The organism is Amycolatopsis sp. NPDC114503, assembly GCF_055633655.1.
Genome location: NZ_JBVKDT010000001.1, coordinates 1,599,864 through 1,656,453 on the forward strand (window position 1 = coordinate 1,599,864; position 56,590 = coordinate 1,656,453).

At 69.4% G+C, this 56,590-nt stretch carries 54 protein-coding genes and 1 tRNA gene (2 of these 55 only partly in view); 23 read left to right on the forward strand and 32 right to left on the reverse strand.

Annotated features, from left to right (window positions below; translation table 11 throughout):
• The 4 genes in view from ACZ7OI_RS07890 to ACZ7OI_RS07905 are tightly spaced (at most 17 nt apart) and all read right to left on the reverse strand, a layout consistent with a single transcriptional unit that may run on beyond the window.
• Positions 1-1,158: the 5' portion of an MFS transporter gene (locus ACZ7OI_RS07890; RefSeq protein WP_470263466.1), read on the reverse strand. The gene continues 48 nt to the left of window position 1, outside the view; the window shows 1,158 of its 1,206 coding nt (coding positions 1-1,158); its start codon is at positions 1,156-1,158; its stop codon lies beyond the left edge, outside the window.
• A gap of 5 nt (positions 1,159-1,163) precedes the next feature.
• A complete protein-coding gene (locus ACZ7OI_RS07895) occupies positions 1,164-2,138 on the reverse strand; it encodes an amidohydrolase family protein (RefSeq protein WP_470263352.1) in 975 nt (324 codons plus the stop codon).
• Between the two features lie 17 nt (positions 2,139-2,155).
• Positions 2,156-3,082, reverse strand: a complete 927-nt coding sequence (locus ACZ7OI_RS07900) for a VOC family protein (RefSeq protein WP_470263353.1) — start codon at positions 3,080-3,082, stop codon at positions 2,156-2,158.
• Between the two features lie 4 nt (positions 3,083-3,086).
• On the reverse strand, positions 3,087-3,929 hold the full coding sequence (locus tag ACZ7OI_RS07905; protein ID WP_470263354.1) for a fumarylacetoacetate hydrolase family protein: 843 nt from the start codon (positions 3,927-3,929) through the stop codon (positions 3,087-3,089).
• Between the two features lie 109 nt (positions 3,930-4,038).
• On the opposite strand from ACZ7OI_RS07905, the gene ACZ7OI_RS07910 reads away from it, so the two are divergent.
• Positions 4,039-4,716: a GntR family transcriptional regulator gene (locus tag ACZ7OI_RS07910; protein ID WP_470263355.1), complete on the forward strand. Its 678-nt coding sequence runs from the start codon at positions 4,039-4,041 to the stop codon at positions 4,714-4,716.
• Between the two features lie 300 nt (positions 4,717-5,016).
• Here the strand turns inward: ACZ7OI_RS07910 and ACZ7OI_RS07915 are convergent, their stop codons facing one another.
• A complete protein-coding gene (locus ACZ7OI_RS07915; RefSeq protein ID WP_470263356.1) occupies positions 5,017-5,193 on the reverse strand; it encodes a hypothetical protein in 177 nt (58 codons plus the stop codon).
• 240 nt (positions 5,194-5,433) lie between these two features.
• A complete protein-coding gene (locus tag ACZ7OI_RS07920) occupies positions 5,434-6,429 on the reverse strand; it encodes a trypsin-like serine peptidase (protein ID WP_470263357.1) in 996 nt (331 codons plus the stop codon).
• A 952-nt stretch (positions 6,430-7,381) separates the two neighbouring features.
• Between ACZ7OI_RS07920 and ACZ7OI_RS07925 the strand changes: the two genes are divergently transcribed.
• Both ACZ7OI_RS07925 and ACZ7OI_RS07930 read left to right on the forward strand, forming a co-directional pair.
• Positions 7,382-8,035, forward strand: coding sequence for a response regulator (locus ACZ7OI_RS07925; RefSeq protein ID WP_009083595.1), 654 nt, complete (start codon positions 7,382-7,384; stop codon positions 8,033-8,035).
• A 9-nt stretch (positions 8,036-8,044) separates the two neighbouring features.
• A complete protein-coding gene (locus ACZ7OI_RS07930; protein WP_470263358.1) occupies positions 8,045-8,665 on the forward strand; it encodes a trimeric intracellular cation channel family protein in 621 nt (206 codons plus the stop codon).
• Positions 8,666-8,667: 2 nt separating this feature from the next.
• Here the strand turns inward: ACZ7OI_RS07930 and ACZ7OI_RS07935 are convergent, their stop codons facing one another.
• Positions 8,668-9,048 carry a hypothetical protein gene (locus tag ACZ7OI_RS07935; protein WP_470263359.1) on the reverse strand — a complete coding sequence of 127 codons (381 nt, stop codon included), beginning with the start codon at positions 9,046-9,048 and terminating at the stop codon, positions 8,668-8,670.
• Positions 9,049-9,188: 140 nt separating this feature from the next.
• Between ACZ7OI_RS07935 and ACZ7OI_RS07940 the strand changes: the two genes are divergently transcribed.
• The 5 genes from ACZ7OI_RS07940 to ACZ7OI_RS07960 all read left to right on the forward strand — a co-directional run bounded on the left by ACZ7OI_RS07940 (position 9,189) and on the right by ACZ7OI_RS07960 (position 15,020).
• Positions 9,189-9,881 carry a response regulator transcription factor gene (locus ACZ7OI_RS07940; RefSeq protein WP_470263360.1) on the forward strand — a complete coding sequence of 231 codons (693 nt, stop codon included), beginning with the start codon at positions 9,189-9,191 and terminating at the stop codon, positions 9,879-9,881.
• On the forward strand, positions 9,878-11,320 hold the full coding sequence (locus ACZ7OI_RS07945; RefSeq protein ID WP_470263361.1) for a sensor histidine kinase: 1,443 nt from the start codon (positions 9,878-9,880) through the stop codon (positions 11,318-11,320). Before ACZ7OI_RS07940 ends, ACZ7OI_RS07945 begins: the two co-directional genes overlap by 4 nt.
• 118 nt (positions 11,321-11,438) lie before the next feature.
• On the forward strand, positions 11,439-12,239 hold the full coding sequence (locus ACZ7OI_RS07950; protein ID WP_344281251.1) for a DeoR/GlpR family DNA-binding transcription regulator: 801 nt from the start codon (positions 11,439-11,441) through the stop codon (positions 12,237-12,239).
• Positions 12,236-13,306, forward strand: coding sequence for a galactose-1-phosphate uridylyltransferase (galT, locus tag ACZ7OI_RS07955; RefSeq protein ID WP_470263362.1), 1,071 nt, complete (start codon positions 12,236-12,238; stop codon positions 13,304-13,306). The genes ACZ7OI_RS07950 and galT overlap by 4 nt, the downstream gene beginning before the upstream one ends.
• Before the next feature lie 79 nt (positions 13,307-13,385).
• Positions 13,386-15,020, forward strand: a complete 1,635-nt coding sequence (locus ACZ7OI_RS07960) for a S1C family serine protease (protein WP_470263363.1) — start codon at positions 13,386-13,388, stop codon at positions 15,018-15,020.
• Between the two features lie 293 nt (positions 15,021-15,313).
• On the opposite strand, the gene ACZ7OI_RS07965 is transcribed toward ACZ7OI_RS07960, so the two are convergent.
• From ACZ7OI_RS07965 to ACZ7OI_RS07985, 5 genes are all read right to left on the reverse strand, one after another.
• Complete coding sequence (locus ACZ7OI_RS07965; protein ID WP_470263364.1) at positions 15,314-15,766, reverse strand: hypothetical protein; 453 nt, start codon at positions 15,764-15,766, stop codon at positions 15,314-15,316.
• Positions 15,763-16,833, reverse strand: a complete 1,071-nt coding sequence (locus tag ACZ7OI_RS07970) for a molybdopterin-dependent oxidoreductase (protein ID WP_470263467.1) — start codon at positions 16,831-16,833, stop codon at positions 15,763-15,765. Before ACZ7OI_RS07970 ends, ACZ7OI_RS07965 begins: the two co-directional genes overlap by 4 nt.
• Before the next feature lie 143 nt (positions 16,834-16,976).
• Positions 16,977-17,606 carry a methyltransferase domain-containing protein gene (locus ACZ7OI_RS07975; RefSeq protein ID WP_470263365.1) on the reverse strand — a complete coding sequence of 210 codons (630 nt, stop codon included), beginning with the start codon at positions 17,604-17,606 and terminating at the stop codon, positions 16,977-16,979.
• Positions 17,603-18,274, reverse strand: coding sequence for a TIGR04282 family arsenosugar biosynthesis glycosyltransferase (locus ACZ7OI_RS07980; protein WP_470263366.1), 672 nt, complete (start codon positions 18,272-18,274; stop codon positions 17,603-17,605). Before ACZ7OI_RS07980 ends, ACZ7OI_RS07975 begins: the two co-directional genes overlap by 4 nt.
• Entirely contained in the window at positions 18,271-18,915 is a 645-nt protein-coding gene (locus ACZ7OI_RS07985; RefSeq protein ID WP_470263468.1) for a glycosyltransferase family 2 protein, read from the reverse strand. Before ACZ7OI_RS07985 ends, ACZ7OI_RS07980 begins: the two co-directional genes overlap by 4 nt.
• A 159-nt stretch (positions 18,916-19,074) precedes the next feature.
• Here ACZ7OI_RS07985 and ACZ7OI_RS07990 point away from each other — a divergent pair, with 159 nt between their 5' ends.
• The 3 genes from ACZ7OI_RS07990 to ACZ7OI_RS08000 are packed head-to-tail and all read left to right on the forward strand — an operon-like array spanning position 19,075 to position 22,234.
• The gene (locus tag ACZ7OI_RS07990; RefSeq protein WP_470263367.1) at positions 19,075-20,478 is read left to right on the forward strand and encodes a hypothetical protein; all 1,404 of its coding nucleotides are present in this window, start codon (positions 19,075-19,077) and stop codon (positions 20,476-20,478) included.
• 8 nt (positions 20,479-20,486) lie between these two features.
• A complete protein-coding gene (locus tag ACZ7OI_RS07995) occupies positions 20,487-21,188 on the forward strand; it encodes a response regulator transcription factor (RefSeq protein ID WP_470263368.1) in 702 nt (233 codons plus the stop codon).
• Entirely contained in the window at positions 21,185-22,234 is a 1,050-nt protein-coding gene (locus tag ACZ7OI_RS08000; protein ID WP_470263369.1) for a sensor histidine kinase, read from the forward strand. Before ACZ7OI_RS07995 ends, ACZ7OI_RS08000 begins: the two co-directional genes overlap by 4 nt.
• A gap of 18 nt (positions 22,235-22,252) precedes the next feature.
• On the opposite strand, the gene ACZ7OI_RS08005 is transcribed toward ACZ7OI_RS08000, so the two are convergent.
• Positions 22,253-23,101, reverse strand: coding sequence for an MBL fold metallo-hydrolase (locus tag ACZ7OI_RS08005; RefSeq protein ID WP_470263370.1), 849 nt, complete (start codon positions 23,099-23,101; stop codon positions 22,253-22,255).
• Between the two features lie 53 nt (positions 23,102-23,154).
• Positions 23,155-24,216 (reverse strand): NAD-dependent epimerase/dehydratase family protein, encoded by a 1,062-nt coding sequence (locus tag ACZ7OI_RS08010; protein WP_470263371.1) that lies wholly within the window; start codon positions 24,214-24,216, stop codon positions 23,155-23,157.
• 123 nt (positions 24,217-24,339) lie between these two features.
• On the opposite strand from ACZ7OI_RS08010, the gene ACZ7OI_RS08015 reads away from it, so the two are divergent.
• Together ACZ7OI_RS08015 and ACZ7OI_RS08020 are read left to right on the forward strand one after the other, a co-directional pair.
• Positions 24,340-24,840 (forward strand): MogA/MoaB family molybdenum cofactor biosynthesis protein, encoded by a 501-nt coding sequence (locus ACZ7OI_RS08015; protein ID WP_354742888.1) that lies wholly within the window; start codon positions 24,340-24,342, stop codon positions 24,838-24,840.
• 64 nt (positions 24,841-24,904) lie between these two features.
• Positions 24,905-25,078 carry a hypothetical protein gene (locus tag ACZ7OI_RS08020; RefSeq protein ID WP_167493483.1) on the forward strand — a complete coding sequence of 58 codons (174 nt, stop codon included), beginning with the start codon at positions 24,905-24,907 and terminating at the stop codon, positions 25,076-25,078.
• Between the two features lie 4 nt (positions 25,079-25,082).
• On the opposite strand, the gene mscL is transcribed toward ACZ7OI_RS08020, so the two are convergent.
• From mscL to ACZ7OI_RS08040, 4 genes are all read right to left on the reverse strand, one after another.
• Complete coding sequence (gene mscL, locus ACZ7OI_RS08025; protein ID WP_470263372.1) at positions 25,083-25,502, reverse strand: large-conductance mechanosensitive channel protein MscL; 420 nt, start codon at positions 25,500-25,502, stop codon at positions 25,083-25,085.
• 75 nt (positions 25,503-25,577) lie between these two features.
• A complete protein-coding gene (locus ACZ7OI_RS08030) occupies positions 25,578-26,237 on the reverse strand; it encodes an SAF domain-containing protein (RefSeq protein WP_470263373.1) in 660 nt (219 codons plus the stop codon).
• A 129-nt stretch (positions 26,238-26,366) separates the two neighbouring features.
• Positions 26,367-26,696, reverse strand: coding sequence for an FmdB family zinc ribbon protein (locus ACZ7OI_RS08035; protein ID WP_470236190.1), 330 nt, complete (start codon positions 26,694-26,696; stop codon positions 26,367-26,369).
• Between the two features lie 704 nt (positions 26,697-27,400).
• A complete protein-coding gene (locus ACZ7OI_RS08040; protein ID WP_470263374.1) occupies positions 27,401-28,000 on the reverse strand; it encodes a 5-formyltetrahydrofolate cyclo-ligase in 600 nt (199 codons plus the stop codon).
• A gap of 24 nt (positions 28,001-28,024) precedes the next feature.
• On the opposite strand from ACZ7OI_RS08040, the gene ACZ7OI_RS08045 reads away from it, so the two are divergent.
• The 5 genes from ACZ7OI_RS08045 to ACZ7OI_RS08065 all read left to right on the forward strand — a co-directional run bounded on the left by ACZ7OI_RS08045 (position 28,025) and on the right by ACZ7OI_RS08065 (position 32,073).
• Positions 28,025-28,930 (forward strand): UTP--glucose-1-phosphate uridylyltransferase, encoded by a 906-nt coding sequence (locus ACZ7OI_RS08045; RefSeq protein WP_406638728.1) that lies wholly within the window; start codon positions 28,025-28,027, stop codon positions 28,928-28,930.
• A complete protein-coding gene (glp, locus tag ACZ7OI_RS08050) occupies positions 28,927-30,288 on the forward strand; it encodes a molybdotransferase-like divisome protein Glp (protein WP_470263375.1) in 1,362 nt (453 codons plus the stop codon). Before ACZ7OI_RS08045 ends, glp begins: the two co-directional genes overlap by 4 nt.
• 3 nt (positions 30,289-30,291) lie before the next feature.
• A complete protein-coding gene (locus ACZ7OI_RS08055; protein ID WP_470263376.1) occupies positions 30,292-30,951 on the forward strand; it encodes a GNAT family N-acetyltransferase in 660 nt (219 codons plus the stop codon).
• A gap of 161 nt (positions 30,952-31,112) precedes the next feature.
• Positions 31,113-31,928, forward strand: coding sequence for a divisome protein SepX/GlpR (gene sepX / locus ACZ7OI_RS08060; RefSeq protein ID WP_470263377.1), 816 nt, complete (start codon positions 31,113-31,115; stop codon positions 31,926-31,928).
• 72 nt (positions 31,929-32,000) lie between these two features.
• Positions 32,001-32,073, forward strand: a tRNA-Ala gene (locus ACZ7OI_RS08065).
• A gap of 213 nt (positions 32,074-32,286) precedes the next feature.
• Here the strand turns inward: ACZ7OI_RS08065 and ACZ7OI_RS08070 are convergent.
• Positions 32,287-32,412, reverse strand: a complete 126-nt coding sequence (locus ACZ7OI_RS08070) for a hypothetical protein (protein WP_470263378.1) — start codon at positions 32,410-32,412, stop codon at positions 32,287-32,289.
• Positions 32,413-32,745, reverse strand: a complete 333-nt coding sequence (locus ACZ7OI_RS08075) for a hypothetical protein (protein ID WP_470263379.1) — start codon at positions 32,743-32,745, stop codon at positions 32,413-32,415.
• A gap of 321 nt (positions 32,746-33,066) precedes the next feature.
• Between ACZ7OI_RS08075 and ACZ7OI_RS08080 the strand changes: the two genes are divergently transcribed.
• The 3 genes from ACZ7OI_RS08080 (at position 33,067) to ACZ7OI_RS08090 (ending at position 35,207) form a co-directional block, all read left to right on the forward strand.
• Entirely contained in the window at positions 33,067-33,225 is a 159-nt protein-coding gene (locus tag ACZ7OI_RS08080; RefSeq protein ID WP_470263380.1) for a hypothetical protein, read from the forward strand.
• Between the two features lie 64 nt (positions 33,226-33,289).
• A complete protein-coding gene (locus ACZ7OI_RS08085; RefSeq protein WP_470263381.1) occupies positions 33,290-33,688 on the forward strand; it encodes a hypothetical protein in 399 nt (132 codons plus the stop codon).
• 670 nt (positions 33,689-34,358) lie between these two features.
• Positions 34,359-35,207, forward strand: coding sequence for a phytanoyl-CoA dioxygenase family protein (locus ACZ7OI_RS08090; protein ID WP_470263382.1), 849 nt, complete (start codon positions 34,359-34,361; stop codon positions 35,205-35,207).
• Between the two features lie 41 nt (positions 35,208-35,248).
• Here ACZ7OI_RS08090 and ACZ7OI_RS08095 read toward each other — a convergent pair whose 3' ends face one another.
• From ACZ7OI_RS08095 to ACZ7OI_RS08135, 9 genes are all read right to left on the reverse strand, one after another.
• Entirely contained in the window at positions 35,249-36,799 is a 1,551-nt protein-coding gene (locus tag ACZ7OI_RS08095; protein ID WP_470263383.1) for an amino acid adenylation domain-containing protein, read from the reverse strand.
• Positions 36,796-36,999: an MbtH family protein gene (locus ACZ7OI_RS08100; protein WP_470263384.1), complete on the reverse strand. Its 204-nt coding sequence runs from the start codon at positions 36,997-36,999 to the stop codon at positions 36,796-36,798. The genes ACZ7OI_RS08095 and ACZ7OI_RS08100 overlap by 4 nt, the downstream gene beginning before the upstream one ends.
• A complete protein-coding gene (locus tag ACZ7OI_RS08105) occupies positions 36,992-37,921 on the reverse strand; it encodes an ornithine carbamoyltransferase (protein WP_470263385.1) in 930 nt (309 codons plus the stop codon). Before ACZ7OI_RS08105 ends, ACZ7OI_RS08100 begins: the two co-directional genes overlap by 8 nt.
• Positions 37,909-38,994, reverse strand: coding sequence for a GntG family PLP-dependent aldolase (locus ACZ7OI_RS08110; RefSeq protein ID WP_470263386.1), 1,086 nt, complete (start codon positions 38,992-38,994; stop codon positions 37,909-37,911). Before ACZ7OI_RS08110 ends, ACZ7OI_RS08105 begins: the two co-directional genes overlap by 13 nt.
• Positions 38,991-41,255: a pyridoxal-phosphate dependent enzyme gene (locus ACZ7OI_RS08115; protein ID WP_470263387.1), complete on the reverse strand. Its 2,265-nt coding sequence runs from the start codon at positions 41,253-41,255 to the stop codon at positions 38,991-38,993. The genes ACZ7OI_RS08110 and ACZ7OI_RS08115 overlap by 4 nt, the downstream gene beginning before the upstream one ends.
• Entirely contained in the window at positions 41,245-42,762 is a 1,518-nt protein-coding gene (locus ACZ7OI_RS08120; protein WP_470263388.1) for a lyase family protein, read from the reverse strand. Before ACZ7OI_RS08120 ends, ACZ7OI_RS08115 begins: the two co-directional genes overlap by 11 nt.
• A complete protein-coding gene (locus ACZ7OI_RS08125; protein WP_470263389.1) occupies positions 42,759-44,009 on the reverse strand; it encodes a cytochrome P450 in 1,251 nt (416 codons plus the stop codon). Before ACZ7OI_RS08125 ends, ACZ7OI_RS08120 begins: the two co-directional genes overlap by 4 nt.
• Positions 44,006-45,793: a non-ribosomal peptide synthetase gene (locus ACZ7OI_RS08130; RefSeq protein WP_470263390.1), complete on the reverse strand. Its 1,788-nt coding sequence runs from the start codon at positions 45,791-45,793 to the stop codon at positions 44,006-44,008. The genes ACZ7OI_RS08125 and ACZ7OI_RS08130 overlap by 4 nt, the downstream gene beginning before the upstream one ends.
• Positions 45,794-46,006: 213 nt before the next feature.
• Positions 46,007-48,253 carry an amino acid adenylation domain-containing protein gene (locus tag ACZ7OI_RS08135; protein ID WP_470263391.1) on the reverse strand — a complete coding sequence of 749 codons (2,247 nt, stop codon included), beginning with the start codon at positions 48,251-48,253 and terminating at the stop codon, positions 46,007-46,009.
• A 70-nt stretch (positions 48,254-48,323) separates the two neighbouring features.
• On the opposite strand from ACZ7OI_RS08135, the gene ACZ7OI_RS08140 reads away from it, so the two are divergent.
• Both ACZ7OI_RS08140 and ACZ7OI_RS08145 read left to right on the forward strand, forming a co-directional pair.
• A complete protein-coding gene (locus ACZ7OI_RS08140) occupies positions 48,324-49,649 on the forward strand; it encodes a condensation domain-containing protein (protein WP_470263392.1) in 1,326 nt (441 codons plus the stop codon).
• Complete coding sequence (locus ACZ7OI_RS08145; RefSeq protein WP_470263393.1) at positions 49,642-51,939, forward strand: non-ribosomal peptide synthetase; 2,298 nt, start codon at positions 49,642-49,644, stop codon at positions 51,937-51,939. The genes ACZ7OI_RS08140 and ACZ7OI_RS08145 overlap by 8 nt, the downstream gene beginning before the upstream one ends.
• Before the next feature lie 5 nt (positions 51,940-51,944).
• Here the strand turns inward: ACZ7OI_RS08145 and ACZ7OI_RS08150 are convergent, their stop codons facing one another.
• The 3 genes in view from ACZ7OI_RS08150 to ACZ7OI_RS08160 are tightly spaced (at most 14 nt apart) and all read right to left on the reverse strand, a layout consistent with a single transcriptional unit that may run on beyond the window.
• Entirely contained in the window at positions 51,945-53,459 is a 1,515-nt protein-coding gene (locus ACZ7OI_RS08150) for an AMP-binding protein (protein ID WP_470263394.1), read from the reverse strand.
• 14 nt (positions 53,460-53,473) lie between these two features.
• A complete protein-coding gene (locus ACZ7OI_RS08155) occupies positions 53,474-54,667 on the reverse strand; it encodes an FAD-dependent oxidoreductase (protein WP_470263395.1) in 1,194 nt (397 codons plus the stop codon).
• On the reverse strand, positions 54,664-56,590 hold the 3' portion of the coding sequence (locus tag ACZ7OI_RS08160; RefSeq protein WP_470263396.1) for a non-ribosomal peptide synthetase. 1,211 nt of this gene lie beyond the right edge of the window; only the last 1,927 of its 3,138 coding nucleotides appear in the window; its start codon lies off the right edge, out of view — the gene reads right to left on this strand; it ends in the stop codon at positions 54,664-54,666. The genes ACZ7OI_RS08155 and ACZ7OI_RS08160 overlap by 4 nt, the downstream gene beginning before the upstream one ends.

The following is a 56,590-nucleotide window of genomic DNA, read 5'->3' on the forward strand; positions in this document are numbered from 1 at the left end:
GCGGAAACTTCCGAGGACAACGGTGAGGAGAGCCCCGAAGATCGCCGGCACCGCGAAAAGAAGGAAATTCCACTGTGGAGCGAAACCGGCGGCAAGAACCCAGCCGCCGAGCACCGGACCGGCGATCGCGCCGATCCGGCCGATTCCCAGCGCGACGCCGATCGCGCTGGCCCTGGCGTGCGCCGGATAAGTGCGGGCGATGTACACGTTGATCAATCCCTGTACGCCGAACGCGCCCGCGCCGCCGATCAGCACGATTACGGAGAGCACGACCAACGGCGACCGGATGCTCAAGGCGGCCATGGCGCCTGCGGCGACGACGAAACAAGCGATAATGGGAATTCTCGACCCAGCCCGGTCGGCGAGCACCGCGATCGCGAGGCCGCCGACGGTCGCGCCGACGTTGAGCAGGGTAAGGAACATCAGCGAGGAATTCAGCGGATACTGTGCGGCTTGCATCAATTGCGGCAGCCAGGTGTTGATCCCGAAGATGAGCAAGAACGAACAGATCACCATGACGCAGAACAGGGTGGTCGTTCCCGTGTACGGCTTCCGCAGCACAACACGCAAGCCCCGTGCCCCCGTCGGCTCTCGCCGATATACCGGTGATTCGGGCAGCCAGCGGTAAGTCATCGGCAGCAACAGCAGCCCGACCACGCCGCCGACCACGTACTCCGGCCGGAAGTTGTCTCCCTGCAGGAAAGACGCGGCCACGACGGCCGCCAGCGATCCGCCCACCGTTACTCCGCATTGGACGATCGCCGAGCTGATGTTCTTCCGTTTCGGGGGAGCCAGTTCGAAGATCAGCGGCCCCATCGCGGGGTACACCGCGCCGACGCCGAGCCCGACGACGAGCCTGCTGGCGCCGAACAGTTCCGGATTGGGCGCGAAGGCGCAGGCGAACATGCCCAGCGAGACAAGCGCGATGCTGAGCAAGGTCGTCCGGCGGCGACCGTATCGGTCGGTGAGCGGACCGACCAGCAGGGCCCCGAAGAGCATGCCCACCGGGGTGAGACTGCCCAACGTGCCCAATTCGGGAAGGGAAAGATGCCACGGCTGGTGCCGGAGCAGCAGCGGCGTCGTCGCGCCGAAAGCGACGAGGTCGTACCCTTCCAGCGTCATGACGGCGAGCCCGATCGCGATGGCTCGCCACGGCATAGTCCTCACGTGATTGCCTTCGCGGTCGGCAGGCGCAGCACTCGTTCGGCATTGCCGTGGCTGATTTTGTCGCGATCGCGGTTGCTGATCGGCGCCTGTTCGAGGAACTGGACGGCCTCGGCAGTGTCCTCGAAGGGATAGTCGACGGCGAACAGGATCGCGTCCGCGCCGACGGCCAGGATCGCGCCGGCGAGCGCGGCCGGGGAACACGCCCCGCTGGTGGTGATCAGGATGTTGTCGCCGAAGTATTCCGACGGTTTCCGGGCGAGCGTCCGGTGTTCCTGCCGGTCGTAGCGCGAATCAAGCCGCGCGAGCTGAAACGGCAGGAACTCGCCGAGGTGGCCGAGAATGAGCGTGGCCCCCGGATGCCGGTCGAAGACACCGCCGAAAATCAGCCGGAGCGCGTGCCCGCTGGTCTCCGCCGCCCAGCTCCACAATGGACCCCGCAGTTCCGGCCGTCCCTCGAGCACCTGCCACGGCTCGGCCGGGGGAGCGCCTGGGTGGAGGTAGAGCGGCACGTTTAGTTCCTCGAGTGCGGCCCACACCGGTTCGTAGCGCGGGTCGTCGAGGTAAATGCCGTTGGTGTGGTCGTTGACGAGCGCACCGCTGAGCCCGAGCGTGCCGACGGCTCGGCGGAGTTCTGCCACTGCTGCCTCGGGATCCTGGAGCGGCAACGCGGCCAGGCCGCGGAACCGATCCGGATGATCGGCGATGACCTCGGCTAGATGGTCATTGGCGATCCGGGCGTCTTTGACTGCCTGCCCGGCGTCGGTGAGGCCCTGGATTCCGGGTGCGGTCAGGGAAAGCACCTGGATTTCGATGCCGTGCTCATCCATTTCCGGCAGCCGGTAATTCGTGTAGTCGCACAACCGTTTTCCCCAGTCCTCGACCCACCGCGCGGCGGTTTCCGTTTTGGGCACTGGGTAACCGGCCTGTAGTTCGGGGAGCGCGAACGCTTCCTCCATAGCGATGAAACGCAAGATGATGGCCTTTCGGTTCAGCTGCCTGCCGCGTGCGCGCCGGTCATGTGCGCCGCGAGGTCTTCCGGATTGATGAACGACGGCGGAGGCGGCGGGCCCCATTCGTAGAGCGACCGCATGCCCTCGAACGATCGCGGCGTCCAGAGCTGGTCGTCGACGATGGCGTCCATGTCGGAGTAGTACTCGGCGAAGTTTCCGGCGGGATCCTTGAGGTACCAGAAGAAGTTTGACCCGATGTGGTGCCGCCCCAGTCCCCAGACGTGCCGTTCGGGATGTTCGGCGAGCATGCTCATCGCTCCCCGCCCGACATCGTCCACATCGGACACCTGCCAGGAGGTGTGGTGCAGGAAATTGAGCGGAGCCTGTTGTACCAGCAGGTTGTGGTGATCGGTGGAACACCGCAGGAACGCCGCCCGGCCCGGGACCACGTCGCTGACCTTGAACCCGATGCCGTCGGTGAAGAACCGCTGGGTCGATTCCTGTTCGACTGTCCCGATCACGACGTGCCCCAGCGCGAGCGGCCGCACCGGCTCGGTCCGGGACAGCACGGGTGCCCGGGTGCCAGCGCGGTCGAGCCGACCAGGCCCGTTGTAGAGGGTCGCCGGTACGACTGCGCGCACCAGCCGCGGCGCGACGACCGCTTCGACGGCGATGTCCGCGATCGGTTCCCGCGCGCGCAGGGTTTCCGCGTCGCGCTGTGCCGGAATGCCCAGCCGGTCGAGGTTCGCCGCGATCCGGCCGAGGTCGTCAGCGTCGTCGACCGCGACGGTCATCTCCAGCAAACGGCGGACTCGCGAGTGCTTGAGGACGAACTGCTCCCCGCCCTCGACCGTGGCGAACCGGCCCGGCGCGAGCTGCGTAAGCCCGAAGTCGTCGTAGTAACCGGCGGTGCCCGCGACGTCAGGAACACCGATGGTCAGCGACTTCAATCTGTGCAGTGCCATGGAATTACCCCTTTCCCCCGGCGACGCAGATCTGCCGGAGCTGTCCGATGCCCTCGATCCGAGTGATCACTTCGTCGTCGGGCCGCAGGTAGCGCTGCGGGGACCGCGAATGCCCGACGCCCGAAGGCGTGCCGGTGAAGATGAGGTCGCCGGGCAGCAGGGGGCACACCGCCGACAGCCGGGCGATCAGCTCGGCGACCGAGAAGACCATCGACGAGGTGCGCGCCTTCTGGACGCTCTCGCCGTTGACGAGGCATTCGATCGCGAGGTCGTCGGGGTCGGCGAACTCGTCCGCGGTCACCAGCACCGGCCCCGTCGGGGCGAACCCCGGGAACGACTTGCCGAGCGAAAACTGCGGGACCGGCCCCGCGGCCTGCACGACCCGTTCGGAAAAGTCCTGCCCCACAGTCAATCCCGCCACATGCAGCCAGGCGTCCTCAGCCGCGGTTTTCTCGGCCCGGCGGCCGATCACGACCACGAGCTCCGCTTCCCAGTCGACGAACTCGCTGGGCAGCCGCAGCCGGGTGTCCGGCCCGGTGAGGGAGGTGGCGAACTTCGTGAAGGTCGCGGGCGACTCCGGCAGTGCGAGCCCCGCTTCCTGCGCGTGCTCGCGGTAGTTCAACCCGATCGCGAAGATCTGCCGCGGCTTCGGCGAGGGGCTCCCCGCCTGGCCCTCGGGCGCGACCGGCCCGTCGGCCGTCGCCCGCCCCCACTCCGCGAACTCGGTCCAGCGCTCGAAAACCGCGAGCGGATCGGCCGGAAACCGCCCGCCGCTCGCGCCCTCGACGTCGATCACCTTGTCGTCGAGCACCAGGCACATCCGGCCCGCCCGTGTCGTCGTTTTCATGCTCCGCGTCCTTCCGCTCCGTCCCGGCCAGTGAACACCCAGTAATCTCGATAAGTCAACTAAATCTCGAGATTATGGTGTGTATGCGGAACCGAGTACGATCTTCGACATGACTGGCGCTCGCAGCACGACCCGCGTCGAGGACGTCTACCTGCGTCTTCGCGCCGACATCCTCAACGGCCGGCACGAGCCCGGATCGCGGCTGCGCGTGGAAGCGCTCAAGGGCGACTACGACGCCAGCAGCGGCGTCCTGCGTGAAGCGCTTCCCCGTCTCGTGGGCCAGGGGCTCGCGACTTTCGCGCCGCAGCAAGGATTCCGGGTCATCGATGTCTCCCCGGACACCCTGCAAGACCTCACCGAGGCACGCGTGGTCGTCGAGACGCACGTGGTCCGCGAATCCCTCGCGCACGGCAGCATCGAATGGGAGTCCGATCTGCTCGCGGCGCACCACAATCTCGCCCGCACCACGTTCGCCGACGAGTCAGACGCGATCAACGAGCGGTGGCTGGCCGCGCACGCCCGGTTTCACCAGGTCCTGCTGGAGGGCTGCCCCAACCAGCACTTGCGCGCGGTGGCGACGCAGCTGCGCGAATCCGCCGAGGTCTACCGATGCTGGGCTCGCACCTCGAGCGAGGGCAGCCACCGGGATGTCGCCGCGGAACACCGGCTGATCTGCGATCGAGCGATCGAGCGAGACGTCGCGGGCACGGTCGAGGCGCTGCGGGACCACATCGAGCTGACTACGAAGCTGCTGCTCGACGACTATCGGAACCGGGGAGGCGAATAGGCGGGGTGACCATGCTTCAAGTGTTGCCACGTTGCGTAACCGGCGTCCAAGACTGGTTCGCTATCCGGCGATAACCTGACGGCATGGTTGAGGCCTACTGTTCGCCGCGTTCGATCCGGTACTGCTGCTTGAGTTCCGGATAACTGTGCTCGGGTCATCGCTGGCTACAGCACGGTGCTGGTGGAAACCGTCCGCCGCCGCATCGATGGCGAGCCGGAGCAGGCAGTGGAGTAGGACCATCGCACCCGTCTCGAACGACTGTTCACGGCACTGCGCGACGGCGTCGTGGCGCACTGATGATCAGTTCGGGACGATCAGTGCGACGGCCGTAGCGAGAATGATTCCGCCGCAGCCGCCGAGCAGTACGGCGCCGACCAATCGAGGGCTCCCATTTCTGGTGAGCACAAGGAAAAGTCCGATTGCGCCCAGCGCGAGGGCAATCGCGCCAAGAATGAGCAGCGCGGGCGGAAACGCCATCGTCGGTCCTGCGGGCTGCGGGTCGGTGAATGACGGGCTTGGGGGAAGCGTGTCAGTCGCTGAGGCAGGTTGAGCCACCGTTTTGCTGGGTTGCGGCTGCGTGCCGGAACAGCCTGCCAGCAGCGCCAAAACCGTCGAACACGCGAGAATCTGGCGTGCACAGTGCATGCAAGCTCCCTCTGGCCGGGCAACTGCGGAGGCGGGCAGCGGTGAGAAGCGGTCCGCCTCCGCATCCGGACGCTACCCGTTGGCCAACTTTCGGTAAAGGTTTCCTTGGCCGGCGTCGGTGAAATAGGGCGAACGAAGGTTATTGAAAATATCTCCGTTGCTGGTGTCGCCGTGCACCAGGCCGACGCCGGTGCCGTTCGGTTTGTCCTGGTAGTCGACGAGCCAAGGACCGCCGGACGAGCCTCCGCCGAGGGCGCAGCCGATCGTCACTTGATTAGGAAAGAAAACACTTGCTTTGGCAGTTTTTCCTTGGCAGTTGTACTGCTCTCGCCCGCCGTCTTTGTCGGCTGGGTAGCCGATGATGGTCACATCGCGTTCGTAGGGGCCGCCGACCTGCAGGCCGTTCGCGAAATTTCCGACCGCGTCGACCAGGTTTTGCCCTTGGAAATTCTTACCTACAACAGCGATAGCGGTATCGTAGCCCCAGGAATTTCGATCGGACCATCCTTTGAGGGTGCCGAGGTTGTAGGAGACGAACCTGCCGAATGGGCTGTCCCCGTTGTGGTATCCCGGCACGAAAGTGAACTTTTCCATCCACTTCTTGTCTTCGTAGGCGCAGTGTCCAGCAGTGACAACCATGTTCTTGGCCGGGCTGTTGACGACGCTGCCGGAGCAGACATAGTCCTTTCCGTCTCCGGGATTGTGGAAGAAAACTTTGCCTGTGGTGCGCGTGATGTAGATGTTCCGGATTCCGGAATCGTGTTCGGTGTGCAGCAGGGGCGCTGCGATGTCGACCGTCGGCTCAATTGCCGGATCCGGATCGCTGGGTGCCTGCTGGCGTGCATTGTGACCAGCCGGAACGGCGAGTCTCATTCTTTCAGCGGTCCAGTAGGATCTGGTCTCTCGTTCGTACTCCGCTAACGGCCCTCTGGTTGGATTTGAGGTGACTGCCTGATTGTCTTCACTCGATTTTTCTCGAGTGCCAGCTTGCGCCGGTGCTGAGACAATCCCCAGCAGTAATAAGAATAGTCCGAGCATGATTGCTGGTTGCAAGATTTTTTGCATCATTCCTCCCCGAATGAAGACACTTGCGCGATTTCACACTAGCACTCAAGGTTGAGTCCTGGTGTAATCCATCGGGGTGACACTGCGTCGCCAAGGATTTCGGCGGAAAAGACTAAACCGCGGCAGAACCCTCGGCCTGATCGACTTTGCATCGAGCGCAGGTGTGGAAAAATACGCTCGACAAGGTTGCCGCGCGTCTTTTCGTCGGCATCGGGCAACGAGGTTTCGTATTCTTCGCTGGCTGGGTCCTCGGACGGTTTCGCGCGAAGTCGGCGGAGGCGGTCATGGAGCTGGACCGGCCGCGCGGCTCATGGCGATGGTGAATAGATGGCGGCCCTCAGGTGTCTCGATGTGCACCGCCCGCCCGCAAGCGCACCGACGACAGAAGTCACGCTGGGTGCAACTTTCTCTGTCTGGTGACACTCTCCGCAGCGGCCCCGGCGTCGGAGCCAACGCAACACCGCAATCCTCGGATTCGGAAGCAGTAGCAGAGGATGCGCTGGTCGGACCTCAGATGCGCTGGGCCCAGTGGCTCGTAAAACCGATCGGGTCGCCAGAGCCGGACAAATCGGCACGATCGTCGGCGGCCTTGGCGAGGGGTCCCCGACGACCAGGCACCCCGGCGGCGAAGCCCGTCCAGCAGCGCGGCCCGCGTCCCCGCCTCGCTCGCCGCGCACTCGGCAACCGATATCCCGACCGCGATGGACCGGCCACCGGTGTGCGCTCGATGAACATTCGCTTCTTCTGGATCGGTTACGCAACTCGGTGGTGCCCACCCGAAGAACTCACTCAAGTGGGTGACCTGCAACAGGGTTGACTGCTGTTCCCGGCCGCTCCGGTGGACCAGTCGCGTCACCTGGTCGTGTCTGGTTTCGAAACCGTGAACAACAGTAGGTAATCTTCCGTAACGGGTGCGGGGAGCCGCCTCCAACCCACGGTTTGCCGGAGGGCTTCGTTGATCAAGCTCATGTTCGCCGACGACGAGGAACTAGTTCGGTCGGGGCTGCGCGCCATGATGTCCGGGGCTTCGGACATCGAGATCGTGGGCGAGGCAAGCGACGGCAGATCGGCGGTCGAGGTCGCCCGTCGCTATCACCCCGACGTCGCGCTGCTCGACATCAAGATGCGCGCCCCTGACGACGGCATTCGCGCGCTTCGGGCCATTCTCGCGCTGCCCGATCCGCCTACCGTCGCCATGCTCACCACCTTCGACATCGACGAGTACGTCAGCCTCGCGCTGCGGCTCGGCGCCAATGGTTTCCTGCTGAAGGACATCGACCCGGCGGCGCTGCTGCGCGCCGTGCGCGACCTGGCCAAGGGCGGGGCTGTCCTCGACCCGGGCGTGGCCGTGCGCATGGTGCAGAGCCACCGCGACGAGCAGCGGGCCGCGCAGCCGGCGCGCAAGCTTCTGGCCTCGCTGTCCGAACGCGAACGCGAGGTCGTCGCGCTGATCGGGCAGGGGCTGTCGAACGCCGAAATCGGCGGGCGGCTGCATCTGTCCGAGGCGACGGTGAAGGGATACGTGTCGGCCGTTCTGTCGAAGATCGGCGCGGCCAACCGGGTGCAGGCCGCGCTCCTGGCCTACCGCGGCGGGCTCCTCGACCAGTAGAACCAGCACATGCTGCTGACCGCGCTCGAGTTCCTCGGGCTGGTGGCGTTCGCGGCGTCCGGGGCGCTGGCCGCGGTCCGGGCGCGGCTGGACGTGTTCGGGGTCGTCGTGGTCGGACTGACCACGGCGCTCGGCGGCGGCATCATCCGCGACGTGCTCCTCGGCATCCATCCGCCGACGTCTCTGCGCAACTGGCCGTACCTGGCTGTCTGCGCGGCGACGGCCCTGATCGTGTTCGCTTTCCATCCGCAGGTCGCCCGGCTGCGGCACGCGGTGCTGCTCGCGGACGCGGTCGGGCTCGGCGTGTTCGCCACGGCCGGGACGACGCTGGCGCTCAACGCGGGTGCGACCGGGTACGCCGCGTGCCTGATCGGCATGACCAGCGCCATCGGCGGCGGGGCGCTCCGCGACCTGCTGCTGCGGGAGATTCCCCTCGTGCTGCGCAAGGAGATCTACGCGATGGCCGCGCTCACCGGCGCGGTGTGCGTCTGGGCGGGGCACTCGCTCGACCTCCCGGCCGGTGCGGTCACGACCTTCTCCGCGGTGGTCGTGGTCGCGATCCGAGTGCTCACGCTCTGGCGACACTGGAACGCTCCGGTCGCGCGGCCGCCGGAGGAGCGGTCGTTGTGAGGTCAGCTGCAGATGTGGATGTGCTTCCCTCCGACGCAGGTGCGCACGTGCGGGTGCGGAATGTGCGGTACGTGCACGCTGCCGCCCGAGCCCTCTGGCAGGGGTGAACCGGTGGCGCCGGACCCGGTTCCGGTGTCCCCGGGATCGGCAGAGGGGAGCGAGTACGTCGGCGTCGAGGTGGGTGTGTCCGAGGTCTTGGGCGGTTCGGACGAAGGGGGCGGACTGTAAGCAGGCATCGAAGGCGTCGTGATCGGGACCGTGACGGAGGCGGGCGCGGAAGGTCCGCTGTCCTCGCTGCTGCACGCGTTGCCGATCATCCCGATGACGGCGAGTACACAGATCCCGGCCAGCCAGCCGGGCCCGGACCGTTTCCGGTTGGCCATCAGCGCTCCTCGTTCTCAAGTCCAGCCGAAGGTCGCAACCGGTGCCGCACCTGTTACACGCCGCACTCCGCGGAAATGCTCTTTGTGTGTTCTGCGTGTGTTCTTAGGCGGGTCTCAGCACTCTGCGTAAGACTGGCGACATGCGCATCCTCGTAGTGGACGACGACCGTGCCGTCCGTGAATCGCTCAGGCGGTCTTTGGAGTTCAACGGCTACACCGTGGAGCTCGCGAGCGATGGTGCGCAGGCCTTGGAGACGATCCTCGCCAACCGTCCGGACGCGATGGTTCTCGACGTCATGATGCCGCGCCTCGACGGGCTCGAAGTGGCCCGCCGGCTCCGCAGCACCGGCGATGACCTGCCGATTCTCGTCCTGACCGCGCGCGACACCGTCTCCGACCGGGTCTCCGGCCTCGACGCCGGCGCCGACGACTACCTGCCCAAGCCGTTCGCCCTGGAGGAACTGCTCGCCCGGTTGCGCGCCCTGCTGCGCCGCGCCGCGCCGGAGGGGCAGCAGGGCGAGACGTCGGAGGTGCTGTCGTTCGCCGACCTCACGCTGGACCCGGGCACTCGCGAGGTCCGCCGCGGCGGGCGCGAGATCAGTCTCACCCGCACCGAGTTCGCGCTGCTCGAGCTGTTCCTCTCGTACCCCAAGCACGTGCTGACCCGCGGAAGGATCCTGGAGGAAGTATGGGGTTACGACTTCCCGACGTCGGGCAACGCGCTGGAGGTCTACGTCGGCTATTTGCGCCGCAAGACGGAGGCGGACAGCGAACCGAGGCTGATCCACACGGTCCGTGGGGTGGGGTACGTCCTGCGCGAGACCCCGCCGTGACCGAGCACCCGGCGGGCGAGCAGGCCGCGCCGGCGGGGGAAGAGGTCCCGGACCCGCGGGGCACCCGGTGGAGCACCCGCCGGTTCTCGCTGCGCGGTCGCGTCACGCTGCTGGCCGCCGCGTGCGTGGCGGGTGCGGTGGCGCTCGTTTCCCTGTGCGCGTACCTGGTGGTGCGCAGCAACCTCCTGAGCCAGCTCGACGACAACCTGCTCGCTCGCGCGCAAGCCGCGGCGAACTCGCCGCAGGTGCCGACCGACCAGCTGCGCGAGGTGCCGGGTGCGCTGCTGGCGAGCGCGGACCTGCAGATCGGCCAGCTCAACGGCGTCACCGGCGACCTGATCTATCCGCAGCCGGGCACCCGGCCGCCGGTGGGTCCGGCCGAGATGCGCGTCGCGACCGGCGTGCTGTCCCAGTCGCTGCGCACCGACGCGACCACCGGCATGCGGGTGGTCGCGGTGCCGCTCGGGCACGGGCAGGCGATCGTGCTGGCGCAGTCGATGGCTCCGACGATGCGCGCGCTGAACCAGCTGTCCGTGGTGCTGTTCCTGGTCGGCGGCGCCGGGATCGTGGTCGCGGCGGGCGCGGGCACGGCGGTCGCGCGCGCTGGCTTGCGTCCGGTCGACCGGCTGACCTCGGCCGCGGAACGGGTGGCCGCGACCGGCGACCTGCGTCCGATCCCGGTGAGCGGCGACGACGAACTCGCCCGGCTCACGCACAGTTTCAACATCATGCTCGGCACGGTCGCGGACTCGCAGGGACGGCAACGGCAACTCGTCGCCGACGCCGGGCACGAGCTGCGCACCCCGCTCACTTCCATGCGCACCAACCTGGAACTGCTGCTGTCGGCGAGCCGTCCGGGCGCGCCGTCGCTGCCGGTCGAGGACCGTGCCGACATCGAGGCCGACATCCGCGGCCAGCTTGACGAGCTCACCCAGCTCATCGGCGACCTCGTGGAGTTGGCGCGCCAGGACGAACCTCGCGAGCAGGCCGAACGCGTCGACCTGATGGACGTGGTCGAGCGCGCTCTCGACCGGGCCCGCCGGCGGGCGGGCGAGATCGAGTTCGAGGTCTCGCTGCAGCCGTGGGTGCTCACCGGCGACAACAGCTCGCTCGAACGGGCGGTGCTGAACCTGCTGGACAATGCGGTGAAATTCTCGCCGCAGGGTTCGCGGGTGCGGGTCACGCTGCGTCCGCTCGGCGACGGCACCGCGGTGGTCGAGGTCGCGGACTCCGGTCCCGGCATCGCCGAGGAGGACTTGCCCAAGGTGTTCGACCGTTTTTACCGCTCGTCGGAGGCTCGCACCCTGCCCGGATCCGGCCTCGGGCTGGCGATCGTGCAGCACGCGGCCGAACGCCACGGCGGCACGGTTTACGCCAACCGGGCACCGGAAGGCGGGGCTCTGCTCACGATCCGGCTACCAGGGGCGCCGGTCGCCTGAAATCACTGCCACGCTTGGCGGTCGCCCGGCAGGGGGACGCTCGATCTGCACGTCGCGCACACTCGATGTTGAATCGTGTAGGATTTTGTGCAGTTGATGGTGTGCTTGGGGAGTGGCGGTGCTCGCGCGGCAGCGACAGGCGGTGATCCTCGAGGAGGCACGCCGGACCGGTGCGGTCCGGGTCAGTGACCTCGTCGCGAGGCTCGGCGTTTCCGATATGACGGTCCGCCGCGACCTCGACGTGCTCGCGGGCCGCGGCCTGGTCGAGAAGGTCTACGGCGGCGCGACGTCACTGGTCGGCAAGAGCACCGACGAGCCCGGGTTCGAGGCGAAGTCGGTGCGCCAGCGCGCGCAAAAGGAAGCGATCGCCGAACTGGCCGCCACCCTCGTCAAACCGGGCACCGCGATCGGCCTGTCCGCGGGCACCACCACCTGGACGCTCGCGCACGCGCTCGACGGCATCGAGGGCCTCACCATCGTCACGAACTCGATCCAGGTCGCCGACGTTCTCCGCAGCGCCGCTCAGCCGGACCGCACGGTGGTCCTCACCGGCGGCGTGCGCACTCCGTCGGACGCGCTGGTCGGCCCGGTCGCCGTGCAGAGCCTGCGGACGCTGCACCTCGACCTGGTGTTCCTCGGCGTGCACGGGATGGCGGTGGGGCCCGGGTTCACCACCCCGAACCTCACCGAAAGCGAGACCGACCGCGCGCTGGTGGAAGCCGGACGGCGGCTGGTGGTGCTCGCCGACCACACGAAGTGGGGCACGGTCGGCATTTCCACGATCGCGGACCTGGAAGAAGCGCAGGTCGTGGTGACCGACGACGGATTGGACGACCGCGCGCGGGAAGACCTCGCGGAGCGGGTCGGAGAACTCATGATCGCCGAAACGGCGGAGAACCTCGAGGCAGAAGAAGCGTGAAACGCACTGTGCGGCACCTGGCCGACGGCCGGGAGATCATCTATTTCGACCACACCGACGCCCACGAGCGGCTCGCCGCCGACACCCGGGACCTGCCGCCCGTCGCGGCGGCCTCGGAGATCCGCCGCGACCCGCTGACCGGCGAGTGGGTCGCGATGGCGGCGCACCGGCAGACGCGCACGTACAAGCCGCCCGCCGATCTCTGCCCGCTCTGCCCGACCCGGCCGGGCAAGCCGAGCGAGATCCCCGAAGCCGACTACGACGTGGTCGTGTTCGAGAACCGCTTCCCGTCGTTCTCGCAACAGGCGACCGGCGATCCGTCCACTGTGGACGGCCTGGGTCTGGTGCCGACCGCGCCGGGCCTCGGCCGCTGCGAGGTCGTGTGCTTCACCAGCGACCACGACGGCGCGTTCTCCCGGCTGACTCCGGAACAGGTGCGCCTCGTGGTGGACGCCTGGGCCGACCGCACCGCCGCGCTCGCGCAGACGCCTGGCGTGGAACAGGTCTTCCCGTTCGAGAACCGCGGCGAGGAAATCGGCGTCACGCTCTCGCATCCGCACGGCCAGATCTACGGCTATCCGTTCGTCACGCCGAAGACCGAGCGAATGCTGGCGGTCGCGCGGGAACACGGCGGGTCGGTGCTCGGCGACGTGCTGGCCGCGGAACAGAAATCCGGCGAGCGCGTGATCGCCTCGGGCGAGCACTGGACGGCTTTCGTGCCGCCGGCCGCGCGGTGGCCGGTGCACATCCAGATCGTGCCGCACCGGCAGGCGCCGGACCTCCCGTCGCTCACCGACGCCGAGCGCGACGACTTTTCCCGCGTGTACCTGGACGTGCTGCGCCGGTGCGACGCGCTGTACGACCGGCCGCTGCCCTACATCGCGGGCTGGCACCAGGCACCGGTGCGGCGGGACCGGGAACTGTCGTGGCTCCATTTGGAGCTGTTCTCCGTGCTGCGGGCCAAGGACAAGCTGAAGTACCTGGCCGGATCCGAGTCGGGCATGGCGGTCTGGATCAACGACGCCACGCCGGAACAGATCGCGGAACGGCTTCGCTCGGCGGGCTGACCGGAACTCGCGGCATACTCATCTACGAAACACAGGTTCGACTCAGGAACCTCTCAGGCCCAGCCGCTTAGGTGAGGACATGACCGAGAACGACCCCCACGCGCCCGACTCCGCGGCGGGTCGCCAGGACCCGGGCGCCCAGCCGGGCGCCGAAGGCCAGGCGACTTGGCAGCAGCCCCCGGCTCAGCCGGCGAGCCAACCCCCGTCAGCCGATCCGGCGGGCGGCGCCGCGGGCCAGCCAGCTCCGGGAGCGACCGGCACGCCTGGCACGAGTGCCGCGTACGGTTCGGCCGCTGAGGGCTCGGCGGGGACGTCCGGCTCCGGCACGGCGAGCGGCGACGCTTCCGGAGCGTACGGAGCGCCTGCGGGTCAGTACGGCGGCACAGCGTACGGAGCCGGTGCTGCTCCGACCGGAGGCACGCCGAACCCGTGGTCGGCCCAAGGCGCGGCGTCGCCGGTCGGCGCGCCCCAGGGCGGGCAGTTCCCCGGCGCTCAGCAGCAGCCCGCGGCGGGTCAGCCGTACGGCAGCCAGTACCCCGGCGGGACGTCCACTCCGCCCGCCGGATCCCCGGCTAACCCTTACGGCGCACCGGGAACCGCGGTGTACGGCGTCCCCGCGCAGCGCGAGAAGAAGAGTTCGGCGGGCAAGCTCCTCGCGAGCGTCGCCGCCATCTCGCTCGTGATCGGCGGCGTGGCAGGCGGGACCGTCGGGTACCTCACCGGCGGATCCGGTTCGTCGGTGAGCGCGCTCGACGCGCCGAAACCCGCGCAGCAGACCGGCAACGTGCCCGTCGGCTCGGTCGAATCGGTGGCGCAGAAGCTGTCGCCGAGCGTGGTCGAGCTGCAGGTGTCCGGCCGGACCGCGGCGGGCGAGGGCTCCGGCTTCGTGCTCAGCAGCGACGGCTACATCCTCACCAACAACCACGTCGTCCAGGTCGCCGCGAACGGCGGCCAGATCCAGGCCGTGTTCCAGGACGGCAAGAAGGCCGCGGCGAAGGTCGTCGGCCGGGACCCGACCACGGACATCGCCGTGGTCAAGGTGTCCGGCGTCGGCAACCTCACGCCGGTCGAACTCGGCCGGTCCGACGACCTGCGGGTCGGGCAGCAGGTGGTGGCCATCGGCTCGCCGTACGAGCTGACCGGCACGGTCACCTCGGGCATCGTCAGCTCGCTGCACCGCCCCGTGCAGGCGGGCGGCGACGAGACCGACCAGACCACGGTGATGGACGCGATCCAGACCGACGCGGCGATCAACCCCGGCAACTCGGGCGGTCCGCTGTCGAACATGAGCGGCCAGGTCATCGGCATCAACTCGGCCATCTACAGCCCGAACTCGGGCCGCGGCCAGGGCAGCGGCGGCGAGGGCGGCAACGTCGGCATCGGCTTCGCCATCCCGATCGACCAGGCGCGCCGCACCGCGCAGGACATCATCAAGACCGGGCACGCGACCCAGACGTTCATCGGCGCGAAGGTGACCGACGCGCCCCAGGGCGGCGCCCAGCTCGGCGACATCACGCCGGGCAGCCCGGCGGAGAAGGCGGGCCTGAAGTCCGGCGACGTGGTGACCAAGATCGACGACCGCGTCATCGACAGCGCCAACACCCTCGTCGCCGCGATCCGCACGCGCGCCCCGAACGACCAGACGACCTTCACCCTCGCCGGCGGACGCACGGTGCAGGTCACCCTCGGCGGGCAGGCGGTACCGGCCAACTAGATCGCTCGGCCGCCGTGGCGCGGCCGAGACCAGCCACGGCTCGACCCCCGATCCGCGCTTGGGGCCGAACCTTTGCAGGCCACGCGCGACCGGAGTATCCGTGCCGGTCGCGCGTGGCCGTTTTTAGCGACCAGCGCCCGAAAACCGGCTCGCGCACGAAAACACGAAGAGGCTCTCCGTGCCGCCTCCGACTCGGCACGGAGAGCCTCTCCGCGTGCGGTGAGGTGCCCACGCGCCCGACGTCCCAAACGCCGAATCTGCGGGAAAATTCCGGTACCTGAAGAAAACCCAGGTCAACTACGTGCCCGCGCCCGGATTTTTCGTGCCGTCACATACCGGACCCGGACAATCCGGACGATCGCCGCCACCAGGACCGCGCTCCACACCATCGCGAGCGTCGCCACCAGCCCCAGCCACGCGTTGCCGTCGTGCAGCCCAGGTTTCGGCGGCACGCCATAAGCGCGCCACAGCAGCGGAAACGCCACGAAACCCAGTACCGCGGTCAGCGCCGCGCCGACCTGCACCGGCCCTCGCCACGGCTTCGGCAGGATTCGCGCCAGCAGCAGGCCAACCAGGCCCGCGATCGGGGCGAACACCGCGTCGTTGACGATCGGACCACCGCCGATCCACAGCAACGTCGTGAAGCTGTCCGGCCACGCCGGTGCCGCGTAGTCGAGGAACAGCACGATCCCGTACGCCAGCGCCGCTAATCCGGGCAGCGCCAGCACAATCCGCGCGGTCTTCACTGCACCTCCAGCTTCGTGACCCACTTCGTCTGCAGCACGCCCGGCCGGCTGGGCGCGATCACACGGCACGGATAGCCGTGGTCGAGGTTCAGCACCTCGCCGTTGAGTTCCAGCGCCAGCAAGGTGAGCGGGTCGGCCGTGTGCTCGCCAGGCAGCACGCTGACGCCGTACAGCCCGGTCTTCTCCAGCGACGACACCCGCACGTCGACCCCCGGCGTACTGCCGCGCGCGCGCAGCAGATCCGGGAACGAGATGCCGCGCCACGTCGCCATCTGGCTCCATCCCTCGACGCACGCGATCGGCAAGTCCACAGTGGTCTGCGGCAACGCCCGCAACTCGGCCAGCGTGAACTGCCGCGTCCCCGCTGGCGTCACCACGGACAACCGCCACCCGGGATCCTGCGCGGTCCGTGTCACCTGCGCGGCCACGGCCGTACGGTTGACTGGCAACTTCTGCGAGCCCTTGTCCGATCGCCACGACAACCCGGAGACGTTCCGCAGCGCGGGAACCGTCGCTCCCGCGGTGGCCAGCACGGCGACTCCAGTCGCGATCCCCGTGGTGGTCAGGAATCCTCGCCGCGACAACCCCGGGCCAGGCGGCTCGACCGGCGCACGCTCCCGCGTCAGCGCCCGCCGGATTACCGGGAGCTTCACCGCGACGTGCACGAGGATCGACCCGATCGCCACCCATGCCACCGCGTAGTGCACCTGCGGAAAGTAGAAGTTCCACGGGTAGTTTTGCGCGACGTTCAGCAATCCCGAACTCAGTTCGAAGAACGCCGCCCCGGAGAGGACAAGGATCGACAACCGCTCCACCGCGTGCGGCACCGAACGCACCAGCGGCCGTTCGAAGAGCTTCGGGTAGACGCTCCACAGTTTGGCCAGCAGCAACGGAATCGCCGCGATCCCGGACAGCACGTGTGCGCCCTGCGTCACCCGGTACAGCCAAACCGGCCTGCTGGGCCAGAAGAACCACTCCGGCGGATGCTGGATCAAATGGCTCAACAGTCCGGTCACGAAGCAGATCAGGAACGCGATCCCGAGCAGGCTGCCGACCCGGGCCGTCACGCGCTCGCCGTGCGCGCCGCCCTTGAACTGCTCCGCCTTCGGGACCCGGCGATCGACAGCGCGGGCTCGTTCGCCGATCTTGGCTTGTGCCGCGGTGACTCGAGTGTCGAGCCCGCGCCACGCGGCCGCCAGCCGTCCGCGTTTCACGCGCGTGCCAGCTTCGCGAACCAGCGGTGCCCGCGACTGGTCGTCCACTCGACCCGGAACCCAGTCCGCAGCGCGATTTCCGCGATGGCGTCGACGCCGACCCACGCCCACGTGAACCACCGGCCGTCAGCGGGATCCGGCCGCAGCCGGACGTGATCCCGGCGTACGCCATGGCCGGGTTCCTCCAGCTCGACGAGCACGTCACCGTCGGGCGTGAGCAACTCGCGCACTCGCCGCAGCAGCGCATCGGGATCACCGCCGATCCCGATGTTGCCGTCGGCCAGCAACACGTGGTTCCACCGCCCTTCGCCGGGTAAGCGGGCGAAAACGTTGCGCTGCAACGCAGTTGCCCCACGCCGCCGCGTCAGCCGCACGGCGATCGGCGAACTGTCCACGCCAAGGGTCACCACGCCTCGGCGCGTCAGCGCGGCAGTGAGGCGGCCAGGCCCGCAACCGACGTCGAGCGTCGGCCCCTCGCACGCGTCGAGCAAGACGGCGTCGCCCGCGCCGCAACCGTCCGCCCAACGACCGACCGGAAGCTCGATGCGGCCACCGTTCGCCAGCTCCAGCCAGCAGTGGTGGCCAAGAAGCCCGCGGTCGAATTCCCGGCCAGTCGCGAGTTTCATGCCAAAGCTCCCACCGCGTCGACCGCAGCCGCGAACCTGCTGTCGGGCCGGATCGAGGCCACTTGCACCGCGTCCTCCATAGTGTCCACATCGGACAACGTCGGCAGCTCGCCTACGCTGAGCCCTGCACTCGCCAACGCCGCGCGGGTGCGAAACCCGGTGTCCGGACGTGACATTGGAACTCCGGCGAGCACTTGAGCCTGCCGTGGGTCAGCAAGCCCAAGCCCCCACCAACCGCCGTCTTCAGCGTCGCCCAGCACCGCGCGGCTGGCTCCGGCGACGACCGGTTCGATCGCCGCTGCGAACAACGCTGGCGAGACCTGCGGCGTGTCCATGCCGATCTGCAGCACGGGCAAACCAGCATGCACCGCAGCGGTGTCGGAGTGGGCGTTGGCCAGCCGGGTGCCGAAATCCCAGCCCCGCTGCGCGATCACAGTCGCCTTCCGCAACGCGCGACCGATCTCGGTGCCCCGCGCTGCCGCGGCGAGGTCGCCCGTCATCGCCACCACGGTGATCGCACCGTCAGTGGCGAACGCGGCGTCCAACGTGTCCAGCAGCGCGGACGCGGCGATCTCCGCGGCCTGTTCTGCCGTCGCGGGCGGACACAACCGAGTCTTCGCGAACCCTGGCACCGGGGCTTTCGCGACCACAAGCAGGCAGAACGTCATCGGACCAACACCCGCCCGAAGTCCCGCACGGCCCGCAGCGTGCCGCGCACCGAACCGGACACCTTCGATTTCGTGCCCCGCGCCCGTTCCCGGTAAGTGACGTCGAACTCCTGGACCACCCAGCCCGCTCGCTGAGCCTTCACCAGCAGCTCAAGCGGATAGCCGAACGCCCGATCGGCCACGCCGAGGGCCAGCAGCTCCCGGCGGCGCACCGCCCGCAGCGGCGCGATGTCCCGCACTGGCAGCCCATGCGACCGCAAAAGCAGGGAGAGGACGGTATTCCCTGCTCTGGCATGCCAAGGCCAAGCCGCCCGGGATACCGGCACCCGCCGTCCGACCGCGAGATCAGCGCCCTCCGCGACCGCGGCGACGAGCTGCGGCAGCTCGGCCAGATCGAGCGACCCGTCGGCATCCGCGAAACAGACGATGTCAGCGGTCGAGTTCTCCAGCCCGGTATGGACGGCGGCGCCGTAACCGCGTCGCGGCTCGTCGACGACTTTCGCACCGTGCGCGGCCGCGATGCCGGGAGAACCGTCACGCGATCCGTTGTCCACGACAATCGCGCGATACCCCGGCGGCAGGTCGGCGAGCACGCCGGGCAGCGCGGCCGCCTCGTCGAGGCAGGGGAGGACGACGTCCACTCCGAATTCGTTCACGAGGCGTACGGTAGGTCTGGAAAGGACAGTGCAGAACCCTTGCTGTGCTTACCAAATACTGACGTTCGGCAAGATCTTACCGAGTTCTCACGGATCCGCGGGAAACCTGCCGGACGGCCGCCGACGGGGTTATCGTGACCGGCGATGAGCGAGTCGACGAAGGCTGCCCGGCTCGCCGAGCCGCCGCCCCCGGTTCCCGTCCGTCCCCGGTTCCGCGCTGATCTCGTGACGGTCGGCGTCACCCTCGTGGTGATCGCCGCCGCGACCGCCGTCGGCGTGTACTACAACCGGCCAGGCTCGGGCGTGGTGATCTACGCGTTCGCGCCGCCGCTGTTCGCGCATTGGCTGCCGCACGTCGGCCCCGGCTCGGTCTTCGCCGTCCTGATCGCCGCCGGTGTCGTCCTGTACGGCCCGGCCCTGGCCGCCCGGCTGCGATGGCGACGCGCTCTGGCCGCCGGCTACCTGGCGTCCCTCGCCTGGATCTTCTCGCTCGCCATGGTGGACGGCTGGACCCGCGGCTTCACCGGCCGGCTCACCACTCCGCAGGAGTACCTGCACGAGGTCCCGGGCATCGCGGACATTCCGCGATTCCTCCGCGAATTCTCCTCGCGCATCCTCGATTTCCAGCCGAACTCGTGGACCACCCACGTGTCCGGCCACCCGCCAGGCGCCACGCTCGTCTTCGTCTGGCTCGACCGGCTCGGCCTCCGCGGCGGTGCCTGGGCGTCGACCGCTGTGGTGCTGGTGGCGGCACTGATCGCGGTCGCGGTACCAGCGACGATCGCCCTGCTAGGCCGTCCCGACGCAGCCCGCGCGGCGTTGCCGTTCGCCGTGCTCAGCCCAGGCGCGGTCTGGCTGGGCGTGTCCGCGGACGGTCTCTTCGCCGGCGTGACCGCCACCGGCATCGCACTGCTCGCCCTCGCATCGGTGGGCTTCCGAGAGCACCGTGGTTATGCCTGGCCCACCGCGTTGGCCGCCGGGATTCTCATCGGATTCGGCATCTTCCTCTCCTACGGCCTGGTCCTGCTCGGCTTGGTCGCGCTGGCCGTCGCCGTGCTCGGCCGACAATGGCGGGCCGCGGCAGCCGCTGTCCTCGGCGCGCTGGCCGTGGTCGCTGTGTTCGCGCTCGCCGGTTTCTGGTGGTTCGACGGCTACCACCTCGTCGTCGAGCGCTACTACCAGGGCGTTGCGGTGGTGCGCCCGTATTCCTACTGGGTGTGGGCCGACCTGGCCGCGGTCGCGGTCGCGAGCGGGCCCGCTGTGGTCGCGGCCGCCCGCCGCGGGGTGGCTTCGGCGGTCTTCTTGCCGTCTCGCAAGACGGTCCTGCGCGATCCGATTCTGCTGATCGTGCTCGCGGCCGTGCTCACGATCGTGTTCGCCGATTCGTCCGGCCTGTCGAAGGCTGAGGTAGAACGGATCTGGCTACCGTTCGGCGCGTGGCTGATCCCGGCCACGGCGCTGCTTCCGGCGGGCCACCGCCGCTGGTGGCTGGCCGGACAGGCGGTGGTCGCGCTCGCGGTCAACCACCTGCTGCTGACGAACTGGTGAGGTGAGGCATGGAAGACCAAGCGGGTCGCGTGCTCGTGGTCGACGACGACGAGACCGTGCGCGACGTCGTCCGCCGCTACCTCGAAACCGCCGGCTTCACCGTCGACCTGGCAGGCGACGGCACGGCGGCGCTCGCCCGGTTCGCCGAGCGCGTGCCGGACCTAGTGGTGCTCGACGTGATGATGCCCGGCCTCAACGGCCTGGAGGTGTGCCGGCGGCTGCGACAGACGAGCCAGGTGCCGATCGTCATGCTCACCGCTCTCGGCGAGGAGGAAAACCGCATCGCCGGGCTGCAGCTGGGGGCCGACGATTACGTCACCAAACCGTTCAGCCCCAAGGAACTCACGCTGCGCGTGGCGTCCGTGCTGCGACGGGCTCGGATGCCACGGCCCGAGCCGCCGACGGCGGAGCTGGCAGACGGCAACCTCCGGCTCCAGATGACCGCCCGCCAGGCGACGCTCGACGGCGCGGTGCTGCCGCTGACCACGCGCGAGTTCGATCTCCTCGCGTTCTTCCTCTCCCACCCCGGCGTCGCGTTCAGCCGGGCTGACCTGCTGGAGAAGGTGTGGGGCTGGGACTTCGGCGACCAGTCCACGGTGACCGTCCACGTGCGACGGCTGCGCGAGAAAATCGAACGTGACCCGGCCAAGCCGATCCGCGTCGCGACGGTGTGGGGCGTCGGCTACCGCTACGACCGGACACAGCCATGATCGGCTCGGGCGAGTCGGCGTGGGACATGTTCGTCCACGTCCTGCACATTCTTCCGCTCGCCTTGCTGTTCGCCTTGCCCGTGGCGGCGCTGGGCGGGCTAGCGCTTTACCTTGTGCGGCACCGATCTCTGGCCACCACGATGACCACCCTCGTGCTGACTCCGATCGCCGCGATGCTGGTCGGAATCCTCGGCGTGAGCGGCTTCATGTTCACCGAGGCGCTGACCACCGAACTGCTCGTATGCCTGCTCGTGGCACTGGTGGCGGTGCCCGCGGCAATGGTGCTGGGCCGGGTCATCGCGCGGCGCAGTGTGTGGGAACGCGAGGCGCGAGAACGCGAACGCGCGGCAGAGAAGTCGCGTCGCGAACTGGTCGCGTGGATCAGCCACGACCTTCGCAGTCCGCTGGCCGGGATCCAGGCGATGGCGGAGGCGCTGGCCGACGGCGTGGTTTCGGAACGCGCCGAGGTGGCCGATTACGCCCAGCGCATCAGCGGCGAGACCACCCGCCTGTCCGGCATGGTCGGTGACTTGTTCGAGCTGTCCCGGATCACTGCGGGAGCGCTCGAACTGAGCATGTCGGCGGTCCCGCTGCGCGACGTGGTGAGCGACGCGGTCGCCGCGCAAGCACCGGTGGCTGACCGAAAACGCGTGCGGGTGCTGGAAAACGCGTCGGCGTGGCCGGTGGTGTCCGGCAGCGATCCGGAGCTGGCGCGGATCGTGCGGAACCTCGTGTCCAACGCCATCCGACACACTCCGCCGGACGGCACGGTCGCCGTGCAGATCGGCATCGACGGCGACCAGGCGCTGCTGGCCGTGGACGACGGCTGCGGCGGAATTCCGGACGACGAGATCAGCCGGGTCTTCGACGTCGCCTTCCGCGGCACACAAGCCCGTACCCCCGACCGCAGCGGCACCACCAGCGGCGGCGGGCTGGGCCTGGCGATCGCGAAGGGCCTGGTAGAGGCACACCGAGGACGGATCGGCGTGCAGAACCACGGCCCAGGATGCCGCTTCGAGGTGCGGTTGCCGCTGGCGGCGTCCTGAACTGTCTGTTTTGGACAGTCAGGACGCGGCGACGGCCGTGACCGGTTCCACGGCGAGATCGGCGGCGATCCGGAAGAACGGCTCGTCCGGGAAATGCGCTGCCGCGACGATCGTGCCAGTGCCGACCATCTCGCCCAGCCAGCGACGGCGGGTCAGCTCCGCCTGCCGCGGATCGGCATCGGACGCGGCGCCGATCGTCGGATCGGCCATCTGCTCCGGAATCTGGAAGACGTCGCCGACCAGGACGGCGCGACGGTCCTGATCCGCGACCTCCAGCACGTAATGCCCCGGCGTGTGCCCGGGCGCATGCCGAACGGTGACGCCGGGAGCGACCGTTTCGCCGTCCAGCAGCGGACGCAGTTTGCCCTGAGCGCGAAGGGCTTCCAGCGCTACTCGGCCGCGGTCGTGCCGCCCCGCCGGTTCGACGAACGCCGCCCAGTCGGGCGCGCCGTACCGCACTTCGGCATTCGGGAAGTACGGCTCGCCGTTCGGCGCGACCCAGCCGATGTGGTCGGCGTGCAGATGAGTCAGCACCACGGTGTCGATGTCTTCGCGGGCGATCCCGGCTTCGGCGAGTGCTGCGGGCAAGCCGCCGGTGTGCTCAGCTTCGACGGCGCTGACCACCGGGTGCAGTTGCTCTTTGGAGTGCTGCGGCAGATGCGGCTCGCCGGTCGGACGCGGACCGAAACCGGCGTCGACCAGCACCGTGCGGCTGCCCGTCCGAATCAGGAAGGCACCGATGACCACGGGAACAGTGCTCGGCGCCGAGCGCTTGCCCTGGAGTCCCGGGAAGAACGACGACGGCAGTTGCAGCCGTCCGTCGGTCAGTGCGTGGATTTCGATGTCCCCCACCACGATGGAACGCATGCCCAGCATCAAGATCCGGTGCGGCCGATTCATTCCGGAAAGTGATCTTCACCTCATCGGGTGACGGGGGTGCGCAGCTCCGCAGTGGCGAACGTGGCGACGCCGTCCGCGAAGGGCGTTTCCGCCCGGAATCCGAGCAGCTCCCGTGCTCGGGCCGGGTCGGCGACCACGTGCCGGACATCAGCCGGCCGCGCACCGCCGACGATCCGCGGCTCCGGTCCGCCGCAGGCTCGGGCCAGCTCCCGGGCCAGGTCGCCGACGCTGTGCGGCTGTCCAGAACAGATGTTCAGCGGCGTGAGGTCGGCCTCCGGACCATCACTCCGGAGCGCGAGGACGTTCGCGCGGGCTACGTCGTCCACGTGCACGAAATCCCTCTGCTGCCGCCCGTCCTCCAGCACGGTCGGCGCCTCGCCGCGTTCCAGTGCCGAACGGAAGAGCGACGCCACCCCGGCGTACGGCGTGTTTTGCGGCATCCGCGGGCCGTAGACGTTGTGGTAGCGCAACGCCCAGACCGTGCCGCCGGTCTGCCGCGCCCAGGCACCCGCGAGATGTTCTTGCGCCAGTTTCGTTGCCGCGTAGGTGCTTCGCGGCAGCAGCGGCGCGTTTTCGGGCACGAGTTGCCAGCCCAACTCGGCACCGCAGTGCGGGCAGGTGGGTTCGAATCGTCCGGCGTCCACATCGGACTGCCGACGAGGTGACGGCGGAACGACACCGTGTTCCGCACACGCGTAACGACCCTCGCCGTAGACCACCATCGACGAGGCGAGCACGAGCTTGCGCACCTTCGCCGCGTGCATCGCGGCCAGCAGCACGGCGGTGCCGTAGTCGTTGTTCAGCGCGTACGAGGGCGCGTCGGAGGGATCCACTCCGTGGCCGACCACCGCGGCCTGGTGGCAGACCGCGTCGACGCCGTCGAGCAGCTCGGCGACGATCTCGGTGTCGGTGACGTCACCCCGCAGGAAGCGGTGCCGCCGGGTGTATTCGGGTGGTGTGGTGGAGCCGTGCGCGGTGGACAGCAGGTTGTCCAGCACGACGACCTCGTCGCCGTCGTCGGCCAGCTGGTCGGCGATCCGGGACCCGATGAACCCGGCACCGCCGGTGAGGAGCACTCGCACCTCGCCGACGTTAGGCCGCCCGCCCTGGGGCGCGCGCGGCCTGCGCGGACCACGTCACCGAATCGTCAGAAATCACCGGGCCCGCGGCGGCGAAGCGGGCCCGGAACCGGATACGGTGTCGGCATGGAACGGAGCGCACAGCGGCTGGGCCGGGCACTCGTGGTGATTGTGGACGACCGGGTCGCGCACGGGGAGCACGAGGACACCTCCGGGCCGCTCGTCACCGAGCTGCTCGAGGAGGCCGGGTTCATCGTCGACGGCGTCGTCGTCGTCGAGGCCGAGACCGCGGGCATCCGAAACGCGCTCAACACGGCGGTGATCGGCGGTGCGGACCTGGTGATCACGGTCGGCGGCACCGGAGTGTCGCCGCGCGACCGCACGCCGGACGCCACTTCGGGCGTTCTCGACCGCCCGATCCCGGGCATCGGCGAAGCCCTGCGCGCCTCAGGGCTGGCCGCGGGCGCGGTCGACGCCGGGATCTCCCGCGGCCTGGCCGGCGTCTCGGGTAGCACGCTGGTGGTCAACCTGGCCGGTTCGCGAGCGGCTGTGCGCGACGGCATGGCGACCCTTTCGTCGCTGGTCCCGCACGTGATCGACGAGCTCTCCGGCCTCGAAGAGGTCTGAGGCCGGCCGTTTCGCGGCGGATGTCTCTCTGCACTTGTCAAACAACAGGTGGGACGATGGACCCATGCCGCACGAAGAACGACGTCCCCGCGTGACCGAGGCCCAGCGCCGCCGCCGGGTCGACGAGATCTTCGGCGACGTGCTGCCGGAGACCACGTCCGATGAGCGGGGCCGGGGCCCGGAGACCACTCCGGATTCGTGGTACCTCGAGAACCGGCCCCCGCATCACGATCGGTGACCCCTCAGTTGTCGCGGCTGGAGGGGCCGTGGCCCTGCTGCGCGCGCAGCAGGTCGCGGATTTCGGTGAGCAGTTCGACGTCCGTCGGCTCGGCCGGGCCCTTCTCCTCGCCGCGCTTGCGCCGCTCCTGGATGTGCTTCATCGGCAGCACGATCAGGAAGTAGACGATCGCGGCGACGATCACGAAGTTGATCGCCGCGTTGATCACGCCGCCGAAGTCCATGAACGTCGAGTCGTTGCCGTTCAGGACGTTGAAGCCGAGGCCTTTCGCCGCGTCCGAGCCGCCGAGCGCGTTGATCAACGGCTTGATCAGGCCGTTGGTGAACGCCGTGACGATCGCGGTGAACGCGGCGCCGATCACGACGGCGACCGCGAGGTCGACGACGTTGCCGCGCATCAGAAAGTCCTTGAAACCTTTCAGCACTGCTGCTCCCAGGGGATTCGGGACGAGGCGTCTGGCCGTCGTGAGACAGCCGTCGCCCGTCGGAACAGGGTCGGGTTAGCGGAGAGTAACCGTTACCGGTCGTTCGAGCGAGGAAGCAGCGACCTGCGTGGCAACCTGCGCCGGCAGCGCGAGCAGTACTAGCGGACCCTTCTGCGGCGGACCCAGCGTGCGGTTCCCGGCGTCGTCGGAACGCCGGACAGTGACCACCGTGGCCCCTCTGGCCAGCACAGACGCGGAATTTGTGGTATCCGCGCCCGCGACGATGTCGACGCGCTGACCCGGCTGAAGCAGTTCGGCGACGGCCGCGTCCGCGAGCCGGACTGCGACCGTGACCGCGCCGGGTTCACCCGTTACGGGGAGGTTGTTGCCAAGGAGCCGGACGTCGGTGATGGGCTCGCCGGCCCGGGCCGCGCCGGACAGAAGCCGGCCCACCGCCCCTTCGGAAGCCGAGAGCGCGCCGGACGGGCGGAGGTCGTCGGGCAGCGCGACGGTCCGCACGTCGGCAGCGCGCAGGACAGAGCCCCCGGGCAGGTCGCGTGCGGAGACCACCGTCGAGGTGGCGGGTGCGCCCCGCGCGGAAGGCGGGAGAAACAGGACGAGCAGGCCGGCCAAGAGCAAGGCCGCCGCGAGACACCGGCGGAGCATCCGGGCTCGCCGACCGCGCGGCAGACGGACGTCAGGCAGCGCGGGAAGGTGGCTGAGCAAGGTGTTCACGGTTGTCCCCTCGTCGGTTCCGATGCGACGGGATGCCGCACGAATCCGACGTTAAGGACATCGCGAACCGGCCGAAAGGGCCGATTCGCGAACCTGTGGACAACTGGGCCCTTGTGGATAACTCGGGGGTCAGGAGGGCGTGGAGGCCGTTTTCGTCGTACCCGAGGTGGAGGATGTGTTCGAGGACGAAGAAGACGTCGACGAAGAGGAGGTGGTGGACGACGAGTCGGACTTGGCGCTCTCGGTCTTGGCCGGAGTCGCGGAAGTGCTCGACTTGCTCGAATCGCGCGAATCCGTGCGGTAGAACCCGCTGCCCTTGAAGACCACGCCGACCGAGCTGAAGACCTTGCGCAGTGGACCGGAGCACTGCGGGCAGACGGTCAGGCTGGGGTCGGAGAAGGACTGCACCGCCTCGAAGCGGTGGTCGCATTCTTTGCAGGCGTACTGGTACGTGGGCACTGAAGCTCCTTCATGCACTGGCACTCGACCTACAAGAGTGCTAACCCAATTGTGCTGGACGGCATTCCCTCAGCGCAATTACCCCTTGCTCACAGTGCTGCGGCGGAAGGGGCGGCGAAGGGTTGGCGCTGGTCAGGACGTCCTGGGCGGGTGCGGCTCGGTGGCTGGACCGCGGCTGGTCCGGTCGGTTGGGCCGTCGTTGGGCCGGTTGGCGGGGTCTGGCGGCGCCTGTGGGCGGCTCGTGTGCGCCGGTTTTGGGCTGCTGCCGGGTGTGGTTGCTGGTGCGGGTTGTGAGCGGGCGCGTGGTTTGGGTGGTTCGTGTGATTCGCGGCTGAATGCTAGGGCGGGTGAGCTGGGCGGAGTTGGCGACGTGTCCGGCTGGCCGTGTGCGGCGGGTCGCGAGTGACCTTGTCGGCATTGGCGGCTGGGGTGCCGGGCGGTTGTGGACGCCGGGTGTCGGTCGAGGCTGGCGGTGTGACCCTTGCTGGGCGTCCGGGCTGGAGGTTCGGATGCTGGTCGTCGGCCTGAGCCGTCGGTTCGGGCAGCGGTCTTCGGCTAGGGCCTGCGACAGGACGGCAGTTGTCGGCTGGGCCTTTGGCCGGGCAGCTGGGCCTTTGGCCGGGCAGCGGGCCGTGGTGGCGGTCAAACGGTCCGAGCGGCGGCGTCCAACCCGGCTGCCGGTCGAGTGGTCTTGACCACTCGCCTCACCGAGCGGAAGCGGCGGTCGGCAGCTGAATGAGGCCCGACGGCGTCAGGGCGGCGGTCATGGGCACGTCGTGGGGTTCGGCCGGGAGGCGGTCGACGACCTCCTCTGCGCGCACCACAGCCACGCGGGCGGTGTCAGCCGCGGCGGTCAGGGTGCGGTCGTAGTAGCCGGCTCCGCGGCCGAGGCGGGTGCCGAGGCGGTCGACGGCCAGGGCTGGGATCAGCAGCACCTGAGCCGAGGCCGCCGCGCTGGTGCCCAGGCGTGGGCCCGACGGTTCCAGTACTCCGCGAAAGCGTCCGGGGATCAGAGCGTCCGGGCCGGTGTACTCGGCCCAGTCGAGCGGGCCGGGAGTGTCCGGGATGACTGGCAGCAGGACGCGCGCGCCGGTCGCGGCCAGGGCGTTCACCAGGGAGATCTGGCCGGGCTCGGTGCCGAAAGGGAGGTACGCGCAGACCGTTTCCGCGTGGATTGACGATGCCGCGGTCGCCAGGGCGGCTGCCTCGAGAGCGTGCGCTTCGGGGGGCAGTTCGGCGCGGGCTCGAAGGATTCGTGTCCGCCACTCCGCCTTGCTCGGGGTCTCATTGCCCGGCTCGTGCATGAGACCAGGTTAGGCTTTGCGCCCATGACGGGCGCCTCAACCACCCAGACCTTCAGAACCGCCATCGTGCCTGCCGCAGGCCTCGGCACGCGATTCCTGCCGACCACGAAAGCGGTGCCCAAAGAGCTGCTGCCGGTGGTCGACACGCCGGGGATCGAGATCGTCGCGGCCGAGGCGGCGAGTGCGGGCGCGAAGCGGCTGGTGATCGTCACCTCGCCGGGCAAGGAAGCCGTCGTCCGGTACTTCGAGGCGAAACCGGACCTGGAGAAGACGCTCGAGGACAAGGGCAAGACCGAGCTGCTGGCGAAGGTTCGCCGCGGGCCGGAACTGCTGGACGTCGAGGTCGCGATCCAGGAACAGGCACTCGGGCTCGGGCACGCGGTCGCGCAGGCCGAGCCGAACCTGACCGACGAGGACACCGCCGTCGCCGTGCTCCTGCCCGACGACCTCGTGTTGCCCGCCGGGGTCCTCGACCGGATGTCGGCCGTCCGCGCCCAGTACGGCGGGAGCGTGCTGTGCGCCTTCGACATCCCGAAGGAGCAGATCTCCCCGTACGGCGTCTTCGATGTCACCGACACCGGCGACCCGGACGTCAAGCAGGTCCACGGCATGGTCGAGAAGCCCAAGCCGGAGGATGCGCCGTCGACCTACGCCGCGGCCGGGCGGTACCTGCTCGACCGGGCGATTTTCGACGCGCTGCGCCGGATCGAGCCCGGCGCGGGCGGCGAGCTGCAGCTCACCGACGCCGTCGCGCTCCTGATCCAGGAGGGACACCCGGTGCACATCGTCGTCCACCGCGGCGGGCGGCACGACCTGGGCAACCCGGGCGGATTCCTGCGCGCCGCTGTCGATTTCGCGCTCGAGGACCCGGATTACGGGCCGTCGCTGCGCACCTGGCTGACCGAACGGATCGGAAACGATCGCCCATGACGGACTCCCTCGATTCCACCCCAGCCACCCCGGCCGAAGAAGTCGCGGCGACTGAACCGGCGGTTCAGGCCGTCGCCGCGGCGGAAACGGCAGAAATCATTGCCCCGGCGGAAGAATCCGTTGAATCCGGAGACTTCCGCTCGGTCGACGAGCAGATCGCGCTGACTCTCGACGCCGCCGTGCGCCCGCGGCCGGTTCGCGTCGCGATCTCCGAGGCTCAGGGCTTGCTCTGCGCGGAGGAAGTGGTCGCCGAGCACGCGCTGCCCGGGTTCGACCAGGCCGCGGTGGACGGATACGCGGTCCGGAGCGTCGACGTGCGCATGGCCGGGCAGGAACCGGTCCAGTTGCCGGTCGTCGGCGAAATCCCGGCTGGCTCCCGTCAGCCGCGCCGGTTGCAGCCGGGCCAGGCGGTGCGGGTCGACACCGGCGCTCCGCTGCCCACGCTCGCGGACGCCGTGGTCCCGACCGCTTACACCGACGGCCACCAGGCCAAGGTCACCGTCAACAGGTCCGTGCCGTCGGCCGGCTACGTGCGCCGGGCCGGCGAGGACGTGCAGATCGGCGACGTCGCGGTGCGCAAGGGCGACACCATCGGCTCCGCGCAGGTCGGGCTGCTGGCCGCGGTCGGCCGCGCGAAGGTGCTGGTCTACCCGCGGCCGCGAGTGTCGATCGTGTCGGTCGGCGACGAGCTGGTGGACATCGACCGCACGCCGTCGGTCGGCCAGGTCTACGACGTCAACTCGTACGCGCTGGCCGCGGCCGCGCGCGACGCCGGCGCCGAGGTGAGCCGGGTCGGCATCGTGCCGGGCGACCCGAAGCGGCTGCGCGAGGTCGTCGAAGGACGGCTGCTGATGTCCGAGATCGTGGTCGTCGCGGGCGGAGCGGGCGGGTCTTCCGGGGATGAGGTGCACGCCGCGCTGTCCGACCTCGGGCACATCGACCTGACGAGGGTCGCGATGCACCCAGGTTCGGTGCAGGGCTTCGGCAGGCTCGGCCCGGACTCGGTGCCGACGTTCCTCATTCCGGGCAACCCGATGAGCGCGCTCGTGGTGTTCGAGGTGCTGGTGCGGCCGCTGATCCGCACCGCGCGCGGCACCCGAAACCCGCACCGCCGGGTGGTCGGGGCGCGGCTGCTGTCGTCGATCACCTCGACGAAGGGCCGTCGCGGCTACCTGCGTGGCCAGCTGCTGCGCGACGAAGCGAACGGCGAGTACCTGGTGCAGCCGCTCGGCACGTCGGGCGCGCATCTGCTCGCGTCGTTGGCCGAGGCCAACTGCCTCATCACCGTCGAGGAGGATCTCACCGAGGTGGCCGCGGGCGACCAGGTCAAGGTCACCTTCCTGGCCCAGCGCGCCTGATCCGTGGCCGCACTCGCCGATTCGGTCGAAAACCGGCACCCCGGCTGGCCCGCCACGCTCGGCCCTCTGCGGATCCCGGCAGGCGTGGTCGCCGTGCGCCCGGTGCGGCTGCGCGACGCCGGCGAGTGGAGCCGCGTCCGGCTGCGCGACCGCGAGCACCTCGAGGAGTGGGAGCCGACCGGGATCGGGCCGTGGGCCGACCGCAACGCGTTCTGGTCGTGGCCGTCGCAGTGGGCCGCGCTGCGCGGGCTGGCGCGGCGGGGCCAGTGCCTGCCGTTCACGATCACGGTGGACGGAAAGTTCGCGGGCCAGATCACTGTCGGTAATGTGATCCGCGCCGCACTCCGGTCGGCCTGGATCGGGTACTGGGTGTCGTCCGAGATCGTCCGGGGAGGCGTGGCCACCGCTGCCGTCGCGCTCGTGACAGATCACGCTTTCGATGTCGCCGGCCTGCACCGGCTGGAAGCGACCGTGCGGCCGGAGAACAACGCCAGCATCCGCGTGCTGACCAAAGCGGGATATCGGCAGGAAGGGCTCTTCGAGCGGTACCTCGACGTGGCTGGCGCCTGGCGTGACCACCTGTGTTTCGCCGTGACGAAAGAGGAGACCGGTGACGGCCTGGTGTCCCGTCTGGTGGCCTCCGGACGCGCCGACCTGGCCTGACGGTGACTACGCGTTCTAAACCGATCACGCGTTACCACATCCTGTGAGATTCACCTAATGCGGTGATGCATTTTCGTGATCGAACCCGGCGAGTCTGCGCCTCCTGTGTGACTGTTGTGGCTAGCGTGACTACAGCAGAGGATCGGGGGAGGTGACGGGAGATGCCCAGTTCGGTGATCATCGTCGCGCTCGCCGCGGCATGGCTCGTCGTTCTCGTGCCCATGGTGGCTCGCAAACGCCAGCAAGTCGCGCGGACGCCAACCTCCGCGCTGGCCGCCCGGGTAGTGCGAAGGGGCAGTGCTCGCAACGAGGGACAGGAGGACGACGCCGTGTCCGACAATGCGAATCCTTCGGTGGAGGATGACCTCGCCGAACTCGAGGCGGAACTCGACGCTGACCTGGACGAGGAGCCCGAACCCGAGCCGGAACCGCTCCCGCAGCCCGCGCGCGCGGAACGTGCCGCCGAGCCGCGCCGCGAACGCCGCAGCTACCGGCCCGGCCGAGGCGGCTTCGACCCGGAAGCCGCGGAGATCGCGGCCAAGGCCAAGTACGCATTCCGCCAGCGAGTGGTCGTAATCCTGCTGATCGCCGCCGTCGTCACGGCCGCGATCGCCGGATTCGCGCTGTCGCTCGCCTGGTGGGCTCACGCAGCGGTGGACATCGCCCTCGTCGGCTACCTCGTGTACCTCCGCCGTCAGGTCCGCATCGAGAACGAAATCCGGCAGCGCCGGATGGCCCGCTACTCGACGACGGCACCTGCTCCTTCTCGCGAGGCGTACGACTCTTTCGAGGAGGAAGAGGAGGACGTCGAGGTCGTCGCACCCGAGGTGCCGCGTGACATCGTGGAGCGCAAGCCGTCGCCGATGTCCCGCATCCGCCGTCAGGCAGTCGTGGTCGACCTGGACGACGAGGACCCCGCATTCGAGGAACTCGCCGAGCCGACCGCAGGCCCGTACCGCCGGGCAGTCGGAGAGTGACCCCCGCTGTTCGGTGCCTGGAGGGCGCTGCTAAGCTTTCCAAGCACTGAACAACAGGGGCTCACGCTCCTAGGGGCTGTAGCGCAGTTGGTAGCGCGTCTCGTTCGCATCGAGAAGGTCAGGGGTTCGATTCCCCTCAGCTCCACTCTAGAAGGCTTATCAGAATGAAGGCCGCGAAGTAGGCTCGTGACGCCTCAAGGTCAGCAAGGGCCATCCGCATTGCGGGTGGCTTTTTTGTTTGTGTGCAGTGGGCGGGTTGCGATAGCCCGGTCGCGCTGGATGGTGCGGAGGAGTCCGAAAGATTTCTGGAGTTCACCGTCTGTGATCTCCTCGTCCTCGATGCAGAGGGCTTGGAAGATCACTTGGTTGAGCAGACGCCGTTGCAGCGTCGGTACCGCTTGTCGGGCTGTTCGAGCAGCGCGAGTCTGGCGTTGACGAGCTGGGCGCTGTCGGTGAGGTCGACGGTTTCGAGGCACCCCTCCATTCAGTGGCGCTCTATCGCGATGTCGCGGAGCCTCTCCTTGACCTTCGCCCGCGGGCGGGTGCTGTCTGCTGTGAGGTCGATCAAGTTCTCCTCCTTGGTGTCGAGTTCTTTGAGCTGCGTGGTGATCTGATTGTGCAATAGCCGTGCGGACTTTTCTTGGTTGCCGATCATGGTGTCGGCTTGGTCGCGCATTTCAGCAATTGAACGGCTACCTGGGCGAACGACCGCGTAATGCCGCCCTGCGGTGTCCTCGAGTCGCACGCCTTGGCACGCGCCCTCGGCAGAAGGGCGCGTGCTCGGTGCCTTCCAGTTGGTGGTCTGCTGGATGATCATTCGCCGCTTGATGCCCTGGCGTCGGAGGCTCGTGCGGAAGCTCGGCCTTTTGAGGTAGTGGTGGCGCACGCGGCGGCGTTCTTTTGCGGGACTGGCCGTGCCCAGCGCGACGGCAGGCCCGGACAACCTGCTCTGCGTTCTGCTGCCTCCGGCTCCACCGGGGTGCCCAAGGCATGGCAATGGCGCACCGGTTACAACCGGACTGCTGGACTGGTACCGGGACCGGTACGCCAAGCGGGTCACCGCGCTCCAGTACTTCCCGATCACGGGGACGTCACCGCGCTGGAGCTGTTCATTACCTGATGGTCGGGTGGCTGCTCGGTGATCGCGCCCGAGCACGAGTGGTTCGACATCGGTGCGCTGGCGGCGCTGATCGACCGGCACTGCGTGCACCGGGTGATGGTGCCGGTCGCCGCGCTCGACGAACTCGCCGGCACATCGCAAATGCCCCGGCGCTGGTGCGGACGCTTCGCGAACTGATCACCACTGGCGACAAGCTGGTAATCACCGAACCCATCCGCTCGATGTGCGCCGGGCTGCCCGGGTGACGCTCAACGACCACTACAGGTCCACCGAGGCCAACGTGGTCACGTCGCCGCGGCTTACGATGCCACCGGTCGGCTGGCCGGAGCGTCCAGACCTCAGCATGGTGGTGTCCGGCGCGCGTCTGCGTACTCGACGGCACCTGAACCCGTTGCCCGCCAACGTGATCGGTGGGATCTGCATCGGCGGTGGCGCGCCCGCCCGCGGCTATCTCGGTCGGGCCGCGCTGACCGTGACAGCCTTCGTGCTGGCCCGTTCTCCGCGAGCCCGGATGTACCGGACGGCGACCTGGGCAGACGGGGCTCTGGAGTTTCGCGGGCGTGCTGACTTTCCAGATCCGGCTGCGCGGCTGCCGGATCGAACCGCGCGAGATCGATTCCCTGTTGCGGCGACGGCCTGACGTCCACACTGCCGTGGTGGCGCGCGGTGCCGGCAGTGAGGCGTTTCTCGCCGCTTGAGTCGTTCCCGACGGAACCGCGTCGTCGCCGGCGAACTGCGCGACCACCTGACGCGGGAGCTGCCTTCGCATGCGATGCCGGGCAAGTTGCCCTGTGGTGCTCGAGTTGCCGCTCACCCCGACCGGCAAGGTCGACCAGAACGGGTTGCCCGGGGCCGAACCGGATGAGGGCCGGCCGCGCCCGTCGACGAAGTGGAGACGACCCTCGCGGCGGTGTGGCGCGACATGCTACGTCGGCATGGACGACAACTTCTTCCGGCTCGGCGGGTTCTAGATGCTGGTGGCCAGGGTGGTGCACGAGGTGCGGGCGGCGCTGGGCGCGAAATACCGCAGCGCTGGGTGTTCGGCTTTCCGACCGCGCGGCGGCTCGCCGAGCGGGCGCGGGCGGGGCGAGTGGGCTGACGTCCGCTTCGAGGCATTGGGCCGATACTGCTCTTATTCGCTCAATAGCTTCCGCGGCTTCCGGCGGGCATCCTGGAATGGTTCTCGGGGTTGCGGTAAATAACGCGTTCGAGCAAACTTGGGTTGCACTGGACAATCCGCTGTGCGGACCGCTCGGGGTGGGGGATTGATAAGTGACGATATCCGGCACCCCTTGATACCGAGGAATTCCATGACTGTACGTGATGTCAACGAGGCCGACGCGGGGTCGCTCGACCCGGCGTCGGTCGAAGCCTACCGGCGAGACGGCTACCTGCTTCTGGGGCCCGATTTCCTTCCTGGAAAGCTATTTTCAGACGTTTGTGCTGCGGCCACCCGGCTGCTCGGACAGGACGGTCCCCGGCGGGTGCTCGAACGGGACGGGGTGACCGTCCGTTCCGTATACGGGCCGCACCAGACGGACGCCGCGGTCCGCGGGCTGGTCAGGTTGCCGCAGGTAGTCGGAGCGGCCAAACAGTTGATCGCGGACGAGGTCTACGTTCACCAATCCAAGATAAACCTCAAAGCGGCCTTTTCCGGAGATCAGTGGGAGTGGCACCAGGATTACATTTACTGGCTCCAATCGGACGGTATCCGAAAGCCGGATCTGGTCAATTTCGCGGTGTTCCTCGACGAGGTGACCGAATTCAACGGCCCGCTGACATTCGTGCCGGGCTCGCACAACGAGGGCCTGCTCGCCGGCCGCACCGCCGACGAGATGCCGATCGGTTATGAAGAGGCACCTTCCTGGATGTCGACCCTGACCTCCAGCGAGCAGTTCCAGATCGAGCACGACGTCATCCGGGACCTGGTGCACCGCAACGGAATGGTCAGTCCCAAGGGGCCGGCCGGGTCATTGTTGCTGTTCCACCCCAACGTGTTGCACGCCTCGGCGCCCAACATATCGCCGTTCGACCGTTCGGTGCTGATCATGGCGTTCAACGGGGTGGGCAACCCGCCGACCAACGACGAGAACCCGCGGCCCGAGTTCCTGGCCGAGCGCGCGGTCGAACCGCTGGAGCCGGTCGCGCTGCTGGTGTGAGCACCGCGGTGGGGCGGTCGCGAACCGCCCCACCGCAGAGCTCAGGTGTGCTGCCTGCACAGCGCGCGCAACGCCTCGTGGTCGACTTTTCCGCTGGCGGAGAAAGGGAAATCCTGCACCGGGAAGAGCGAGGCGGGCACCAGGTAGTCCGGTAACTGCTCGGCGAGCGCTTGGCGCAGGACTGCTGGTTCGCCGCCTTCCTCGCCGGGTGCGCGGGTGTAGCAGGCGACCAGGTACGGGCCGGTGACCGGGTGGTGCTCCACCAGCACGACTGCCCTGCTCACCGGGGGCAGCGCCGTCAGCGCCGCCGCCACCTCTCCGGGCTCCACACGGTGGCCGCGGATCTTGACCTGGTCGTCGGTCCGGCCGATGAACAAGATCCGGCCGTCGGCCTCCAGCACGGCCAGGTCGCTGGTCCGGTAGAGCCGGCCGCCGCCGAACGGATCGGGCACGAACGAACCGGCGGTCGCTGCTGGTTTACCGTGGTAGCCACGGGAGACCGCGTCACCGCCGATGAAGATCTCGCCGATCGCGCCCACCTGCACCGGCCGCATCGCGGAGTCGAGCACGTGCAGTGTGGACCGGTGCATGGGTGCGCCCAGCGGCAGCGCGGTGGTGTCCGCGCCGCTCACCGGCTGGGCGGCCGACCAGATCGTCGTCTCGGTCGGGCCGTAGACCTGCACCAGCAGACAGCTCGGCGCGCACGCCGCGATCTCGCGCACCGCGCGCGGGCTCGTCACTTGCCCGCCGAACAGCAGGACGCGCATGCCGTCCGCGAAGTCCGGTTCACAGCTGGCAAGGTGTTCGAGCAGCGCTCCGGTTACGTACATCACGGTGACGCCGCGAGAGCGCAGCTCCCGCTGCACCAGGCCGGGGGTGAGCAGCGCCTCGTTGGGCACCACGGCCAGCCGCGCCCCGCGCGCCAGCGCTGTCCAGCACTCGAAGGTCGAGGCGTCGAACGCCGGGCTGGCCGCCATCGCGACGACGTCGCCGGGTCCGATCCCCGTATGCTCGGCGTTCGCCACGAACCAGGACAACGCGCCGTGCGGCACCACGACGCCCTTCGGCCGCCCGGTGGAACCCGAGGTGTAGACGGTGTAGGCGGCGCTGAGCGGGTGGGGAGCGGACGGCCGCCACCCGGCGGCCGGTCCGGCGTGCGGCAGATGATCGCCGACGGGGAGCACGCGCGTTCCCGGCGGCGCGGGGAACGCGCGTGCCAGGTGCGGGGCCACCAGCACGGTGGACGCCCCGGTGTCGGCGAGCACCAGCCGCGTCCTGGCGGCGGGCGCGGCTGGGTCGAGCGGCACGTACTGTGCCCCCGACCGCAGCACGGCCAGCTCCGCGACGACGAGGTCGGCGCTCTTCTCGAAACACGTGGCGATCGCCGTTTCCGGCCCGGCACCCGAGCGGGCGAGCACCGCGGCGAGCCGGTCGGCCCGGTCGCCGAGTTCCGCCCGGCTGAGCACGGTCTCCCCGTCGATGACGGCGGGCGCGCCCGGATCGGCCAGCGCCCAGTCCGCGATCAGTTCCGGTGTCGTGGTGGACACCCGGCACCCGGCCGCCGTCTCGCCGATTCCCGGCGTTGCGGTCACGAGTCGCGCCCGGCGCTTTCCATGTGCAGCCGGAGACTGCGCGGCCGCATGTCGGTCCAGACCTGTTCGACGTGCGCGAGACAGTCCTCTTTGGACGCCTCTTCGCCGACCCTGCTCCAGCCGACGGGCACCTCGCGGGCAGCGGGCCACACCGAGTACTGCTCCTCCTCGTTGATCACCACGGTGAACTGCTCACTCATCGTTTCCTCCTGTCTCTGCACACCACTCCAGCACCGCCATGGCGGCCGTCATCTTGTGGTAGGACTGCCGCCACACGTGGCTGTCCGGGCCGTCGAGCACCTCGGCGGTGACCTCGTCCCCGCGCACCGCGGGCAGGTCGTGCAGGAAGACCGTGTCGCGGTGCCGGACCCTGGTGAACATGTCCGCGGTGACGGTCAGCGGCTCGAACTTCGCGCGCCACCCGGCGCTTTCCTTGGCTACGCCCATTGTCTGCCACCGGCTCGTGTATACCGCGTCGGCCTTGCCGTCCGCGTCGTCGACCCGGTGGCATTGGGTGATCCGGCCGTCGGCCGCGTACTCGGCCACCTCGGCGACGAGCCGTTCCGGCAGCGCGTGCCCTGCCGGGGTCACGAAGGTGGCGCGCAGGCCAGGTGTCCGCGCCGCGGCGAGTGCGAGCGCCGCCGCCGTGCTGTTGCCCTCGCCGAGGTAGAGCAGGTGCCTGCCGTCTAGCTCGCCGAAGATCTCGCCGAGCGTGGCGAGATCGGCGATGGCCTGGGTGGGGTGCTCGTCGCGGGTCAGAGCGTTCACCACGCCCAGCATCCCGTTCGAGGCCAGCGCGGTCAGCTCGCCGGGCTGGTCGTCGGTCCTGGCCACCAGCAGGTCGATGTACTCGGCGAGCACGCGGCCGGTGTCCTCCAGCGTCTCGCCGGTGGTCAGCTGCAGGTCCTGGGGGCCGTAGGCGATCACGTCGGCACCGAGCCTGGTCGCCGCGCGCCAGAACGAGGTCCTGGTGCGGGTGGAGGATTTTCGGAAGTAGAGCGCGATCGCGAGGCCCGACAACGTGCGCGGGACCTCGTCGGCGCGTCCTAGCTCGACAGCCCGGCTGACGAGCCCGGTGACTTCTCCGGACGAAAGGCTGGAGAGCGAGATCAGGCTTCGCATCCGGAACTCCGTTCGTTCGTGGTGGTGCGGGGGCTTCGGCGGCCGTGCAGTATCAGGTCGACCAGTTCCAGCGCGCGGTCCACATCGGACTCGCTGACGCCGAGGTGGGTGACCGCGCGTAGCCTGCCGTGGCCCAGCTCAGCGATCGACAGCCCGTGTTCGGCCGCGCTCGCGCAGAACCGCTGCCACGGCCACGCCGGGTCTGTGATCCGGAACATCACGATGTTCGTCGTCACCGCGGCCGGGTCGACGTCGACGTCTTCGATGCAGGCCAGCCCCTCGGCGAGCCGACGGGCGTTCGCGTGGTCTTCGACGAGCCGGTCGCGCCCGGCCAGCGCCACCAGCCCGGCGGCCGCGAGCACACCCGCCTGGCGCATGCCGCCGCCGAGCATCTTGCGGACGCGGCGCACCCGTCCGATGAACTCGGCGGTGCCCGCGACCATCGAGCCGACCGGCGCTCCGAGTCCCTTGGAGAGGCAGAACTGGACCGAGTCGACGTCGCGGCACAGGTCGGCGGCGGGACGGCCGACGGCGACCGCCGCATTGAACAGGCGGGCACCGTCGAGGTGCAGGCCCACTTGCCGGTCCGTGGCGAATCGGCGTACCCGGGCGACGTAGCCCTCGGGGAGCACGACACCGCCGCAGCGGTTCTGCGTGTTCTCCAAGCAGATCAAGGACGGCAACGCGAACTGGGGATCATCCGGGTCGTCGGGGAACCCAGCGGCGAGGTCGTCCAGCGCGATCGTGCCGTTGTCCTGGTTGGGCAACGGCTCGTAGCCCACTCCGCCGCACGCCGAGGCGCCCGCCGCTTCGTAGACGTGGATGTCGCTTTCGGCACCCACGAGCACTTTCGAGCCGCGTGCGGAGTGCGCCATGATCGACGCCAGGTTGGCCATGGTGCCGCTGGGCATGAAGCACGCGGCCGCCTTGCCGGTCAGCTCCGCCGACAGCTCCTCCAACTCGGCGACTGTCGGATCCTCGCCGTAGACGTCGTCACCGAGCTTGGCGCCGGTCATCGCTGCCAGCATTCGCGGTGTCGGCAGGGTGAAGGTGTCGCTTCGCAGCTCGATCACGAGGCCACCTCGTCGACCACCACGGTGCAGTGCGCCATGGCTGCGTCCAGCGCGGCGGCCACGCCTTCGGCGGTGCTCGCCCGCGCGATGAGATAGCCGAGCCTGTCGTACGCGTCTTCGGCCGGGCGGACTTCCGCGCCGGCGCGCGCGGTCACCACGACCTGTTCGACACCGGGTACGGCGAGGGCTTCGTCGACTCCATCGACAGTACGCAACAAGCCCGGCCGGTCCGCGCGGAGGAACTGGATGCCTGCGGTGCCGGACTTCCGCGCGGTCAGGTCGGGTTCGACCCCCATCGCCGCGTTCAGCTGCAGGTCGAGCAGACTTAGGCCGGTGGCGAGCCGGATGGCCTCGGGGATCATGCCGCCCGCCGCACGGGGGTTGACCTCTACCAGCACTGGGCCTGCCGCGGTCAGCCGCACCTCGGTGTGGGCGGCACCCGTCTGGAACCCTGCGGCTTTGAGCGCGGTCTTGGCGGCGGTGAACAGTGCGTCCCGGTCGGTGGCCGGTATCGGCGCCGGGAACAGGTGGCGCTCCTCCACGAACCGCGGCTGCGGACCGAGTCGTTTCGCGGTCACCCCGATCAAGTGCGTCCGCCCGGCCCAGGTGAACGTCTCCACGCTGAATTCGGGACCGTCGAGGTACTGCTCCACCAGAGCCAGCCCGGACATCTGCTGGCCGCGGGTGTTCAGCTTCTTTGCGAGCACGGTCTCGACCTGGGCGGTGGCATCTTCGAGGGTCGGGCAGAAGAGCACGTTCGCCGAGCCGGAATCGTCGACCGGCTTGACCACGCACGGCAGCCCGGTGGTGCGCACCGCGGCCGGGGTCTGGGCCGCCGAGCCGATCGCGGCGAACCGTGCCCCAGGTGCGCCCGTGCGCTCCAGCAGCGCGCGCAGTGCCGCTTTGTCCCGCAAGGTCGCGACGGCCGACGGCGGATTGCCCGGCAGGCCGAGCCAGCCGGTCAGTTCGGCGACCGTCGCGACGAAGAACTCGCTCGTGGTGGTGATTCCAGCCAGTTCCTCGCGCCGGAAGCCCAGCTGCACGGCCTCGCGCAGCGCCGGGAGCGAAAGTGTGTCGCACTCCAGCACATCCGCTCCGGTGTCTTCCAGCCCGTGGTAGCGAGCCGGCGCGGAGGTCACGAGCACCGGGCGCAATCCCGCGTCGCGGGCCGTTCCGAGCGCCATCATGCCCGAGCCGGTGGTGTTGGATTCCACGAACAGCAACGTCCGGCCGCTCGGTTCGGGCACTTTCACCACCGCGCGCGACCACCGCTGCACGGGAGTGCCGTAGTCGACCGGCTCCGGTGTCTCGGCGAGCGGCAGCGCGGCCAGGTCGTGCAAGGCCCAGTGCTCGTCGCTGTAGACGGTGCTCGTGTAACGGTCGCCGCGGTCGGGCATGATCCCGACGATGCGCTGCCCCGGTGCGGCGCGGGCCGCCACGTCGGTGAGCACGCGGTAGACCGAGCCAGAGGTGTTGCCCGCGAAGATCTGCTGTTCCGCCGCGAGTGCCCTGGTCGCCGCGAACGCCTCGTGGTCGTTGAGCCAGTGGATCTCGTCGAGCACGCGTCGGTCGAGGTTGTTCGGGTGCAGGCTGTTGCCGAGGCCGCTCTGCAACCGCTGGGGTTCGTCGGGCTGATCGAACAGCATGCTGCCGACGCAGTCGACGCCGACGACGTGCAGATTGGGCAGTTCGTGGCGCAACGCGCGCGCGGTGCCGGTGAGCGATCCGCCGGAGCCGACCGAACCCACCAGCACGTCGACCGACGGCAGATCGGCACGCAGCTCGGCGGCCAGCTGCCGATATGCGGCGGGGTTGTCGGGATTGCTGTACTGGCGGGGCCAGTACGCGCCGGGCAGCTCGCGCAGCAGGGTCTCGAGCCGTTCGAGACGGGCGCTTTGCCAACCGTGCGAGGTCATCGCCGACACCACGTCGACCTCGCAGCCGAGCGCGCGCAGTTTCGCGAGCGTGGTCGGGTCGATGCGCGGATCGGTGACGATGTGCACCGGGTGTCCGAGCGCGCGGCCGACTAGCGCGACGCCGAGCGCCATCGTGCCGGACGAACTCTCCACCACTGGGGCGCCGCGACGTAGCACACCGACGCGTCTGGCTTCCAGCAACGTGTTGCGGGCCACCCGGTCTTTCATCGCGAACGGGTTCTGCAGCTCGAGTTTCGCGTACACCTCGACACCCGGTGGCGCGTCTACCCGCAGGCGGACCAGCGGGGTGCCGCCGATGACGTCGAGCATGGACTCATGGCGCACTCGGGGGCTCCTCGGCGTGCGGGGACAGGGACAGCAACCGGTCCGTCTCGGCGAACGCCAGCCGGACCACCGTCTCGCGCTCACGCACCAGCTCCGCGAGCCGCCGGTGCTCGGCGGCCTGTGCGGACAGGGTCGCGGCCACTTCGGCGGGATGCGCGGAGCCGGACGATGAAAGCCTGTGCAGCGCCCGATCGGCGTCGAAGGCGTCCGCCAGCATCCCGGCTGGATCGGTGGCTGTGAACCCTTCGGCGGCCAGCACCGAGAGCAGGAGTCCGGGGTCGGCTTCACCGGGTGGCAGGCTCCGCTCCAGCGCGGCCTTGATGTACCGGCCGGCCAGCACCTGCGCGGTGCGCCACGGCACGTCCGCGGTCAGTGCGAGCGCGTTGGCGAGCGCGAAACCACCCAGGTATTCGGCCTCGCATGCGGCCCGCATCCGATCGGCCCGGAAGACCAGCCCGGCGAGCACCGCGCGCAGCAGCCGCACCACGGACTCCAGGGTGTCGAAGCCGTCGTGCAAGTGTCGACTGGCCTCTTTGGACACTTCGACCAGATTGGTGAACGGGGTGTTGCGCTGGCCGAGCAGGAGGTCGACGTGGTACCCGCTCAGGTGTGCGGTGCGTCCCCTGATCCGTTCCAGCACCGGGAAGTTCTTCTTCTGCGGCATAGCCGACGACGTGCCGGACAGCGCGTCGGGCAGATCGATGAACTCGTGGCGGCCGCTGCTCCAGGCGAGCAGGTCGGTGGCGAACCTGCTCAGGGTGACCCCGATCAGGCTCAGCTCCGCGGTCGCTTCCAGCGCCCAGCCGCGCGACGCGACCGCCACCAGCGCCGACGGCTGTGGGCGGGCGAACCCGAGCAGCGAGGCCAGGCGATCGCGGTCCCACGGCAATTCCTGACCGGACAGAGCTCCGGCGCCGAGCGGGCAGGCGTCGATGAGGTCGTGGGTGGCGGTGAGTCTGCGCACGTGGTGCAGCAGTTGCTCGCCCAGCGCCGCGAGATAGAACCCGGGGGTGATCACCTGCGCCGCCTGGTGGTGGGTGAACCCGAGCATCGGCAGCTCGGTCGTCTGCCCGCCGACCTCACGCGCCTCCTCGGCGAGCAGGAGTAGTTCGCCCGCCGCGCCGAGGGTTCGGCGGCGTGCCGCGATCAGCTGTGCGGTGGCCTGCAGGTCGTTGCGGCTCCGGTCGACATGCCAGCGCGCCGCCGGTTCCGGCACCCTCTGCGCCACGTGGCGCTCGATGGCGAAGGCGATGTCAGAGAGGTTCCCGGCGGGGTCGGCGACGAGCGTCTCCTCAGTCACCGAGTCCAATGCCTCCGCGTGAGCGACGACCTGCTTCGCGTCCATCAGGCCCATCCGGAGGTACTCAGCGAGCAAGGCCTTCTCGGTCGCGACGTAGCCGGGCAGGAGGGTGCGCAGCTCGTAGCGGAACTGGGGAGCGAGCACCTCTTCGTGCACCAGCGCGGCGGGCGTCGGGTCGATCCGGCCGCTGAGTTCCTGCCCGCTCATCGCCACCCTGCCAGTTCGCGCTCTGCGCCGGGGCGCGGCAGTACCTTCACCGGCAGCGCGGTGAAGCCCGCGATGAAGGTCGAGGCCAGATGCCGCACCTCGCCTGCGATCTCGAATCGGGCCGCCACCCTGGCAAGCTCGCGGAAGAACTCGTTCAGCGCCAGGCGGGTCAGCGGCGCGCCTAGGCAGTAGTGCCTGCCGAACCCGAACGCGATGTGGTTGTTGGGACCGCGGGTGACGTCGAAGCGGTGCGGGTCGGCGAACACCCGATCGTCGCGGTTGGCCGAGCCGATCCAACCGACCACCGCCTCCCCTTCGGCGATCGCGAACCCGTCGATGTCGGTGGCCTTCGTGCTGTGCCGCAGCGCGTGTGTCGCCGGTGCAGACCAGCGCAAGATCTCCGAAACTGTCGAATTCACTGACTCGTCACCGAGGGTGATCCGGTCGTACTCGCCGGGGTGCGCGGCGAAGGCAGCGATGGCGGTCGCGGTGGTGTGCGGGGTGGTCGCGGTGGCACCGAGCAAAATGTTGTAGCAGTTGTAGATGATCTCGTCGAACCGCACACCGCTGTCCCGCAGCGGCATGCGGGCGATCTCGCCGATCAGGTCGTCCCTGTCCCGCGCGGTGACCGCATGATCGGCGAAGTAGGCGAATAGCTCGTGGTGGACGGACCCAAGTTCGCCGTCTTCGGCACCGTAGTGCGGGTCCTCCGGGGAGACCGCGCTCGCGGTGAGCCGGATCAGCTCCGGCCAGTCCGCTCGCGGCAGGCCCATCAGCTCACCCGCGAGCATCAACGGGAAGTCGGCGACGGCCGTGCTGACGTCCCAGGTACCGTCCTCGGCGATCCGCCCGATCAGTGAGCGTGCCATCTTCCGCACGGCGGGCACGTGGTGCTCGATCCCCTTGCGGGACAAGACCTTCGCCAGCGGATCGCGCAGCGCGGTGTGGATCGGCGGATCGCTGGCGACCATCATCAGATCCGCCGCCGGGTCGTGGCTGTCGAGCATCGTGAGCATATTGCCGCGCCGCGACGTGTAGGTCTCATGGTCGCCGAGCAACCGCTTGACCGCGTCGTGGCGGGTGAGGGAGACGTAGTGGCGCCCGTCTGCCAGGAAATGCCTGTGCACCGGCGCTTCTGACCGCATCGCGTGCCAAACCGCGTGTGGCTCGCCGTCGGCGAACAACCGGGGGTCGGTCAGGTCCACGTCGCGCCAGCCGGGGTGCGGACCGGCGAACTCGGTCCTCATCGGAGGGTTCCGTCGCGCTCCCGCCGGAGCCTCGTCACCTCGGCGGCGAGTCCAGCCACGGTCGGGTTCAGGTAGAACGCGCGCGCTTTCACCAGCACGCCGAATTCCTGCAGCATCTCGCCGGTGATCCGGGTCGCGGTCAGCGAATGCCCGCCTAGTTCGAAGAAGTCGTCGTCGGCGCCGATCGGCTCGACGCCGACGATGTCCCGCCACAGCAGGGCGATCGCCGTCTCCAACGGGCCGGAGGGCGCGACGAAGCCGGCGCTCACGGCTCGAGCCTTGGCCCGGTGCGCGCCGAGCTGATGCCGATCGACCTTGCCGTTCCCCTTGAGGGGCAAGCGCTCCAGCCAGACGTACGAGGAAGGGACCATGCCCCGCGGTAGTTCCGACTCGAGTGCTCGGCGCAAAGGCAGTGAGGACAACGGGTTGGGACCCTCGTAGAACGCGGCGAGCCGACGGTCGCCGGGGCCGTGGTCCTGGACCACCACGGCGGCCGCCGTGACCCCGGGCAGCCGGCACAGTCGGGCCTCGACCTCCTCGGGTTCGACGCGCACGCCGTTGACCTTCAGCTGCCCATCGGCGCGTCCGACGAACTCGAGCACGCCGCCGCCGGCGTGCCGGACGAGGTCTCCGGTCTCGTAGATGCGCGCGCCGGGCTCGGCCGTGAACGGGTCCGGGCGGAACCGTTGCGCGGTCAGCCCCGGCAGGTTCAGATAACCGTGCGCCACACCGAGCCCGGCCACGTACAGCGTGCCGACTTCGCCGTCGGGCACCGGGTCGAAGTTCTCGTCGAGCACGTGGGCACGTCCGCCGCGGATGGGCGAGCCGATCGGTACGCTCACGTCGAGCGAGTCCCTGATCGGGTACGTCGTGGTGAAGGTCGTGTTCTCCGTCGGGCCGTACGCCGCGCTGAGCGAGCCTGGCGGCAGCTGCGCGGCCGCGCGCTGGATCAGCGCGGGGGAGAGCACTTCGCCGCCGGTGAGGAAGTGCCGGACTGACGGCAGGTCGAGCAGATCAGCCTCGGCGGCCTGGTGGAACATGCCGGTCGTCATGAACACGTGTGTGGTGCCGGCCCGAGCCAGGAACGCGACCACCTCGCGCGGGCCGAGCCGCCCTGGCGGCGCGAGCGCCAGTGTGCCCCCGTTGAGCAGCGGGGTGAAGATCTCGGCGGTCGAGGCGTCGAACGCGACGGGGGAGTGATGCGCCACCACGTCGCCGGGGCCTACCGTCCAGAAATCCGGGTCCACCACCAGCCGCAGCACGCCCCGGTGCGGCACGCACACGCCCTTCGGCCTGCCGGTCGAACCGGAGGTGTAGGCGATGTACGCGAGCTGTTCCGTTGTGCCACAGGGGAAATCGTCCTCGTCATCCGGTTCGGCCGCTGCGATTTCGGAGATCCGGAGCACCGGGCCGACACCGTCCACAGGAGACTCGATGTCGACCAGCAGCGCAGCGACGCCCGCGTCGGCGAGCACCGACTCGACGCGCGGCGGCGGGTCGTGCGGATCGGTGGCGACGTAGGCGGCACCCGCCCTGAGCACGCCGAGCAAGCAGGCGACCAAATCGCACGAACGGTCGCCGAACACCCCGACCCGGTCACCGGGCCGCACCCCCGCCCGCCGCAACGCCCGCGCCGCGCCGGCGGCGGCCAGATCGAGCTGGGCGTAGGTGCGGCTGCCTTCGGATCCCGAGACCGCCGTCGCGGACGGGTAACGGCGCGCCATCTCGGCGAATCGGGTGGTGATCGAGACGTGCTCGGTGGACAGTGCTGGAGCTACGGACACGACGGTGCTGCCCCCCAAGAGTTTACCGCCCCATTTGGATTCGGCCGCGCGGCCGAATCCGCGGGTGCATCGATGATCCTCGACTAACGTAGCAGGCATCTTTCCTGATGTGAATACCTCGCTAATACGGTGGCATCGGGTTTGGATGTGAAGAACAGTTCCACTGGTAATTGAAATAACCGCACGGCCGCTTCCCGAAACTCGCCGAACGTGCTACGACGCGGTTTCGAGTTCGCGGGACAGTTCGGCCGCGGTCGGGCATTCGAACAGGATCCATACGTCCATGTCCGTGCCGAGTTCGGCGTTCACCCGGTTGACCAGCTTGGCCGCGGCCAGCGAGTGGCCCCCGTTTGCGAAGAAGTCGTCGTCTGGGCCGATGGCCGGTTTGGCGAGTGCCTCGGCGAACAGGCGGCACAACGTGGCTTCGAGCGGGCTCCTCGGCTCGGCGGCGGCCGGACCGTCCGCCGCATCCACGGCCTGCAGCGCCAGTGCCCGCCGGTCTGTCTTGCCGCTGGCGTTGAGCGGCAGCTCCGCCCTCGCCACCACGACCGCGGGCACCAGGTGCGTGGGCAGCACGGCGGCCAGCTCTTCGCGGATCCCGTCGGCCGTCCGGCCCGTCACGAAGGCGACGAGCTGTTTGCCCGAGCCGCTGTCGCGGGCGACGACCGCGGCCGCGGTGACATCCGCGAGGAGGCGCAGTGCAGTTTCGATCTCGCCGGGCTCCACCCGGAAGCCGCGGATCTTGACCTGGTCGTCGAGTCTGCCCAGGTAGTCGATCTCCCCGTCCGGGCGCCTGCGGGCCAGATCACCGGTGCGGTACAGCCGGGCGCCGGCCTCGCCGAACGGGTCGGGCGGGAAGCGGTCCGCGGTCAGCCCTGGTTTGCCGTGATAGCCGAACGCCACCTGGACCCCGCCGATGCACAGTTCGCCGACCGCGCCCACCGGCAACCCGCGCAGCCGCCGGTCGACCACGTGCAGGGTGGTGCCCGCGATCTCGCGCCCGATCGGGACCGGGCCGGTGTGCCCCGGCGGGCACCGCCAGTGCGAGACCTCGATGGAGGCCTCGGTGGGGCCGTAGAGGTTGTGCAGTTCGCAGGCCAGCGTGCGGTGGAAGGCACCGGCGGTCGCCGGCGGCAGCGCCTCGCCGCTGCAGAACACCCGGCGCAAGCTCCCGCAGTGTTCGGCCAGGTCGGGTTCGCCGAGGAAGGCGTCCAGCATGGACGGGACGAAGTGGACGACCGTGATGCCGCGGTCGCGGATCATCCGCTTGAGGTACCGCGGATCGCGGTGCCCGCCGGGCTCGGCCAGCACCAGCCTCGCGCCTGCGGTCAGCGGCCAGAAAAGTTCCCATGCGGAGACGTCGAAGGTGAACGGGGTCTTCTGCAGCACCGCATCCGCGCGGGTCAGCGGCAGCGCCGACTGTCGCCACCCGATGGTGTTGAGCACACCGGCATGGCGGTTGACCACGCCCTTCGGTTCTCCGGACGACCCGGAGGTGTAGATCAGGTAGATGGGCGAATGGGGGATCGGTGGCTTCGGCTCGCCCACGTTGCCCGTGCTCACCAGCTCGGCGGGTGTGTGCGCCGGAACGCCGAGGCCCACCAGCTTTTCGCGGTGCTCCTCCTGGCAGAGCACCAGGCCGAGGCCCGCGTCGGCGACGGCGTGCAGCACCCGCTTGGGCGGTGACGCGGGATCGATAGGCACGTAGGCGCGGCCCGCCTTCTGCACCGCGAGCAGGCTGACCACTAGTTCGGCGGAGCGGTCCATGTGCACTCCGACGAACGGCCAGGAGCCCGCGGCCAGCGCGCGGGCCAGCTCGTCCGCCGCGGTGTCGAGCTCGGCGTAGGTCAGCCGGTGGGCGCCGAACTCGACGGCGACCGCGTGCGGTGTCCGGCGCACCTGCGCTTCGATGGCTTCGAGCACCGTCCCGGGCAGGTGGGGCTGCACCGGTTCGACCGCGGGCGCCATATCGGCGTCGGTCCAGAAACGCACCTCGTCGAGCCGGGCCAGCGGATGTTCGGCCAGTTCGGCGAGCAACCCGGGCAGACGGCCGAGCACCAGACCGGACAGCGCACCCGGCAACAGCCCTGGAGCCGGCGCGGCGGCCAGCGACCAGCCGTCGCCGGATCGTTCGACGGTCAGGTTCGACAACGGCTCGTCCGGTGCCGCGTTCCGCCGGGGTGCGGCCAGCAAAGTGCCGAAGTCGGTCACGCTCACGCCTTCGAAGTCGTAGACCTCGGCAGGCAGGTCGGTTCCAAGGGCGACGCGCTCCTGCGCGGTGTGGCGGTGCAGCAGGAGGGCGTAGGCCGCGGAGAAGAGCCCCCGCGGCGACGCGGCTGTCGGCGACAGGGCCGCCGACAGCCGATCAAGCAGCGCTCCCGGCACGACCACGCGGTCCTGGCCCGCCGTCACCTCGCCGGTCGAATTCGTTTTATCGAGAATTCCGCCATTGTGGGTCATCGCGCCCCTCGGACGATTGGGTGTGGAAGCCACGGCATTCTTAGCATAGTCTTCGTCAGGGGCGATGGTCGTGGATTTGGGGGAGGAGATGGTGGTGCCCGCGGTCGACACTGGTCCGCTTTCTTTCGGGCAAGAGCCATTATGGCTGTTCCAATACATGTCGCCGCGCAGCAGCGCCTACAACGTCCCGCTCGCATACCGGCTGAGCGGACCGCTCGACGCTGATCTCCTGCGCGCCGCACTCGCTGCGCTGGTTCGCAGGCACGAGGTGCTCCGCACGGTCTTCCCCAGCGATGACGACGGTGCGTGGCAGCGGGTGCTGCCCGAGGCCGCGCTCGCGGTCCCGGTGTGCGACGTGCCCGACGTGTCTGCCGCGCTGAAGGCCGCCGAAGAGCTGACCGCGCAACCGTTCAACCTCTCCGCCGGGCCGCCGGTGCGCGCGATGCTGGCCAGGGTGTCCGATACGGAGCACGTGTTTGCGCTGGTGCTGCACCACATCGTCGCGGACGGCTGGTCGTTGCGCCTGCTGGCGGCCGAGATTTCGGCCGCCTACCGGGCGCTCGGCGCGGGCGAGGACCCGGAGAGTCACCTGCCGCAGCTGGCGGTCCAGTTTGCCGATTACGCTCAGTGGCAACGGGATTGGCTCACTCCCGAGGAACTCGCCGGACCGCTCGACCACTGGGCACTCGTGCTCGAAGGTGTGCCGTCGCTCGACCTCTCTGATGGCAGGAAACGGCCACGCCGTCCCGGGTTCACCGCGGACCGGGTGCTCACCGCTGTGCCGCCGGAGACGGTGGACGCGGTGCGGACCCGTGTCGCCACGACCGGCCTCTCGCTGTTCTCGATTCTCGCGGCCGCGTTCGCTACCGTGCTGCGCGAGCGCACGGGTTCGGCGGACGTCGCCTTCGGCACCATGCTCGCCGGCCGGGTCGAGCCTGAACTCGAACTGCTCGTCGGGTACTTCGTCAACCTGGTCGTGCTGCGGTGCGACCTCGCCGACGACCCGGTGCCCGACGAGGCGGCGCGCAGGTTCGGTGCGGCCATGCTCGCCGCGATCGACCAGGAGGTCCCGTTCTCCGCGCTGGTGGAAAGGCTTGCGCCACCGCGGAAACCCGGCCGCAACCCGCTCTTCGGCACGACCATGCAGTTGCGCACGGCAGGCAGCGCACCCGGTGCGCTCGACCTGCCGGGCGTCGCGGCCGCCGAGGTCGACCTGCACCCGGGCCAGCACCCGTTCGACCTCACCGTGACGTTCGTGGACACCGGTGCCGGGCTCGACCTGAGCGCCGAATACTCGACCGAGGTGTTCGACCGCGAGTGGGCCACCGAGTTCACCGCGGAGCTGGTCTGGATCCTGCACGAGCAGTCGACGGCTGAAGGAGGTTCGCGTGATTGACCGCGCCGATTCCGTCTACCCGGTGGTGTGGACAGCGGGTCCCGGTACGACGGCCGCCGCGGCTGTGGCGCCCGCGCACACCGCACCGGTGGCCTTCGCCGCGGCGCTGCACGCCTTGCTCGCGCGCTACGGTGGCGAGCCGGTACCGGCGGTCCTGATCCGAGACGTGGGCGCGACGGAGTGGTCTCGCGTCGAGGTCACCGCCGCAGGCCCGTCGCTGGGCGAGCACCGAGCGGCTGTGCGCGTCGCCGGTGTCACCGGCCCGGCGGTCGAGGTGACCTCGGACGAGGCAGTCGTCTTCCGGTTCGAACCCGTGGAAAGTGGTTGGCGCACAACGGTCACGACCGTCGAGGCATCCGACGACCCCGCCGCGCCCGCCAGGCTCGCCGCCCACCTCAACGCGTTCGCCGCGGCTGCGGACGAGGTGCTCGCCGAGGAGGTGGACTACCGCGCGAAGAGCGAACGCGAACTGGTCCACGCCGTGCGCCGAGGCGCCGGATCGGCGGTGGACCCGCTGGTGCTCCACCGCCGCGTGGAACGCGTGGCGGTTGCGATGCCGGACCGGGTGGCCGTGATCCAGGGCGAGCTGGCGCTGACCTACGCGCGATTGGACGGCCTCGCGAACGCCTTGGCCGCCAAGCTGGTGGAAGCGGGTATCGGGCCGGGCAGGCGCGTCGGGATCGCCGCGGCGCGGGGTGCGCTCATGGTCGTGGCGTCGTACGCCGTGCTGAAGGCAGGAGCGGCTTACGTGCCGCTGGATCCATTGGTGCCCAAGGCGAGGCAGGAGGCCGCCCACCGGATCGGACGAGTGGACCTGCTGCTGGTCGAGGCCGGGCATGACGGGCCCGACGGCACCAGGGTGCCGTCGATCGTGCTGGACGCGGTGGAGGAACTGCCGGTCGCTCCGCGCTTCGAACCCGTTCGCGTCACGGGCGAGGATCTTTCGTACGTCATCTTCACCTCGGGTTCAACCGGCGAGCCGAAGGCGGCCTTGCTGCACCACGCTGGACCGTCGACCGTCATCGCCGACATCGCGGACCGGCTCGGACTCACACCGGAAGACCGGTTCCTGACCGTTTCGTCGCCCAGCTTCGACATGACGGTGGTCGACGTGTTCGCCGCGTTGACCACCGGTGCCGCGGTCCTGCTGCCCGACCGGGGACGGGAGAACGACATCGGGCACTGGGCGGAACTCGCGGCGCGGCGACGTGCCACGGTCTGGCACTCCGTGCCCAGCGTGCTCACCCTCTTCCTCAACGCGTGGCGGCCGGGTTCCGCCGCCACCCTGCGCGCCTTCGTGGTCGCCGGTGACTGGATCCCGCTCGACCAGCCGACGGCCGTCCGCCGGATCTTCCCCGGTGCCAGGTTCATCAGCCTCGGTGGAGCGACCGAGGTGTGTGACAGCACGTACTTCGAGGTCGGTGCGGTCGACCCAGCCTGGCGGTCGATTCCCTACGGCAGGCCGATGCGCGGCCAGACCGCTTACGTGCTCGACACCCGTTGGCGACCGGCGGCCGTCGGGCAGGTCGGCGAGCTGTTCATGGGCGGGATCGGCGTGGGGTGGGGCTACCAGGACCGGCCCGCGCTGACCGCCAGCCGATTCGTGCCTGACCCGTTCTCGACCGAGCCGGGCGCCAGGATGTACCGCACCGGCGACCTGGCGCGACTGCGCGCCGACGGCGAACTGGAACTTGTCGGCAGGGTCGACCACCAGCTCAAGGTCGGCGGCGTGCGCGTCGAACCGGGGGAGATCGAGGCCTGCTTGCGTGCGCACCCCGCGGTGTCCGAAGCGGCCGTCGTGCCGTTGCGGGACGCTTCCGGCCGGGCGCAGGCGTTGGCCGCGTATGTGATCGGCTCCGCCGAGCCGGAGGTGCTCCGCGCTCATCTGGCCGGGCAGTTGCCCGCGGCGATCGTGCCTTCGCGCGTGACCGTGCTGGATCGCTTGCCGCTCAACGCGAACGGCAAGATCGACCGCGGGGCACTGGCCCGGCTGGACGGGAGCGCGGCGCGGCCGGTGCCGGTCGCCGACGAATTGGTGGCGGGGGTGGGGCAGGTGTGGCGCGAGGTACTGGGTCTGGACGAGGCGCCCGCCGCGCACGACTCGTTCCTCGCGCTCGGGGGCGGCTCGCTGGCCGCGATCCAGGTGGCGAGCAGGCTGAATCGCCGGTTCGCCATCGACGTCAAGGTCGCCGATCTGATCAGCGCCGACACCGTGGCGCACGTGGCCCAGGTCGTTGCCGCCGCGGGCCGCGGCGGCAGGTCGCGGCCCGCCCTGACCCGCCGCCGCTGACAGGTTCAGCCGAACGAGGCGACCACGGCCTCCCGGTCTACCTTGCCGCTGGGGGAGCGCGGGAGTTCCGGAACGGTGGTGATCGCCTGCGGGAGAAACACCTCGGGCAGGACGCGGGCGAGGTCGGCGCGCACCCGCTCGGGTACGAGCGCGGCGGTGCCCGGTTCGAGCACCACGGCCGCGTGGATTTGCTTGGTGCCGTTCACTTCCCGGACGCCACAGACGGCGTTGCCCACACCGGGCAGCTCCAGCAGTTGGGCCTCGATCTCGAGCAGGTTCACCCGATATCCGCGGATCTTGACCTCCTGGTCGCGCCTGCCGAGGAAGTACACCAGCCCGTCGGTGACGCGCACCAGGTCACCGGTGCGGAACGCCCGGGTGTGCCCCTGGGCGGTCGGGGCGATGGGCACGTATCGCCGAGCGCTCAGTTCCTGCTGGTGCAGATAGCCTTCGGACAGCGGTGCGCCGGCGACCAGCAGTTCACCGACGCCGGGTTCGTCCGGGCCGACCGGGTCCACCAGTACCTCGCAGCCGGGCAACGGGGTGCCGATCGGCGGCAGCGTCGGCCACGAGCCGCTCGCGCCGGTCAGGGTGTGCGCGGTGACCATCGCGGATTCGCTTTGGCCGTAATGGTTGTTGAGCCGACAGGCGGGCAGGCGCTCAAAGAACCGGCGGATGTCCGGTGTGCACAGCAACTGCTCGCCCGCCGCGTTCACCTCGGCGAGCGCGATACCGTCGAGGTCTTCGTCGGAAGCGGCCACGGCGAGCATCTGCAATGCGACGTAGGGCAGGAAGAGTCGTTCGATCTCGTTGTCGCGCAACCAGTCCAGCAGCTCGAACGGGTCCTGCCGCAACCGCTCGGGCACCACGACGAGGGTGCCGCCCCCGCACAGGGTGCCCAGTATCTCCTGGAATGAGACGTCGAAGTTCAGCGGTGCGAACTGGGCCGTGCGCAGATCACGGCGCACGGAGTGGTTCCACTGCCATTCGACCATCACGTCGAGGCACCGGTGGGGGACCGCGACGCCTTTGGGCCAGCCGGTCGAACCGGAGGTGTAGATGATGTAGGTGGTCAGGTCGTCGTCGTGCGCCACGGCACCGACCTGGGTTGCCGAGCCGGTCTCGGGAATCGGCAGCCGGGCGACTTCGGGTGCGAAATTCGGCGCACCGCCTTCGTGCAGCAGCAGTTTCGCCCCGCAGTCGGACAGCATGTGCGCCAGCCGCAGCGCCGGGTACGAGCTGTCGAGTGGTACATAGGAGGCACCGGCCCAGAGCGTGCCCAGCATGGCTGCCACGATCGGCACTCCGCGCGACCCGGTCACCGCCACCGGATCTCGTGGCGTGACACCCGATTCGGCCAGCGCGCCTGCGATCGTCTCGACCCGGTCCAGCAGCGCGCGGTAGGTCACCGAGCCGTGCTCGTCGACGACGGCCACCCGGTCCGGGTGCTCGCGCACCTGGCCGGCGAACGAGCCGAGCAGGCAGGGTGCGTCGATCGCCCCGCCCCACAGTGATTCCATGCCGATTCCTCCGGTCACAGCAGATCGAGCAGGTCGGGGTCGTCGAAGAAGTCGTCGGCGGTGATGATGCCGACGATCATGGCGAAGTAGCGCCGGGTCTGCTCCGGCGAGGAACCGATGGAACGCAACAGGTCCACGTGCGCAGGGGTGATCGACAACCGCGCCAGGTCGAGTGTGGCACGGTAGTTCTCGGCGGTCTCGGTGTCCCGGCGGGCACCGAACCGGGCGGTGGCCGCGTCGGTCGCGGCCGCGTCCGACGGATCCGCCTTCGCCATTTCACCGGCGAGGATGTCCGCTTGAAGGAAGGCGTTGGAGATTCCGGAAGCGGTGATCGTGTCGAGGTGGTGGCCGGCGTCGCCGACCAGCACCCAGCCGGGGCCATGCCCGAGCCGGTAGAAGTTGCGCTGGTCGCCGGTGCCGCGCACGCGACCGGCCAGTTCGGCGTCCGCCAGCAGTTCGTGCAGGTCGGGTGCGTTGGCGCGCACCGAATTCAGGTGCTTGGCCAGTGGATCGCGGCGGATGTCGTCGAACTCCCGCTGCGGGAAATACGTCGACACCAGGGTCAGCCCGTCGTGCGTCGGGATGCGGGCGATCCAGCTGCCCGGACGCTGGTGGAAGCCGAAACCGACGTCCAAGCCCTGCCACGCGGTGTAGTAGACGCAGGTCGCCAGCGGGTCGCTCACCCGCAGCGGCGCGCCTGTCAGTTCGGCGATCCGGGACCGCATCCCGTCCGCCCCGACGACCAGGCACGCCCGGATATCCCGTTCGGTCCCGCCGCACGCCACGCGCACGCCCGTGACCCGGTCGCCGTCGCCGAGCAGTTCGCGCACCGAGGTCCGCTCCGCGACTTCGGCGCCTGCTTCGACGGCGGCTTCGACGAGCAGTCGGTCGAGCACGGCGCGCCGCGGCGCGTACGCGGCGTCGGCTCCGGGCACAGTGGGCGCCGGCGCGCTCAACCGCACCCCGCCCGCGTCGTAGCCGATGGTGTCCAGCGGCGGGCAGCCGGAGGCCACCACCGCGTCCAGCACACCCCACCGGGATAGCAACGCCACCCCCGATTGCCGGATGAACAAGGTCGACATCGTGTCCGAGCCGATCGCGGCGCGGTCCACCAGCAGCACCCGTTTTCCCTGCCTGGCAAACAAAAGGGCGGTGGCGGCACCGGCGCAGCGGGCACCAGCGACGACCACGTCGTAGAGATCGCTCACACCTCGGCCTCGGCGGTCAGGCGCACGGTCACCAGGTCTTCGAGCCGTTCGGCGATGGCGTCGACGGTCGGCTCGGCGTACAGCGAGACCAGGGGCAGATCGACTCCGAGCCGTTGCCGGACGCGTGCGGTGAACTGGGTCGCGATCAGCGAATGCCCGCCCAGTGCGAAGAAGTTGTCGTCCAAACCGATGTCCCGCACGCCGAGCAGGTCACACCACAGGCCCGCCACGAACAGCTCGGCCGAGCTGCTCGGCTGCCGCGCCGCAGGCGGCGACGGCAGCACCTCGGGTACCTCGATCGATCGCCGGTCGATCTTGCCGCTGGTGGTCAGCGGGAACGAGTCCAGTACGACATGCCGCCACGGGACCATGTGCTCCGGCAGCCATTGGCGCGCGTGCGCCAGCACCTCGTCGGTGTCCGGCGGGACACCGGGGTCGGCGGGCGTGGTGAACGCGACAAGGCGTTTCATCAGTCCGGTCCCGTGCACGAGCACGACAGCTTCGTTGATCGACGGGTGCCGCTGCAGGGTCGCCTCAATCTCGCCGAGTTCCACCCGCATGCCGCGGATCTTCACCTGGTGGTCGCTGCGCCCGGCGAACCGCAGTGCGCCGTCCGGGCGGCGCGAGCCCTGGTCCCCGGTGCGGTACAGCCGCCCGCCGGGCCGCCAGGGGTCGGGGATGAACGCGCCCGCCGTGCGCCTGGGGTCGCCGAGATAACCGCGTGCGAGGCCGTCCCCGCCGATGTAAAGGTCGCCCACCACGCCGAGCGGAACCGAGCGGAGGTCGGCGTCGAGCACGTGCACGGTGTTGTTGTCGAACGGCAGGCCCAGGCACACCGGTGCGGTGCCTTCCCTGTCTTCCGGGCCGCACCGGTGCGCGGTCGAATCGATCGAAACCTCGGTGGCGCCCCAGGTGTTGTGGAGCGAACCCGGCAACAGCCGGTGGAACCGCGACACCGTGGCGGGGAAGAGGGCTTCGCCGCTGGAAGTGGTGGCGCGCAACGTTTTCGGCGTGAGATCGGGTGCGTGCTCCAGTTCGTCCAGCATCGCGATGAGCATGGTCGGCACGACTTGCAGGTAGACGGCCCCGTACTGCCGCACGGCGCGCAGGATCGCCAACGGGTCCCGGTGCGCGCCGGGTTCGAGCACGGCGATCCGGCCGCCGTTGGCCAGCGGCCAGAAGATCTCGAGCGCGGAGTCGTCGAAGGTCATGGTCGTCTTGTGCAGCACGGTCTCACCCGGCTGGAGTCGGTGCTCGCGCTGCATCCACACCATGCGGTTGACCCAGCCGCGGTGCGTGCTGGCCACGCCCTTGGGCATTCCGGTCGAACCCGAGGTGTAGTACACCGAGACGAGGGCATCCGGGTGCGGGAGTGGCCAGTGCTCGTCGGGTGCGGCGCCCGGATCGGCCGGGTCGACGGCGCGCACCCCGTCGGGGATCTCTGCCGGATTCCCGCTCTGGACCAGGATGTCCGCGTGAGCGTCGGCGAGCAGTTCCTTGATGCGGGCAGGCGGCGCCGCGTCGTCGAGCGGGAGATACGCGGCACCGGCTTTGAGCACGCCGAGCAGCGCGACGACGAGTTCCGGTGAACGGTCCGCCTGGACGCCGACCACGCGGTCTGGGCCCGCGCCGAGCGCGCGCAGGCGGCGCGCGAGCGCCCCGGCACGTTCGTCGAGTTCGCGATAGGTCAGCGAGCGGTCGCCTTGGACCACGGCGACCGAATCCGGTGAGATCGCGGCGCGGTTTTCGAACATCTGGTGCAGCAACAAGGGTTCTGGGATGGCTTCGGTGGTGTCGTTCCAGCGGGCGACTGCCGCGATCTCGGCGTCGGCTCGCAGTTCCAGTGCCCCCACAAGGGTTTTCGGTGCGGCGGCGACCCTGGCCGCGAGCGCGTCCAGTCCGTCCGCGAGGCGCGCGATGGTC

Coding starts and splice junctions, on each gene's coding strand:
- ACZ7OI_RS07980 (WP_470263366.1), bottom strand. CDS start 18,274: ATGACGTTCTGCCTGCTTGTGGTCGCGAAAGCCCCGGTGCCAGGGTTC.
- ACZ7OI_RS08120 (WP_470263388.1), bottom strand. CDS start 42,762: ATGAGCGGGCAGGAACTCAGCGGCCGGATCGACCCGACGCCCGCCGCG.
- ACZ7OI_RS07905 (WP_470263354.1), bottom strand. CDS start 3,929: ATGAAAACGACGACACGGGCGGGCCGGATGTGCCTGGTGCTCGACGAC.
- ACZ7OI_RS07975 (WP_470263365.1), bottom strand. CDS start 17,606: ATGAAACTCGCGACTGGCCGGGAATTCGACCGCGGGCTTCTTGGCCAC.
- ACZ7OI_RS08105 (WP_470263385.1), bottom strand. CDS start 37,921: ATGCGAAGCCTGATCTCGCTCTCCAGCCTTTCGTCCGGAGAAGTCACC.
- ACZ7OI_RS07920 (WP_470263357.1), bottom strand. CDS start 6,429: ATGATGCAAAAAATCTTGCAACCAGCAATCATGCTCGGACTATTCTTA.
- ACZ7OI_RS08090 (WP_470263382.1), top strand. CDS start 34,359: ATGACTGTACGTGATGTCAACGAGGCCGACGCGGGGTCGCTCGACCCG.
- ACZ7OI_RS08005 (WP_470263370.1), bottom strand. CDS start 23,101: ATGCGTTCCATCGTGGTGGGGGACATCGAAATCCACGCACTGACCGAC.
- ACZ7OI_RS07930 (WP_470263358.1), top strand. CDS start 8,045: ATGCTGCTGACCGCGCTCGAGTTCCTCGGGCTGGTGGCGTTCGCGGCG.
- ACZ7OI_RS08070 (WP_470263378.1), bottom strand. CDS start 32,412: ATGGAGGGGTGCCTCGAAACCGTCGACCTCACCGACAGCGCCCAGCTC.
- ACZ7OI_RS07995 (WP_470263368.1), top strand. CDS start 20,487: ATGGAAGACCAAGCGGGTCGCGTGCTCGTGGTCGACGACGACGAGACC.
- ACZ7OI_RS07910 (WP_470263355.1), top strand. CDS start 4,039: ATGACTGGCGCTCGCAGCACGACCCGCGTCGAGGACGTCTACCTGCGT.
- ACZ7OI_RS08075 (WP_470263379.1), bottom strand. CDS start 32,745: ATGATCATCCAGCAGACCACCAACTGGAAGGCACCGAGCACGCGCCCT.
- ACZ7OI_RS07940 (WP_470263360.1), top strand. CDS start 9,189: ATGCGCATCCTCGTAGTGGACGACGACCGTGCCGTCCGTGAATCGCTC.
- glp (WP_470263375.1), top strand. CDS start 28,927: ATGACGGACTCCCTCGATTCCACCCCAGCCACCCCGGCCGAAGAAGTC.
- ACZ7OI_RS08100 (WP_470263384.1), bottom strand. CDS start 36,999: ATGAGTGAGCAGTTCACCGTGGTGATCAACGAGGAGGAGCAGTACTCG.
- ACZ7OI_RS07900 (WP_470263353.1), bottom strand. CDS start 3,082: ATGGCACTGCACAGATTGAAGTCGCTGACCATCGGTGTTCCTGACGTC.
- ACZ7OI_RS08125 (WP_470263389.1), bottom strand. CDS start 44,009: ATGAGGACCGAGTTCGCCGGTCCGCACCCCGGCTGGCGCGACGTGGAC.
- ACZ7OI_RS08015 (WP_354742888.1), top strand. CDS start 24,340: ATGGAACGGAGCGCACAGCGGCTGGGCCGGGCACTCGTGGTGATTGTG.
- ACZ7OI_RS08045 (WP_406638728.1), top strand. CDS start 28,025: ATGACGGGCGCCTCAACCACCCAGACCTTCAGAACCGCCATCGTGCCT.
- ACZ7OI_RS08000 (WP_470263369.1), top strand. CDS start 21,185: ATGATCGGCTCGGGCGAGTCGGCGTGGGACATGTTCGTCCACGTCCTG.
- ACZ7OI_RS07915 (WP_470263356.1), bottom strand. CDS start 5,193: ATGGCGTTTCCGCCCGCGCTGCTCATTCTTGGCGCGATTGCCCTCGCG.
- ACZ7OI_RS07990 (WP_470263367.1), top strand. CDS start 19,075: ATGAGCGAGTCGACGAAGGCTGCCCGGCTCGCCGAGCCGCCGCCCCCG.
- ACZ7OI_RS08150 (WP_470263394.1), bottom strand. CDS start 53,459: ATGGAATCACTGTGGGGCGGGGCGATCGACGCACCCTGCCTGCTCGGC.
- ACZ7OI_RS08135 (WP_470263391.1), bottom strand. CDS start 48,253: ATGACCCACAATGGCGGAATTCTCGATAAAACGAATTCGACCGGCGAG.
- ACZ7OI_RS08040 (WP_470263374.1), bottom strand. CDS start 28,000: ATGCACGAGCCGGGCAATGAGACCCCGAGCAAGGCGGAGTGGCGGACA.
- ACZ7OI_RS07960 (WP_470263363.1), top strand. CDS start 13,386: ATGACCGAGAACGACCCCCACGCGCCCGACTCCGCGGCGGGTCGCCAG.
- sepX (WP_470263377.1), top strand. CDS start 31,113: ATGCCCAGTTCGGTGATCATCGTCGCGCTCGCCGCGGCATGGCTCGTC.
- ACZ7OI_RS08020 (WP_167493483.1), top strand. CDS start 24,905: ATGCCGCACGAAGAACGACGTCCCCGCGTGACCGAGGCCCAGCGCCGC.
- ACZ7OI_RS07935 (WP_470263359.1), bottom strand. CDS start 9,048: ATGGCCAACCGGAAACGGTCCGGGCCCGGCTGGCTGGCCGGGATCTGT.